The organism is Cohnella lupini, from assembly GCF_003386205.1.
Lineage (GTDB): Bacteria > Bacillota > Bacilli > Paenibacillales > Paenibacillaceae > Cohnella > Cohnella lupini.
Window position 1 is genome coordinate 1 of the sequence record NZ_QRDY01000024.1, and the last position, 57,671, is coordinate 57,671.

General features: G+C 52.0%; 48 protein-coding genes (1 of these 48 running past the window's edge). 36 read left to right on the forward strand and 12 right to left on the reverse strand.

Annotated elements, in window-relative coordinates; genetic code table 11:
- Positions 1–360 precede the first annotated feature (360 nt).
- Positions 361–1,002, reverse strand: a complete 642-nt coding sequence (locus DFP95_RS24615; protein WP_115995352.1) for a hypothetical protein — start codon at positions 1,000–1,002, stop codon at positions 361–363.
- A gap of 229 nt (positions 1,003–1,231) precedes the next feature.
- Here DFP95_RS24615 and DFP95_RS24620 point away from each other — a divergent pair, with 229 nt between their 5' ends.
- The 18 genes from DFP95_RS24620 to DFP95_RS24705 all read left to right on the forward strand — a co-directional run bounded on the left by DFP95_RS24620 (position 1,232) and on the right by DFP95_RS24705 (position 21,924).
- Positions 1,232–2,263 (forward strand): LCP family protein, encoded by a 1,032-nt coding sequence (locus DFP95_RS24620; protein WP_115995353.1) that lies wholly within the window; start codon positions 1,232–1,234, stop codon positions 2,261–2,263.
- Between the two features lie 115 nt (positions 2,264–2,378).
- On the forward strand, positions 2,379–2,819 hold the full coding sequence (locus DFP95_RS24625; protein WP_115995354.1) for a CBS domain-containing protein: 441 nt from the start codon (positions 2,379–2,381) through the stop codon (positions 2,817–2,819).
- A 29-nt stretch (positions 2,820–2,848) separates the two neighbouring features.
- Entirely contained in the window at positions 2,849–4,837 is a 1,989-nt protein-coding gene (locus tag DFP95_RS24630; protein WP_115995355.1) for an amidohydrolase family protein, read from the forward strand.
- Positions 4,838–4,982: 145 nt separating this feature from the next.
- Entirely contained in the window at positions 4,983–5,285 is a 303-nt protein-coding gene (locus tag DFP95_RS24635) for a MazG-like family protein (RefSeq protein ID WP_115995356.1), read from the forward strand.
- 11 nt (positions 5,286–5,296) lie between these two features.
- Positions 5,297–6,196 (forward strand): DUF2232 domain-containing protein, encoded by a 900-nt coding sequence (locus tag DFP95_RS24640; RefSeq protein WP_245987945.1) that lies wholly within the window; start codon positions 5,297–5,299, stop codon positions 6,194–6,196.
- A gap of 71 nt (positions 6,197–6,267) precedes the next feature.
- Positions 6,268–8,238: a DHH family phosphoesterase gene (locus DFP95_RS24645; RefSeq protein WP_115995358.1), complete on the forward strand. Its 1,971-nt coding sequence runs from the start codon at positions 6,268–6,270 to the stop codon at positions 8,236–8,238.
- Positions 8,235–8,678, forward strand: a complete 444-nt coding sequence (gene rplI / locus DFP95_RS24650) for a 50S ribosomal protein L9 (RefSeq protein ID WP_115995359.1) — start codon at positions 8,235–8,237, stop codon at positions 8,676–8,678. Before DFP95_RS24645 ends, rplI begins: the two co-directional genes overlap by 4 nt.
- Positions 8,679–8,681: 3 nt before the next feature.
- A complete protein-coding gene (gene dnaB, locus DFP95_RS24655; protein ID WP_115995360.1) occupies positions 8,682–10,058 on the forward strand; it encodes a replicative DNA helicase in 1,377 nt (458 codons plus the stop codon).
- Positions 10,059–10,236: 178 nt separating this feature from the next.
- A complete protein-coding gene (locus DFP95_RS24660) occupies positions 10,237–11,526 on the forward strand; it encodes an adenylosuccinate synthase (RefSeq protein ID WP_115995361.1) in 1,290 nt (429 codons plus the stop codon).
- A 557-nt stretch (positions 11,527–12,083) separates the two neighbouring features.
- Positions 12,084–12,764 (forward strand): stalk domain-containing protein, encoded by a 681-nt coding sequence (locus DFP95_RS24665; RefSeq protein WP_115995362.1) that lies wholly within the window; start codon positions 12,084–12,086, stop codon positions 12,762–12,764.
- A 34-nt stretch (positions 12,765–12,798) separates the two neighbouring features.
- Complete coding sequence (locus DFP95_RS24670; RefSeq protein WP_115995363.1) at positions 12,799–13,476, forward strand: stalk domain-containing protein; 678 nt, start codon at positions 12,799–12,801, stop codon at positions 13,474–13,476.
- 241 nt (positions 13,477–13,717) lie between these two features.
- Entirely contained in the window at positions 13,718–14,398 is a 681-nt protein-coding gene (locus tag DFP95_RS24675; protein WP_115995364.1) for a hypothetical protein, read from the forward strand.
- A gap of 180 nt (positions 14,399–14,578) precedes the next feature.
- Positions 14,579–16,144 (forward strand): M23 family metallopeptidase, encoded by a 1,566-nt coding sequence (locus DFP95_RS24680; RefSeq protein ID WP_147304215.1) that lies wholly within the window; start codon positions 14,579–14,581, stop codon positions 16,142–16,144.
- A gap of 200 nt (positions 16,145–16,344) precedes the next feature.
- Positions 16,345–17,085 (forward strand): response regulator YycF, encoded by a 741-nt coding sequence (gene yycF, locus DFP95_RS24685; RefSeq protein WP_115995366.1) that lies wholly within the window; start codon positions 16,345–16,347, stop codon positions 17,083–17,085.
- Positions 17,082–18,923, forward strand: a complete 1,842-nt coding sequence (walK, locus tag DFP95_RS24690) for a cell wall metabolism sensor histidine kinase WalK (protein ID WP_115995367.1) — start codon at positions 17,082–17,084, stop codon at positions 18,921–18,923. The genes yycF and walK overlap by 4 nt, the downstream gene beginning before the upstream one ends.
- Positions 18,920–20,236, forward strand: coding sequence for a YycH family regulatory protein (locus DFP95_RS24695; RefSeq protein WP_115995368.1), 1,317 nt, complete (start codon positions 18,920–18,922; stop codon positions 20,234–20,236). Before walK ends, DFP95_RS24695 begins: the two co-directional genes overlap by 4 nt.
- A gap of 46 nt (positions 20,237–20,282) precedes the next feature.
- Entirely contained in the window at positions 20,283–21,053 is a 771-nt protein-coding gene (yycI, locus tag DFP95_RS24700; RefSeq protein ID WP_115995369.1) for a two-component system regulatory protein YycI, read from the forward strand.
- A 67-nt stretch (positions 21,054–21,120) separates the two neighbouring features.
- A complete protein-coding gene (locus DFP95_RS24705; protein ID WP_115995401.1) occupies positions 21,121–21,924 on the forward strand; it encodes an MBL fold metallo-hydrolase in 804 nt (267 codons plus the stop codon).
- A 9-nt stretch (positions 21,925–21,933) separates the two neighbouring features.
- Here the strand turns inward: DFP95_RS24705 and DFP95_RS24710 are convergent, their stop codons facing one another.
- Positions 21,934–22,134 carry a hypothetical protein gene (locus DFP95_RS24710; protein ID WP_115995370.1) on the reverse strand — a complete coding sequence of 67 codons (201 nt, stop codon included), beginning with the start codon at positions 22,132–22,134 and terminating at the stop codon, positions 21,934–21,936.
- 238 nt (positions 22,135–22,372) lie between these two features.
- Between DFP95_RS24710 and DFP95_RS24715 the strand changes: the two genes are divergently transcribed.
- Both DFP95_RS24715 and DFP95_RS24720 read left to right on the forward strand, forming a co-directional pair.
- Positions 22,373–23,710: a S1C family serine protease gene (locus DFP95_RS24715; protein WP_115995402.1), complete on the forward strand. Its 1,338-nt coding sequence runs from the start codon at positions 22,373–22,375 to the stop codon at positions 23,708–23,710.
- 39 nt (positions 23,711–23,749) lie between these two features.
- Positions 23,750–23,917 carry a CxxH/CxxC protein gene (locus DFP95_RS24720; RefSeq protein ID WP_115995371.1) on the forward strand — a complete coding sequence of 56 codons (168 nt, stop codon included), beginning with the start codon at positions 23,750–23,752 and terminating at the stop codon, positions 23,915–23,917.
- A gap of 443 nt (positions 23,918–24,360) precedes the next feature.
- Here the strand turns inward: DFP95_RS24720 and DFP95_RS24725 are convergent, their stop codons facing one another.
- Together DFP95_RS24725 and DFP95_RS24730 are read right to left on the reverse strand one after the other, a co-directional pair.
- The gene (locus tag DFP95_RS24725; RefSeq protein WP_115995372.1) at positions 24,361–25,800 is read right to left on the reverse strand and encodes a magnesium transporter CorA family protein; all 1,440 of its coding nucleotides are present in this window, start codon (positions 25,798–25,800) and stop codon (positions 24,361–24,363) included.
- A gap of 1 nt (position 25,801) precedes the next feature.
- Positions 25,802–26,521: a TrkA C-terminal domain-containing protein gene (locus tag DFP95_RS24730; RefSeq protein ID WP_115995373.1), complete on the reverse strand. Its 720-nt coding sequence runs from the start codon at positions 26,519–26,521 to the stop codon at positions 25,802–25,804.
- A 609-nt stretch (positions 26,522–27,130) separates the two neighbouring features.
- On the opposite strand from DFP95_RS24730, the gene DFP95_RS24735 reads away from it, so the two are divergent.
- The 3 genes from DFP95_RS24735 (at position 27,131) to DFP95_RS24745 (ending at position 33,320) form a co-directional block, all read left to right on the forward strand.
- Positions 27,131–28,882: an ABC transporter ATP-binding protein gene (locus DFP95_RS24735; protein ID WP_115995374.1), complete on the forward strand. Its 1,752-nt coding sequence runs from the start codon at positions 27,131–27,133 to the stop codon at positions 28,880–28,882.
- A gap of 371 nt (positions 28,883–29,253) precedes the next feature.
- Complete coding sequence (locus DFP95_RS24740; protein WP_115995375.1) at positions 29,254–31,275, forward strand: ABC transporter ATP-binding protein; 2,022 nt, start codon at positions 29,254–29,256, stop codon at positions 31,273–31,275.
- Between the two features lie 530 nt (positions 31,276–31,805).
- Complete coding sequence (locus DFP95_RS24745; RefSeq protein WP_245987943.1) at positions 31,806–33,320, forward strand: gluconokinase; 1,515 nt, start codon at positions 31,806–31,808, stop codon at positions 33,318–33,320.
- A gap of 127 nt (positions 33,321–33,447) precedes the next feature.
- On the opposite strand, the gene DFP95_RS24750 is transcribed toward DFP95_RS24745, so the two are convergent.
- Positions 33,448–33,603 (reverse strand): DUF1540 domain-containing protein, encoded by a 156-nt coding sequence (locus DFP95_RS24750; RefSeq protein WP_115995376.1) that lies wholly within the window; start codon positions 33,601–33,603, stop codon positions 33,448–33,450.
- A 318-nt stretch (positions 33,604–33,921) separates the two neighbouring features.
- Here DFP95_RS24750 and DFP95_RS24755 point away from each other — a divergent pair, with 318 nt between their 5' ends.
- A complete protein-coding gene (locus tag DFP95_RS24755) occupies positions 33,922–35,898 on the forward strand; it encodes a DEAD/DEAH box helicase (RefSeq protein ID WP_425453324.1) in 1,977 nt (658 codons plus the stop codon).
- 295 nt (positions 35,899–36,193) lie between these two features.
- Positions 36,194–36,616, forward strand: coding sequence for an organic hydroperoxide resistance protein (locus tag DFP95_RS24760; RefSeq protein ID WP_220376464.1), 423 nt, complete (start codon positions 36,194–36,196; stop codon positions 36,614–36,616).
- Positions 36,617–36,674: 58 nt separating this feature from the next.
- Here DFP95_RS24760 and DFP95_RS24765 read toward each other — a convergent pair whose 3' ends face one another.
- The 4 genes from DFP95_RS24765 to DFP95_RS24780 form a co-directional block, all read right to left on the reverse strand.
- Positions 36,675–37,550: an RNA polymerase sigma-70 factor gene (locus DFP95_RS24765; RefSeq protein WP_115995379.1), complete on the reverse strand. Its 876-nt coding sequence runs from the start codon at positions 37,548–37,550 to the stop codon at positions 36,675–36,677.
- Positions 37,551–37,590: 40 nt separating this feature from the next.
- Complete coding sequence (locus tag DFP95_RS24770; protein ID WP_115995380.1) at positions 37,591–38,778, reverse strand: NAD(P)/FAD-dependent oxidoreductase; 1,188 nt, start codon at positions 38,776–38,778, stop codon at positions 37,591–37,593.
- 78 nt (positions 38,779–38,856) lie between these two features.
- Entirely contained in the window at positions 38,857–41,139 is a 2,283-nt protein-coding gene (locus DFP95_RS24775) for a putative bifunctional diguanylate cyclase/phosphodiesterase (protein ID WP_115995381.1), read from the reverse strand.
- Between the two features lie 118 nt (positions 41,140–41,257).
- A complete protein-coding gene (locus DFP95_RS24780; RefSeq protein WP_115995382.1) occupies positions 41,258–41,881 on the reverse strand; it encodes a TetR/AcrR family transcriptional regulator in 624 nt (207 codons plus the stop codon).
- A gap of 183 nt (positions 41,882–42,064) precedes the next feature.
- On the opposite strand from DFP95_RS24780, the gene DFP95_RS24785 reads away from it, so the two are divergent.
- From DFP95_RS24785 to rlmH, 3 genes are all read left to right on the forward strand, one after another.
- Positions 42,065–43,255: a YhgE/Pip domain-containing protein gene (locus tag DFP95_RS24785; RefSeq protein ID WP_115995383.1), complete on the forward strand. Its 1,191-nt coding sequence runs from the start codon at positions 42,065–42,067 to the stop codon at positions 43,253–43,255.
- A gap of 120 nt (positions 43,256–43,375) precedes the next feature.
- Positions 43,376–43,588 (forward strand): YwbE family protein, encoded by a 213-nt coding sequence (locus DFP95_RS24790; RefSeq protein ID WP_115995384.1) that lies wholly within the window; start codon positions 43,376–43,378, stop codon positions 43,586–43,588.
- 153 nt (positions 43,589–43,741) lie between these two features.
- Complete coding sequence (rlmH, locus tag DFP95_RS24795; RefSeq protein ID WP_115995385.1) at positions 43,742–44,221, forward strand: 23S rRNA (pseudouridine(1915)-N(3))-methyltransferase RlmH; 480 nt, start codon at positions 43,742–43,744, stop codon at positions 44,219–44,221.
- Positions 44,222–44,692: 471 nt separating this feature from the next.
- Here rlmH and DFP95_RS24805 read toward each other — a convergent pair whose 3' ends face one another.
- Positions 44,693–45,679, reverse strand: coding sequence for an aldo/keto reductase (locus tag DFP95_RS24805; protein WP_115995386.1), 987 nt, complete (start codon positions 45,677–45,679; stop codon positions 44,693–44,695).
- 180 nt (positions 45,680–45,859) lie between these two features.
- Here DFP95_RS24805 and DFP95_RS24810 point away from each other — a divergent pair, with 180 nt between their 5' ends.
- The 5 genes from DFP95_RS24810 to DFP95_RS24830 all read left to right on the forward strand — a co-directional run bounded on the left by DFP95_RS24810 (position 45,860) and on the right by DFP95_RS24830 (position 50,850).
- Positions 45,860–46,831: an AraC family transcriptional regulator gene (locus tag DFP95_RS24810; RefSeq protein ID WP_115995387.1), complete on the forward strand. Its 972-nt coding sequence runs from the start codon at positions 45,860–45,862 to the stop codon at positions 46,829–46,831.
- A 335-nt stretch (positions 46,832–47,166) separates the two neighbouring features.
- Positions 47,167–47,727, forward strand: coding sequence for an RNA polymerase sigma factor (locus DFP95_RS24815; protein ID WP_181907596.1), 561 nt, complete (start codon positions 47,167–47,169; stop codon positions 47,725–47,727).
- Positions 47,724–48,134, forward strand: coding sequence for a zf-HC2 domain-containing protein (locus DFP95_RS24820; RefSeq protein WP_115995389.1), 411 nt, complete (start codon positions 47,724–47,726; stop codon positions 48,132–48,134). Before DFP95_RS24815 ends, DFP95_RS24820 begins: the two co-directional genes overlap by 4 nt.
- 20 nt (positions 48,135–48,154) lie before the next feature.
- Complete coding sequence (locus DFP95_RS24825; RefSeq protein ID WP_115995390.1) at positions 48,155–48,646, forward strand: hypothetical protein; 492 nt, start codon at positions 48,155–48,157, stop codon at positions 48,644–48,646.
- Between the two features lie 32 nt (positions 48,647–48,678).
- A complete protein-coding gene (locus DFP95_RS24830) occupies positions 48,679–50,850 on the forward strand; it encodes an MMPL family transporter (protein WP_115995391.1) in 2,172 nt (723 codons plus the stop codon).
- A gap of 287 nt (positions 50,851–51,137) precedes the next feature.
- On the opposite strand, the gene DFP95_RS24835 is transcribed toward DFP95_RS24830, so the two are convergent.
- Positions 51,138–52,871, reverse strand: coding sequence for an ABC transporter substrate-binding protein (locus DFP95_RS24835; protein WP_181907597.1), 1,734 nt, complete (start codon positions 52,869–52,871; stop codon positions 51,138–51,140).
- A 98-nt stretch (positions 52,872–52,969) separates the two neighbouring features.
- Here DFP95_RS24835 and DFP95_RS24840 point away from each other — a divergent pair, with 98 nt between their 5' ends.
- From DFP95_RS24840 to DFP95_RS24850, 3 genes are all read left to right on the forward strand, one after another.
- Entirely contained in the window at positions 52,970–54,247 is a 1,278-nt protein-coding gene (locus DFP95_RS24840) for an MDR family MFS transporter (protein WP_115995393.1), read from the forward strand.
- A gap of 82 nt (positions 54,248–54,329) precedes the next feature.
- Positions 54,330–55,613, forward strand: a complete 1,284-nt coding sequence (locus tag DFP95_RS24845; protein ID WP_115995394.1) for a nucleotide disphospho-sugar-binding domain-containing protein — start codon at positions 54,330–54,332, stop codon at positions 55,611–55,613.
- 490 nt (positions 55,614–56,103) lie between these two features.
- Positions 56,104–57,333: an endo-1,4-beta-xylanase gene (locus tag DFP95_RS24850; protein ID WP_220376463.1), complete on the forward strand. Its 1,230-nt coding sequence runs from the start codon at positions 56,104–56,106 to the stop codon at positions 57,331–57,333.
- A gap of 110 nt (positions 57,334–57,443) precedes the next feature.
- Here the strand turns inward: DFP95_RS24850 and DFP95_RS24855 are convergent, their stop codons facing one another.
- Positions 57,444–57,671 carry the 3' end of an aldo/keto reductase gene (locus DFP95_RS24855; RefSeq protein ID WP_115995396.1) on the reverse strand. The gene runs 618 nt beyond the window's last position, so 228 of the gene's 846 nt are visible here — the last part of the coding sequence; its start codon lies beyond the right edge, outside the window — the gene reads right to left on this strand; its stop codon occupies positions 57,444–57,446.

Sequence of the window (57,671 nt, forward strand, 5' to 3'; positions counted from 1 at the left end):
ATCTAACATTTTGCCTTCGTGCCGAGCGATTTAAAAGAAACTTTAACCTACGTGGAGCACCATGCGTTGACTTTCACGTTCATAGCAGTCGGAAAAACCGACTATCGCGGGAGGGTCTAAGAGGTCTGTGCTCGTTATGGTCGAAAAAAGCGACTATGGCGGGGCGTCTTGGGAGTCCGAGCGCATTATGGTCGTAAAAAGCGACTATGGCGGGGGGGGCTGAGTGGTCTGTGCTCGTTATGGTCGGAAAAACCGACTATGGCGGGGGATTCATCTCTAGCAAACAAAAAGAGACCCGCCGTCGACAAGACGCAGGTCTCGATAATCCGAACGCTGCCGGAGCAATCCGGGAGCGTTTTTCTATTCGCTCTTTTCAAAGCTCCGTCGATGCAACGACAAAGCCTCGCGAAAGCGATGGAATGGGACGGATAATTGGTCAATCTGTTTCTTGACCCTCTTCTGCTTGGGGATGTCGTTATCGCAGAAGAGATACAGGTCAATATATCGATCGAGCTGTTCCCGCACGGTCAGGATGAACCCAAGCTCCCCGACATGAGCCTTGGACAGCTCCTTCAGATCTTCGGCGAGAGACGCGCTTAACTCCTTCAGCGTGTGGGCTTCCAAAGAGACGCGAATAAAGAATTGTTCCGGCGTGTAGTCCATGCGATGATCCAATCCGGGGACTTGCGCCCAGAAAGCGTTCCAATCCCGCAGGTGTCCGGTTTCATACAAGACGTATTTCAAGAATCCGCATAACCAAGCCGTGCAGCTCGTGTTGCGAAGCTTGCACCCCGCCCCGTTCGAGAGATGCTCACAACCGCCGCAGCAGGAGCCCCCGTTATAGATGCAGACGTTGCAAATATGATCGGCGCCTAATTCGTGTAAATAGTTCATGCCAAGACCGATGACCGATTCGCGGCTTACTTTATGGCGTTTCAGTCGAACGGGCCGCGAATGATTCTTAGAAGAAGGATCATCAATCGTCGTTTCGGACATCCGCATTCCGTCCTTCCTAATATAGTGAGCATTATACGCGAGCGCACGCCGAACGACAACGAATTCGAAGTGGTTGAAGTTGGGCAGCGTGGAAGCTTTTCTATTTGTTTAATGATTTATGGAGTGAAATATGGAACAATCTATCTTTGTGAATCGTATATTAGGGGTCCAGCGGGGTAAAAAGGGATGCAAAAAAGAGAAGTCATCGGAAGTTCACGAAAAGGAGAGTGGAATTATGCGTAATTATCGTCGTTTCAAAATCATAATGATATCAACGTTCATGCTGCTCGTCATTGCGGCTGGAGTCGTATATGCCAATAGAGGCGCTTTATCCGCGTTGGGCTACGATTGGTTTCTGTCCGATAAAGTGGAGGCTAGCTTTGAGGATTCATACCAGCCTTTGAACGATCGTCCGACTTCGGAGGAGCCGCCGCAAGTGGAGAATCCGTTCAGCATGCTGCTCTTGGGGGTAGATGCCCGCAACCACGAACGTGGCCGCTCGGATACGATGATCTATACGGTCGTTCGTCCTCAAGATGGTAACGTATTAATGGTTTCCATTCCGCGGGATACGTATGCGGATATCGTGGGTAAAGGTACAGTGGACAAAATCACGCATGCCTACGCGTTCGGCGGACCCGAAATGGCCGTGAATAGCGTCGAGAAGTTGCTTGATGCTAAGATTGACCACTACGCGTCCATTAATTTTCAAGGCTTTACCAAGGTCGTGGATACGCTAGGAGGTATACCTCTTCCCATTATGAAAGATATCGTGAATAAGGGCGCGGATCACGAGAAATTTACCGTCGAAGCGAACAAAGACAGCTATACGGGCGTGGAAGCCCTTAATTACGTGCGTTATCGCGAGGATGCGGGCGGCGATATGTCCCGGACGGAACGGAACAGGGCATTTATCGAAGCGCTCGTTCACAAAACCTCTTCGTTGCAGCAATGGAACAAGATTCCGGAAATTCTGGACATCGTAGGAGACAATTTCAGCACGGATCTGCCTCCGGAGTCGATGAGCGATCTGGCCAAGAAGTTCTTGCAAATCGGTCATGAAATCAAGAGTTATACGCTGAAAGGCGAAGGCAAGCGTATGGGCGAGCAGAACCTATGGTATTTCGTGAGCGACGAGCAGGATTTGGCCGACGTTCGCGCTACGATAGCGGCTTGGATGAATCCGGCCACTCCGGTAAGCGAGCTTACCGTCCCTCATGAGGTCGAAGAGTCGGCGTCCAATCCACCTCAAAGCCCTGCGGCATAAATTGACAAGAAGCGGCATGAAAATGGTGATTCTCGAATTATGCATGATATAATGGATAGGCTGCGACCATGGGCGGCGGGTCTTTCGTTATAACGGAGGAGGAAACCAGGAAACCATGAATATTGCATTTTTTCTATTGCCTAAACAAGAAGTGGTATGCGTGAACGAAGACGCAACGCTGCGTCAGACGTTAGAACGCATGGAACGGCATCGATATTCGGCCGTCCCCGTCATTAGCGAGACGGGGGAGTATAAGTCGACGGTTACGGAAGGCGACCTCTTGTGGTATTTGAAAGCGAATCCGGGACTTAGCTTCGAACAGTTGCATCGGGTATCTCTAAGCGATGTTCCGTTAAGAATGAATAATCTTGCGGTAAGTATCGATGCCAACATGGAGGATTTAGTATCGCTCGCCAAGACCCAGAACTTCGTTCCGGTCGTGGACGACATGAACCGGTTCATCGGAATCGTACGGCGCAGCGATATCATTGATTATTGCGAGAAGCTTCTTCTTCCCTTTGGCTCCAACGATAAAGAAGTCAAGAGCGAAGCGTAGGGAAAATACGGGACAACCTCGGAGGAACGATGACTTACAGCCGTAACAGCAGAGCGCGCAAACGCGGGATTTTTCCGTTGATCCTCGCGATCGCGGTACTTATCGTCGCAGGAGGAATATGGGCCGCGACAACGTTATTCGGGGATGATAAGCCGGGGGCGCTGTCGGAGTCCAGTCCGAACGCAACAACCCCGATAGCCGACGGAGGTTCTAAGCCGTCTTCGGAAGCGGCATCGCCTTCGACCTCCGCAGAGCAATCGGAAGAAGGAATCATCGACCAGCCGACGGCTTCCGAGTTAGGTAAAACCTACGACGTGGTCATCTCCAACGGCCGCGTGATCAACCCGGAGACGAAGCTGGACCAGGAAGGCCTTAACGTGGCCGTTCAAGGCGGCTCGATCGTGCTAGTAACCGATCGGAAGCTGAAAGGCAAGCGCGAGATCGATGCGACGGGGCTTGTCGTGGCACCCGGATTCATCGACAACCTCTCTTACGATCCGAACCCCGTCGGCGTATGGAATAAGATCGCGGACGGAGTCACGACGAACATCGCCATGCATGGTGGCACGGCAAATCCGGACAAGTGGTATCCCTACTATGTTCGGAATAAGACTCCGGTTCACTTCGGAGCATCGTTCTTCTATACCCAAGCGCGGAATCAGTTCAAGTTAAGCCGTTACGATACGGCGAAACCCGCGCAGACGCAAACGTTGGTCGATCAAGCCGAGAAAGCGCTCAATAACGGAGCTCTTGGCATCTCGTTCAGCTTGGAATACGTTCCTGGCGTGAATGATAAGGAAATATTGCCGCTTATGAAGCTGGCTAAGAAGTATAACGTTCCGGTTTATTTTCACGCCAGGTATTCGGACATGGAAGAGCCGGGAACGAACATCGACGCCATGAACGAGCTGATAGGTTATGCCCGAGCGTCGGGCGCCGCCGTTCATATCGATCATATCAACAGCACCGGCGGAACGTTCTCCATGACGCAGTCGCTGAAGATGGTTGCGGACGCGATCGCCGAAGGGCTTGATATCACTTCGTGTATCTATCCCTACGATTACTGGGGAACGTACTTGAACTCGGCTCGATTCGACGAAGGTTGGCAAGATCGGTTCCGCATTACATACAAGGACCTGCAGATCGCGGGAACGAAGGAGCGCTTGACCGCCGAGTCGTTCCGCAAGTACCAGCAACAGGGTAAACTCGCGGTCGCTTACGCGATTCCGAAACAAGACGTCATCGACTCGCTGAAGGCGCCGTATGTAATGATCGGCAGCGACGCGATTCTGGAGCCCGGGTTCAACAACCATCCCAGAGCGTCGGGAACTTTCGCAAGAACGGTTGGCCTCTATGTGCGGGAGGAGCAAGTCATCTCGTTGTCCGACGCGATTGCCAAGATGTCTCTCATGCCGGCGCAGCGCTTGGAGAAGCAAGCTCCGGCACTGCAGAAGAAGGGCAGGATCGCCAAAGGCATGGATGCCGACATCGTGGTGTTCGATTACGACAAGATTAGCGACAAGTCGACGGTAGACAAACCGGAGATCGTGTCCGCCGGAATCGAATACGTGCTTATAGAGGGACAAGTCGCCCTCGACGAGAAGGGCATCCATAAGGACGTTCATGCCGGACAGCCGATCAAGAGCGAATTCCTTCGAGTGAAGTCCGGAGGCTCTTCCCTTTCATGGGAGGGAAGCAACGACACGCTATTGGAATATCGCGGCGCCAATTATGTGGATCTGGCTGCGCTGGAAAGCCACGGCTACGCCTATCAATGGGACAAGGTCGCGCATTCTTACTCGCTGACGTTAACAGACGGTAAAGCAGGCGCGGTCGTTCCTAAGCCCAAGGTGGGAGAGTTGATCCTGGAGCGGGGCTACAAGCTGATCTGGGATAACGGAGCCGCCACGGAGCTATTATCCGTCGGAGAACGGAACTATGTGCCTTTATCCGCGTTGAAAGCGCACGGTTGGAAGTTAGCCAAAGAAGGAGTCGGCTTCACGCTGACGGCCCAGTAGAATCGAACATTACCGAAACCCGGTAGCGGCAATCGCTCCCGGGTTTTGTCTGCTTGCCGAGGGACACCGGTTGTATGATATAATGAAGTTTGCAGCTTTCCGGGCTTCTGCATCAATGACGAGTTGAAGCGTAGGAGGAATAGCGATGGACCGAGAACTGGACGTAGCCACTAGAGCCAAGACGATCGAGTGGCTCAAAACCGAAGTCGTCGATCAGATGTCGCGTTTGTTCAAAGCGATATGGGACGGGAGCACAACCCGGGTAAAGGACAGCTTGGCAGGTCTTATCGCAAGCTCGTATATTTTAGGTCGAAGATTAGGCATACCTTACCGCGATCTGGATTCGGCCATTCAGGACAAGCTGGCTAAGCTTAAACAAGAAGGACATCAATTGGAAGATCAGTACCGCGATTTGACCGAATTGTCCGAACATATCCGCAAGAGGTGAATTTTTTGAATATGAGTTGGAAGTCGTTGTCGTGGAGCGCGGCGGCGTTGCTGTTGCTGCTTACGGTTGCGACACCTTTGAATTTCATCACGACTTTCTTGATCATGACTCCTTTCGTTGTCTTGTACACTCTGCTTAAACCCAAGGTTTTCATCCTGCATTTGCTTCCGATCGGGGTGCTAGCGTACTTCCTGTCCGGAGGGATGGGGCCGGTGGTCATGATCATCGGTTTCTTCTTCCTGGTCCCTTCCGTCGCGATGGGACATCTGTACAAGAGGGGAAGCACCGCGAAGCTGGCGATTATCGTCGGGTTCGTCGTGGTGCTTGCGCAGCTCTTGCTCGAGCTCGTTCTTTTCTCAGCGATGTTCGATATTAATTTAAAAGCCGAATTGACTTCGATGTTAACGGACAGCTTGAAGCAGCTCGAAACGAGCAATTTATTCGAATCGGGCTGGGCGGCGGAAACGGCGTCCGCGTTCAGCGAAGAAGTCATGAAGATGTTGCCGATGCTACTGCTGGTGTCCGCGTTCTTCTTTACGATCGTGACGCACTGGCTTTCGCGAATGTCCCTGCGCACGGTGGGGATTCAAGCGCCTGCCTTACCGCAAGCGAAAACCTGGAGAGTCCAACGAAGCTTGGTGCTCTACTATCTGATCGCTATGGTCGCCAGCTTGATCATCTCGAACGAGGATAATGGGTATTGGTCGATCGTGATTTCGAATTTGGTCCCGATCTTGCGCTTCGTCTTTACGGTGCAAGCCATCGGCTTCTTCTTCTACCTTGCGGACGCCAAGAAATGGCCGAGAGTGGTGCCCCTTCTGTTATGCATACCGCTTATGCTATTTCCCCCGGCTTACATTATCGGTTTGATTGACGCAGCTTTCCCGCTGCGCAAATATTTCGTGAAATAAGGCGGGATTCGGATAGGCGCGCATCGTCGGGTGCCTATTCTCCTAGCCATTAGACGGGAGCGAAAGCGGATATGCCCAAGTTTCTCGTGCAGCGTTGGCACGGCATGCATATCGTCTGGGCACTGGTGCTCATCTTCATGTTAACCGTTGCGTTGGCCTGGTACCAATGGCTGCTCGGTTTGTTAGGTTTGGCGCTTGGAGGGGTCGTGGCCGTATACGGCATACTCGCGGAGAAAGCTTTCCGCAACGATCTGGACGACTACGTGCTTACTTTATCCCATCGGATCAAAAGCGCGGGTAACGACGTCATCGGACAGCTTCCTTTCGGAATCATCATTTTTAACGAGGACAAAGAAATTCAATGGCATAACGCCTATATGTCTACCGTTATCGGTCGCCCTTCCATCGTCGGCGAGCCTCTGGCTACGCATTTCCCCGTTCTGCAGCAAGCGGCGAAAGACAAGGATAAGGAAACGGGTATCGAAGTCACGATTAACGGCCGGGTTTACGAGCTTCTGCCGCGGCTGAAAGAGCGTATTCTCTACGTAGTGGATATTACCGAAAGATGGATGGTCAAGAAGCGGTACGAGGAAGAGAAGCTGGCGCTCGGGATCGTCATGATGGATAATCTCGAGGAAGTTGCCCAAGGCATGGACGAACAACAGCGGGCATTGATGTTATCGAAGGTTACCGGCGAGATCAACGAGTGGGCGCAGAAATACGGATTGTTCTTGCGCCGGTTGTCCTCGGATAGGTATATGATCATTACGAACCAAATCACGTTGAAAGGCTTGGAGCAATCGCGCTTCGAGTTGCTGGACGACGTGAGGGAGATTACGATCGAGCAGAAGCTTCCAATGACGCTCAGCATCGGTTTTGCCTCCGGTGCGGAGAATGTCATCGAATTAGGGCATCTGGTGCAAGGAAGCTTGGATATCGCCCTTGGGAGGGGCGGAGATCAGGCCGTCGTCAAGGTCGGCCAGAGACAGAGCTTCTACGGCGGCAAGAGCAACGCGGTCGAGAAGCGGACGCGGGTGCGCGCGCGCGTCATCTCCCATGCGCTGCGGGATCTGATCAAGGAAAGCGACAACGTCATTATCATGGGGCATAAGATGCCCGACATGGATTCCATCGGCGCGGCGATCGGCGTCATGAAGGCTGCGCAGCTGTACGGGAAGGAAGCTTATATCGTTCTGGAGGGAGTTAATCCCGCCATTCAGCGGATGATGGATATGCTGAAGGAAGACGAGAAGCTCACCAAGCGATTCATCTCTCCCGAATATGCTTCGGGACTGATCGGCAAACGTTCTCTTGCGGTAGTCGTGGACACTCACCGAGCGACTATGGTTGCCGAGCCGCGTCTATTGCAAGCGACGGAGAGAATCGTAATCGTAGACCACCATCGCAGGAGCGAGGAATTCATCGACGATGCCGTTCTGGTCTATATGGAGCCTTATGCCTCTTCGACTTGCGAGCTCGTCACCGAGTTGCTGCAATATATCCATGAACGAGTAGTACTCGATGTAAGGGAAGCAACGGCATTGTTGGCCGGCATTACGGTCGACACGAAGAGCTTCGCATTCAGAACCGGATCGCGAACGTTCGAAGCCGCATCGTTCCTTCGCCGGAACGGAGCGGACTCCGTGCTCATTCAGCGCATGCTGAAGGAAGACCTGGAGGAATACATTCGCAAAGCCGAGATCATTCGCAACGCGGAAACCTACCGGGAATGCATCGCGATCGCCGTAGCCGATTCGGGTAAGCAGGTGCCGCAGCTGCTGATCGCTCAAGCGGCGGATACGCTACTGAATATGACGGGAATCAAAGCCTCGTTCGTCGTCGGGCTGCGACCGGACGGCCTCGTGGGAGTTAGCGCCAGATCGCTTGGACATATCAACGTGCAAATCGTGATGGAACGGCTTGGCGGGGGCGGACACTTCACGAATGCCGCTGCCCAGCTCCAAGGGACCGTTACCGAAGTCACGGCTAGGCTAAAGCAAGTATTACAAGAAGTCGAGAAGGAAGAGGGGTTATTCGAATGAAGGTTATTTTCTTGCAGGACGTAAAGGGTCAAGGTAAAAAGGGCGAGATCAAAGAGGTGTCCGAAGGTTACGCGCGCAATTTTCTATTACCTAAAGGAGTCGTTAAGCTTGCTACCGATGGCGCCAAGAAAACATTGGATCAACAGGTGGCCTCCGCTCAGAAGAAGAAGGATAACGAGAAGAACGAATTCAAAGCGCTGGCAGAGCGGTTGTCCGAGATGACCGTCGTCATTAAAGCCAAGGCGGGAGAAGGCGGACGTCTTTTCGGCGCCATTACGAGCAAACAGATCGCGGAAGCGCTGGAGCTGCAGAAAATCTCGATCGATAAACGGAAAATCGAGCTGGATGATCCGATTCGCGTGTTAGGAACGACGAAGGTTTCCGTGAAATTGTATCCCGACGTGAAGGGCACGCTAAACGTACAAGTCGTGGAGGAATAAAGCATGAACGGAAGTGGCGATCAGCAGCTGTTGTATGACCGCGTACCCCCCCAGAACCTAGAGGCTGAACAGGCCGTTCTCGGTGCCATTCTGCTTGAATCCGAAGCGCTTATCACCTCCATGGAACGTTTGAAGGCGGAAGACTTCTACAGCGTCTCTCACCAACGCATATTCGATGTGATGGTAGCCTTGAACGACGATAACGAGCCGATCGATCTCATCACCATGGCTGCCCGATTGCAAGATCTAGGGCAGATGGAAGAGGTCGGCGGGATCATGTATTTAACCAAACTCGCGAACTCGGTTCCGACGGCGGCGAACGTGGAATACTACGCTCAGATCGTGGAAGAGAAGTCCATTCTTCGCCGGTTGATCCGCACGGCTACGCAAATCGTCTCGAACGGCTACGCGACGGAAGACGATGTAGGCGTGCTGCTTAACGACGCCGAAGCGAGAATAATGGAGGTTTCCAGCCGTCGTTCCGCTACGGGATTCATCAGCATTCGGGACGTCCTCATGGAAGTGTTCGAGAAGGTCGAATTTCTCTATAACCATAAGGGCGGAGTATCGGGAATTCCATCCGGCTTCATCGATCTGGACAAAATGACGAACGGATTCCAACGCAACGATCTTATTATCGTCGCGGCCCGTCCGTCCGTAGGGAAAACGGCGTTCGCCCTGAATGTCGCCCAGAACGTGGCGGTTCGGGCATCGGAGACGGTTGCCATATTCAGTCTCGAGATGTCGGCTCCTCAGCTCGTTCAGCGGATTATTTGCGCGGAATCCAACGTAGACGCGACGCGGATGCGTACGGGACATCTTGAAGGCGACGATTGGGAGAAGCTGTCTATGGCGATCGGCTCCCTGTCCGAGGCACAGATCTATATCGACGATACGCCGGGAATTACGGTATCCGATATCCGAGCGAAATGCCGTCGGCTGAAGAAGGAGAAGGGTCTGGGATTGATTCTGATCGACTACCTTCAACTGATACAAGGACGGGGCAAAGCCGGCGAGAACCGTCAACAGGAAGTATCCGAGATCTCGCGTACGCTTAAGCAAATCGCGCGCGAGCTGGAAGTTCCCGTTATCGCGCTGTCCCAGCTTTCCCGGGGCGTAGAGCAACGGCAAGACAAGCGTCCTATGATGTCCGACCTTCGGGAATCCGGTTCCATCGAGCAAGATGCCGACATCGTGGCGTTCTTGTATCGGGACGATTATTACGACAAGGAAACGGAAAAGAAGAACATCATCGAGATTATTATCGCTAAGCAGCGGAACGGACCGGTCGGAACGGTAGAATTGGTGTTCTTGAAAAACTTCAATAAATTCGTCAGTCTTGACCGTTCTCATGGCGAGGCTTACGCAGGCAGCGCTTAAAATCGTCACATGAGGCTAAATTCCGAACGATCATATGGACTGTTGCGGAATTGTTCGTAATTCCGTTGACTTCCATAGGTTCTGTTGCTAAACTAATCATGCTGCCTGATCGCGAGAATGCGATTTCGGGTGGCATTATCATGCCGGCGTGAGGAACACTCCGGGTGGAGGGATTGCAGTGTCAACAGTCGTTGTTGTAGGTACGCAATGGGGAGACGAAGGCAAAGGGAAGATCACCGATTTTCTAGCCGAGAAAGCCGACGTCGTCGCCCGATATCAAGGTGGGAATAACGCCGGACATACTATCCTCATAGAGAACAAAAAGTACAAGCTGACAATGGTTCCTTCCGGTATTTTCAATCAAAACAAATTGTGCGTCATCGGTAACGGGATGGTCATTAATCCCGGAGCTTTGGTGGAAGAAATTCAATATATTCGCGACAACGGTTTCTCGACGGACAACTTGAAGATCAGCGATCGCGCGCATGTCATCATGCCGTACCACCTCGTGCTCGACGCGTTGGAGGAAGACCGCAAAGCAGACAATAAAATCGGAACCACCCGCAAGGGAATCGGTCCTTGTTATATGGATAAAGCCGCGCGCAACGGGATTCGCATCGCCGACCTGATGGTGGCCGAAGCGTTCGAAGAGAAAGCCCGCGCGATTATAGCGGATAAGAATCAAGTCATCACGCAGATGTATAACGGCGAACCGCTCGAAGCGGATGGCATTATCAAGGATTATCTGGCGCTGGCGGAATTACTTCGCCCGTTCGTAACCGACACGTCGGTCGTTCTGAACGATGCGATCGATGCGGGCAAGAAGGTACTGTTCGAAGGCGCGCAAGGCGTCATGCTGGACATCGACCAAGGGACTTATCCTTACGTCACGAGCTCTAACCCTTCCGCCGGCGGCGTATGCATCGGCTCCGGGGTCGGTCCTTCGAAGATACAGGAAGTCATCGGCGTAGCAAAAGCGTACACAACTCGCGTCGGCGACGGTCCGTTCCCGACGGAGTTGAACAATGAGCTCGGTCAATGGATTCGCGATAAAGGCCACGAGTACGGAACGGTCACGGGCCGCCCGCGCCGCGTCGGCTGGTTCGATACGGTCGTCTTGCGCCATGCGCGCCGCGTGAGCGGCATCACGGGATTGTCGCTTAACTCGCTGGACGTATTGACGGGACTTGAGACCGTCAAGATCTGTACGGCGTACAAATTCCGCGGGGAGCTCATGGAGCATTACCCGGCGAACCTCAAGCTGCTGGAAGAATGCGAAGCGGTGTACGAGGAGCTTCCGGGCTGGAGCGAAGACATCTCGGGCGCCAAGAAATTGAGCGATCTGCCGGAGTCGACTCGGAAATTCGTGGAGCGGATTACGGAGCTTACCGGAATTCCGATCGCCATCTTCTCCGTCGGCCGCAACCGCGAGCAGACGAACCAAGTATTGCCGATCTACGGATCATAATAGCGAGAGCGCTGGGAGCCGTTTGGCGGATGATTTCATCCGCTGGGCGGCTTTTTGTATGTCAATCAGGAAGTATAAAATTACGGTGCTTAGCATAAACGGTTCATACCGTCCAAAGCCGGCGAGCCGTGTTCCTGCTAGGAACAGAAGTTAATACTTAGGTAGTGGAAAGTGACATGAGGTGAGTGGTATCCATTTCAAATACGATGTTTTTCAATGTATTTTTGAAGTAAGTCCAAGAATGAAGCTGGATAAAGATGTTTTTTATTACTAATGGTCTCCGTTTGGTCTATTCCTTTCCAAAATACGATCAATAGTGATTTTCTTCATCTTACTTTGACTGCAAAAGTGCCCAATAGCTCCAATAACGATGATTACCAGTCTAATTTCCTTGATCTACCTTTGATTGCTCTCTTTTTGATCAAATCGAATCGCAGAGCACGCTTTAATCTCAAAGTGACGGTTGGTGAAGTCGTATTTTTTATAATTACGGGCAACTTCAAGCGCTTTTCGTTGTGTATACGTTGAGATCTATTTTCGAGTGGAGGCGATGGAGAATGAATAAGAAGTTGGTGGCTCTTGCCCTAATCTTATGTCTATTACTGGGTACTACGGCGTTCTCCTATATCCATGTTTCGATGTCGTCCATAACTCTTGTATTCAACGGGAAGAAGGCGGATGTCGATGCCAAGACGCCCCCGATTCTTACTTATAATAACCAGGCATATGTGCCCTTAAGATATATGGCAGAGCAAATGGGAGCGGAAGTCGATTATAACGGGGAAAATAAAGAAGTTTCCATCGGTTATTTGACCAACCGGATTGTTCAATCGCAAATTAACGCATCCAGTCATTATGAGGATTTCTCGCTGTCGATCTTCAGCGAGAAGCGAGTGTTCAAGGAGAACGAGGACATTCGGGTGTGGGCATCCTTCCGTCACCTTGGAGACGAATCCGCATTGATTTATAGCGGAGAACCTTTGTTTGCATTCGAAATATTAAGCAAATCAAAGGAATTGTATTCGGAGATTCTAGGTTACTCTCTAGAAACCAGAACCTTCGGGCCTAACGACGAGTACAACCGGAATTTGCTTATCGGAAGCGAAGGTCCCTATAGATATCAGAATCTTCATCTGCCCAAGGGGGACTACAAGATTATCGTGCGTGCGATGTTCGGGGAATCCCCGAGTACCATCGAGGATCGTTTGAAATCGGAAATCGAGATTCGAGTCGAGTAAATCAATCCGAAGCTGAGGAGAGGAGCGAAGAGAGATGAAGAGACTTGGTATGGTTTCGGCTTTGGTTTGTATTCTGTTCGGAGCTACCGCTTTTACGAATACCAAGGTTTCGCTTTTGCCCGTCATTATGAAATTCAACGGTATAGAAGATGGCGAAGAATCTACTGCCCTGATCTATAAAAACAGAATGTATGTACCGCTAAAATACGTGTCCCAAAAATTTGGCGCGGATTTGAGCTACGACGGAGAGTCGAAGGTTGTTTCTGTGGTCTATCCTGATATCCGTACAGCGAAGTCCGAGATCAGTTCCTCGAATACGAGCGGACCTTTCAAGCTGTCCATCTATAGCAAGAGGCAGATATACAAGACGGATGAGCCGATCAAGGTATGGGCTGATTTTACGAACGTGGGGCAAGAAAAGAAAATCATCAACAGCGCTAGCTTGTTGTTTGTATTTAGAATCACAGACGAAAATGGAGGCGAAATGTTGGACATTGGGGGGTTAGAATTGCTAACCCATATTTTCGAACCGAATGACGAGTACATCCGAAATATGGATTTGTACCACTTGAATGACTTCGAGGCACCGTTCTTGAACAAGAGGTTGACTCTCCCTAAAGGAAATTACACCATTGGAGCCTATGCGAGATTCGGATACAAACCGGAAGATACGATCAATTTAGACTCCGAAATCGAGATTCGAGTCGAATAACGTTCAATTGCTGTCGATTGAACCGTACAAGACACCTCTTATCGCAAACGTAGGAGCTCCATTCGGAGAGATTGATCCTATCGTTTCGAAAGGGGTGTTTTTCCTATCGGAATAGGAATGAGGAAAGGAAGGTTTGCCCATACTAAAACTATGAAAACATATAGAGCAGGTTCAAAGGTCTGTTTGTCGGCACGACAAGAGACGGCTTTATGAACAGCCTCTTAGAGTTGGAGGTATAGGGATGTTTAAGTGGGTAAGCTGGGTGATCCGGATGGGAGCGACAGCATTGCTGCTCAGCTTCTTGTGCATATGGACGACGGGGTATATCGTGAACAGCTACATGGAATCGGTCATTAAGCAGTTGGATTTGCCGTTAGATATTCAACCGATTGCATTGTCCGGCGTATGGGGAACGTTATGGGGGGCGGAGGAGACGCCGGAGGCGAGCGCGACTCCCGAAGCTAAACCCTCGCAGGAGATTGCAAGCGATGATCCCGAGGATAGCCAGACGGATACGCCGTCTTCGGAAGTCGAAGGAGGGCAAGCGGATCCCGACTCGGAAAATACCGGAGATACTCCCGATTCTATCGATGCGGGGGGGCCGCTGGACGGGGTAAATCCCGATCCAGACACGGAAGCCGGCGTCGACGACGGAGAAACGTTGCCCGTATTTAACGGCCAGGAGGCCATGGGGCAGTTATCCGACGAGCAACGGCAATCGCTATATGCGATGGTCGTCTCCAAGCTGAACCAAGACCAGTTGAAGCAATTGTCGGATTCCTTGCAGGGAGGACTGACTTCGGAAGAGTTATCCCAGATGGAAGTCATGCTCAAAGCGACCTTAACCGAGGAAGAATATTCGCATATGATGGAGGCTCTCCAAGGAGAGACAAAAACGGATTCCGGTACTGTTTCAGAATAAGATAGAATGGTTAATTTATACGTAGCTACCGGGAGCGGAAACCGGTGGCTCTTTCCATTTTTCATAATTCTAATGGGGCCAAATGGTTGATAGATTTGTCGGACGTATGCTAAAGTGAGATACAAGCTTCTGGCAAAACCGGGAAAAAGAAAGCCGAAAGCAAGAGAAAAGGAGAAGATTATGGCCGTTTTCAGGGGAATGGATCGAATCCGGAGAATAATGTCCGCAACGCGGAATACCTTCCGGCATGTTCGGCCCACGCAATTGAAAGACAAGACCATCGCCGCAAATCAGACGCAGCCTATTCCAACTAATATACTTCGCAATTATCGTACTCCGGTCATCGTGACGATCTGTGGCATAGCCGCGGTTATCGCGGTCGGAATCGGCGGACGGCAATATGTGGAGTCCCATAGCGTTGATTACTATAGTGTTGTCATGGCAGGAAAGCCGGTAGGAGAGATTAGCAGCGAATCGAAAGTGGAACAGTTGCTCGCAGCCAAAGCTACCGAATTGGAGAAGGCAACGACACCCGTACGGCTCGTGCTGAACGAGAATCAGGTCACCTTCGAGCCTGAAAGGGCTTACAATAAGAAATTCGACGATGAAGAGACGTTATCCCGTATAAACGGTATGCTTCAAACCCATCCGGTCGGGGTGAAACTCGTCATCGATGGCGAAGTCGTGGGGATCGTCCGCGATGAAGCGACCGCGAACAAGGTTCTTCAGCGGGTGAAGAATAAGTACGTTCCTGCCAGATTAGTCGCGAAGAAACCCGCTACCGAGGTCCAATCCTTGTCCGTGACGAACGTAAGCACGGCAACGAAGAATGCGGCGCCGCAACGAACCGTCACTTCGGTTGGCTTCGTAGAGGATGTGCAGACGGTAACGACGGATATCGAAGCTTCTCAGCTGTCGGATCCGGAAGAGCTGTATGTCAAGCTTACGAAGGGCGAAGCCGTTCCGAGGAAGTACACGGTTAAGGAAGGCGATTGCATCGGATGTATCGCCGCTAAGCTTGATGTTTCGGAGAATCTGATCTATAAGAATAACAAGTGGATCAAGAACGATAACATCAATATCGGCGACGAATTAGATCTGTCGCAAGAAGAGCCGCCGATTCTGAACGTGAGCTCGGAGGAGCAAGTGACCGAGATCGAGGATATCGAGCCGCCGATTCAATACCAGAAGAACGAAACGATGAAGCTAGGACAACAGAAGACGCTTCGAGAAGGCAAGATAGGGAAGCAACAAGTGACCTATCGCTTGATCAAGCGAAACGGATTGATGTTGGAAGAAGAACAGATCGCACAGAAGGTGCTGCTTAAACCGATTCCTACGATTATTCTCAAGGGAACGAAGGTTATCCGCGGCGAAGGGTCCGGTAAGTTCTCGTGGCCTGTCGTCGGAGCCCGTATCACGAGTTATCAAGGCGCCAGATGGGGCCGTCAGCATAAGGGAATCGATATGGTCGGCAACAAGAACATCCTTGCCGCGGACGAAGGGGTCATCGAATATGCCGGCTATAAATCCGGCGGACTAGGAAATACCATTACGATCGATCATAATAACGGATTTAAGACCGTATACGGCCATATGAAGAGCGTAATAGCTAAAAAAGGCCAGATCGTGGAGAAGGGCGACGTCATCGGAATCATGGGCAGTACCGGCAATTCCACCGGCACTCATCTTCATTTCGAGGTCTACCTGAACGGCAAGCTCAAGAATCCGACAAGCTATCTGTAAGATAAGCCAGCCAGTCCGACGCGAACCAAAGCGTTGGGCTGGTTTTTTGTTTGGCGGTGGCAATCGTTCCGAGTGAATTCCGTTTAATTCCGATAGGGAAAAGCGATAGGGCAACTCCCACGAAACGCCATTGGGCTCTTGCCCGCATTATGGTAAGATAACATTAGAATAGCTTCCGAGAAGCGGGAGGCGGTGACGTCATGTTAGGAAAAATACTGGTCGTGGACGATGAGCGGCCGATTGCGGATATTCTGAAGTTTAATCTTGAAAAAGAAGGCTACGAGGTCGTCTGCGCTTTCGACGGAGAAGCGGCCGTTCGGTTGGCGTTCGAGGAAGAGCCGGATTTGATATTGCTCGACTTAATGCTACCGATCAAGGACGGCATGGACGTATGCCGCGAAGTGCGGGCTCGGCTATCCACGCCCATCATCATGCTGACGGCGAAGGATAACGAGATCGACAAGGTGCTGGGATTAGAGCTTGGAGCCGACGACTACGTAACGAAGCCGTTCGGTACGCGCGAGTTGCTCGCCAGGGTAAAGGCGCATTTGCGCCGCCAACGCAAGGTGGAATCCGCGCGGACGGACGAAGACGCGCAACCGGAAGCCGAGCGTCAAGGCTTGAAGCTGTTTAACTTATTCATCGATACGGACATGTACGTGGTCTATAAGAATAATTTGCCCCTCGATCTTACCCATCGGGAGTTCGAGTTGGTTCATTACCTGGCTAAGAACAGCGGGAAGGTCATGACGCGCGAGCATCTCTTGCAAGCGGTATGGGGCTTCGAATATTTCGGGGACGTCCGCACGGTCGACGTTACGATTCGCCGGCTTCGCGAGAAGCTCGAAGACGATCCCAGCCGACCCGAGATTATCATGACTAGGCGCGGACTCGGTTATTTGGTGCGGAATCCGAAGATGACGGGCGGTCATTACGGATGAGAGGGGTAAGCTTGTTCCGCAGCATTCAGATCAAGCTTATTATGATGGTACTGCTGCTCATCCTGATCGCGGTTCAATTGATCGGGGTTTACTTCATCAGCACGATGAAGAACTCCCTGACGAATTCCTTCACGGTCACCTTGAACGGTCAAGCCAATTTACTTACGAATTTGATTTCCTACTCGAACTTATTCTCGGAGAATAAGGAAACGGACGCCCAGGTTGGCAAGGAAGAGATGCTGAAAGCGATCGTCCAGAGCTTCGATACGATTAACGGTGCGCAGATCCAAGTGCTCGATTCCGGAGGCAAAGTTCTGGCTGCGACCTCTAGACCATCCGAGCAATCGTATATCGGACGCAAGAATACGTCGTTATTGGTCAGCCGGGCGCTGCAGGGCGTGCGGGATAACGAGGAGGAAATCATCGACGATGACAATACCCGCTCTAAAGTCATCGCCAAGCCCGTTTTCAATAGTAACGGTAAGATCGTAGGCGCGATCTATATCGTTGCCTCGATGAATGATTTGTACCAGACGATGGAAGGCATTAACCGAATATTCGTGTCCGCAACGTTAATCGCGCTCGGATTGACCGCCATACTAGGGGTCTTGCTTGCGGGAACGATCACTTCGCCAATCAAGGCGCTAACCCGCCAAGCTACGGCTGTCGCGGAAGGGCGATTCGACGAACGCGTGCCCGTGTTCGGGAAGGACGAGATCGGTCAGCTTAGCGTCGCTTTTAACGATATGACGGATCGCTTAAGCGATGCCCTGTCTATTAACGAAGAAGAGAAAGAGAAACTGGCATCGATTCTATCCAACATGAGCGACGGCGTGCTTGCGACGGACGAATTAGGACGAGTTATTGTTACTAACCGGAGGGCTAGAGGGATGCTCGGCATGTCCGAGCTCAACGAGGGGACGACCTTGTCCGAAGCGCTCGGAATCGAGAAGGAGCCGATCGCGGAGACGCTCGAAGGTAAAGAATCCTCCTTACTGCTCAATCGGGAAGGGGGAGACGAGGACGAGGAATTGGTGTTCCGGGTAACGCTGACGCCTATTCGTCGCAGAGACAAGGGAGTCGCCGGGGTGATCGCGGTGCTTCAAGACGTGACGGAGATGGAGAAGCTGGAGCAGTCCCGGAGAGAATTCGTGGCGAACGTCTCGCATGAACTGAGAACGCCTCTTACCACGATCAAGAGTTATGCGGAAGCGCTCGATGACGGAGCCCTCGACGAGCCGCCGCTGGCGGATCGATTCGTAGGGGTTATTCGAAGCGAGACGGAGCGAATGATCCGACTCGTTACGGACCTCCTTCACTTATCCCGGTTCGATTCCAGACGGAATCAGCTTCGTCGGCAGAAGACCGATCTGGCCGAAATGCTGGAGGAGGTCGTGGACAGGTTCTCGTTCCAGCTCCGGCAGAAGGCCATTACCGTAACGGTGAAAGTGGAGAATAAGCAGAAGACGGCATGGCTGGATCGCGACGGAATAGATCAGGTGCTCGACAATCTCGTATCCAATGCCATTAAATATACGCTGGACGGCGGAACGATCGACATATCCGCGAAGACTAACGAAGCGAAGCTATTGGCGATCGCCATCAAGGATACAGGGATCGGCATACCCAAGAAGGATTTAAATCGGATATTCGAGAGGTTCTACAGGGTAGATAAGGCTCGATCGCGGAATATGGGCGGAACGGGTCTGGGGTTGTCGATTGCCCGGGAAATCGTTCGCGCGCATGGAGGCTCCATTACGCTCGATTCCGAGACGAATATCGGAACCGTCGTTACGGTGCTGCTACCGATCGTACCGGAAGGAAGTGAATCCGCATGATCGAGAAAGGAAAGTCGGTGCTGCTGTTCTTGCTTGTAGCGGTCAGTCTCGTCCAGAGCTACTTTCTTGCCTACAGCAGGCCCTACATGGAGGCGAAAGTAAAGACGGAGCAGGATTACGTGAATACTGAGCCGCTAGGGACGGAGGAACAGGTCGAGAATCTGATCTTCCCGGAGCAGCTCGTCATTCATCTTGGCAACGATAAGCATACGGTTTTCTACCCGAGTACGCCGACGTTCTACGATTTAATTCTAAAGAAGCTTCAGAGCCGTGAATTCAAGGGGATGAAAAGCGATTCCGTGAATTCCGTCGATTGGGATCAGATCAGGCGCGAGGATCAAGGCGTCGAACTGCGCTTCGGAAGGGCCATTCCTTTCGAATTGCTGCAGCGGGTGTTCAAGATCGACAGCGATTTTCTATTCACGAGAGATTCGATCGACCGAATGTGGATTTACGCCAGTAAAGACCGGGACGAGGTAAGAACGTTCTTCTTCAGCGCGGACGGACGCCAAGTGTACGAATCGCTGCGGGCGGATTTGACGATCGGAGACGTCGAAGGTTACGTGGGCTTCGGTCAGTTCTGGGACCCGTACACGTCCTTGGACGGCAATGTGTACGTTCCCGAGAAGCCGATTACCCGAATGCAAGCCTTGGAGGTCTCGTTCGACCGGTATACGACGGAGCAGATGCAGGATAACTTGTTCTTCGATCCGGAAAGTATACGGACGATTCAAGATAGCAAGACCGGTCCGCAAGTGTATACAGACACGAAGATAGGTCTTAAGATCGAGCAAGACGGAACATGGTTGTCCTATACCGACCCCGTGGCTCCGACGGAAGGCGACAACGACATGGTTGATAACGTGATGGCCGCGGTAAGCTTCGTGAATCAGCACGGAGGCTGGAACGGGATGCATCAGTTAGTCAAGGAAACCGATTCGGAGACCGGGAGCGAGGTCATTCGTTTCCAGCAATTTTATAAAGGAGTGCCGCTCGTATCCGATCGTTCGATGAACTTCGGATTCATGCAATTGACGCTACAGCAAGGCTTGGTATCGTCTTATAACCGGTCTCTTGTCATCGTAGGAGATCAGGTGACGAACAAACGCATCAGGCAGTTGCCGGGCGGGAATCCGTTGAAGGCCATTCTGAATTCGATGGAATCGGAAGGCAAGAACATAGAGGCTTTGTATCCGGCTTATCAACCCGAGATGCAGAAGGATAAAGTCGCTTTAAGTCCGGTTTGGGCGGCGCGATTGACTACCGGAGAGGTTGTCATCGTCGCCAAATCGGGAGCCGTTACGGTGAAGTGATCCGCTGGACCAACGACCGTGCCAGGAGAAAGGAAGGAGGAGCGGAATGGACTGGAGACGTGCCAAGAGCGTGTTGATCATATCCTTTCTCATGCTGAATATCGTGCTGGGATACCAGCTGTGGACAGACTGGCGCGAAAGATTGAACACGGCGGTGGATTGGACGTCCCTTCCTCCCGAGACGCTGCTGGCCATGCGCGAGAAAAATATTCAAGTCGACGACAACGCCACCATACCGACGGAAACGCCGGCGATGAGGGAAATGACTTATACGTTCAAGCAGCGGGCAGGTACGGGAATTAATGATCGAACGGCGATTGCTGCAACTCCCGAGACGAGGTTCGTCTTCAATCAAGAGGAGCTTGTAGTCGCGCTGGGCGGTATTATCCCGGAACTGGGAACGTACACATTGGATGTGCCGGGTAGCCGCGAGGGGGTATACTTTCGCTTTAACCGGATGCAAGGAGGGTGGCCGTTGTTCGACATTCACCTGAATCTATACTATAGCGAACAGAAGATTCGGGCTTACACGCAGGATCTTATCGAGATCAAGCCTTCGTCCGGAGCCAAGGAACAGCAAGTGCTGCCCGCGGCCAAAGCATTAGCCAAAGTCATCGAGGTCAACCTGCCCGCGGGCTCGGTCATCAAGGAAATCAGATTGGGCTACCACGGGGAAGAAATATTCAATGACGCGGAAACGCAAGTTTCCGTTCCTTCTTGGAGGGTTTTGCTGGAAAATGGCGAAGAAGTGTATTATGTGAATGCGATTAGCGCGGAAGTCACGACAGAGAAAGGCGAGGCTCTCGTAAACCCCTGAAACAAACCTAGCAAGCGGTACATAGGGGGTGGCGGGAAGCTCGTGGGGAGAGGAATTGGAAACGAATATGGGACTTCGATTCTCGGTGCTGTCCAGCGGATCGACGGGGAATGCGACCGTCGTGTCTACGGACTTGGCCACGGTTCTTATCGATGTTGGTTTTAGCGGGAAAAAGATAGAAGAGTTGTTGAGAGATAGAGAGATTGCCGCGCAGGATTTGGACGCGATATTCGTCACGCATGAACACTCCGATCACATCAAGGGACTTGGGGCGTTCGCGCGCAAGCATCGGTTGCCCGTATATGCCAACGAGAACACTTGGGGCGCCATGAAGCAGAAGATCGGCGAGATTCCGGAGGAGCAGCGGCGAATTCTGCCTTCGGATAGCGTAATGGAAATCGCGGATTTGCGCATCGAGTCGTACGCGATCTCCCACGATGCGGCGGAGCCCGTCGGATACTGTTTTCTGGCGGACGGGGCTAAGCTTAGCCTGGCGACGGATCTCGGCTACGTAAGCGATAAGGTCATGCGTCAGCTTCAGAATTCGGACGTGATGGTACTAGAGTCCAACCACGACGTGAACATGCTAAGAATGGGTAGATACCCGTGGAATATAAAGCGTAGAATCTTGGGCGATACCGGGCACCTTTCCAACGAGGCGGCCGGAGAAGCGTTATGCAGCCTCCTGACGGGCAGTCTGCGAAGGGTGTATCTAGCCCATTTAAGCCAAGAGCACAACCTGATGGATTTGGCCAAGCTTACCGTGAATACAGTATTAGAGGATAACGGTTATTTTTACCGTAAGGATGAGTTCGCTCTGTGCGAAACGTACCATGATCGTTCGACTGCCTGGGACATCGTTAAGAAATAGATTAGAATTTTATAACAGTAGCTGCCTGTCCAGCTCGGTTTCCATCTGCGAGGCTTTCTCGCTGATTTCCTCGGGCGTAAGAATGCCTTTCTCGACCAGAAGCTCTATTAACGTACTGATAGCAAGGAGTTGTCTGTAGTGGTCGTGCTTCATATCGGATACCTGCGAAGCTAGACTGAGGAATTGCATGCCATACTCCGTCGTTCTCATAGGCTCTACTTCCTTTCTTTACCTTTGTATTTATGAGGGGAAATCACTTGCTTGTCCTTCTATCGGAAAGTATTCTATTACTATTCTAGTCAAAACCTTAATAAACATTCCTATTAATTTAGGATTGCACGGTATAGAAGACGAATAACTAGTTATGATGATTAAGAGGAAGACTCGCAGCGGCGTGGGGAAGCCGAATGACGCTTATCGGTCCCTAATAGAAGGATGGTGCATGACCATGAGCTTGTTCGATGATGATTTCTACTCCACGAGGGTCAAGAGGCGTTCGCGTAATGCCATGGAGCCCGATTCGAGGGGTTTCAGAGGGATGCGCCAAGGGTCTATGATCAAGGTTGCCCTCATTTCTTCTATTGCTAGCTCGGTATTCGTCGCTTTACTGTTCATTTTCTTGAATAGCGGAGATGACTCGAAGCCCGAAGCGATGCCGGCGTTAACCGGCGGTCAATCGCTGGTGGAGACCTCCGAGCGGATTATATCCGCTTCCGAGAAAGTGCGACCCGGCGTGGTAAGCATAATTAATATAACCAACCAGGCCTTAACCGAGATGGACGATGCGGAAGAACCATACGAAGAAGGCGAATTGCCATACAATGCGAGCATGGGCTCGGGCGTTATTTTCAAGAAAAGCGATGGAAAAGCCTACATTATCACGAATGCGCATGTCGTTCAGGATGCGGGTAAGCTACAGGCCGTACTTATTAACGGGGATAAAAAGGATGCCGCGATCGTAGGCTTGGATATCGTTTCCGATCTCGCCGTGCTACAGATAGACGCCGAAGGCATCGATACAATAGTGGAAATCGGCAATTCCGACAAGCTTCGTGTGGGGGAGATGGTTATCGCCATCGGCAACCCGCTCGGCTTCGGGGATTCGTTAACGCAAGGAATCGTTTCCTCGACCAATCGGATTCTTCCGGTATCGATCAATCAAGACGGCAATTACGACTGGGAACAGGAAGTCATCCAAACGGATGCGGCGATCAATCAAGGAAACAGCGGCGGAGCGCTTGTCGACTTGAACGGCAAGCTCGTAGGCATCAATAGCATGAAGGTAGCGGATACGGGAGTCGAGGGAATCGGCTTCGCGATCCCGATCGATAACGCGATGCCGATACTGAGCGAGCTGCTGGCGAACGGCAAGATCACGAGGCCGTACATGGGCGTCTATACGATGGACTTGGGCTTATACCTGGATAGTCCTCCTTCCGAAGAAGAAGAGGGCGGATCGAATGGAGAGGCACCGACCGTGGAAGACGGAGCGGCCGAAGGCGAGGGCTTCGAAGTGGCGTTGCCCGTTATTCCGGAAGGCGTAACCGAGGGCGTTATCGTGCTGGAATCCGTCGGACCGTCGCTCGATGCGGGGCTGGAATTCAACGATATCATCGTAGCTCTCGACGATAAAGCGATCAGCAGCACGATAGATCTTCGGAAGTACTTGTATAACTCCAAAAAAATCGGGGAATCGTTGAAAGTAACGTATTATCGCGACGGGAAAAAACAAACGCTCGATGTGAAGCTAGAGGAAAAGAAGGAAGAGCCGGTGGAAGAGCGTTAAGCCGGCGGTAAAAGAAACGGGCAAGAGGGGAACATGTCCATGTATTGTGTATGCCGCGAGCACGTAGAGCTTGCAATCGACAAATTCGTCGACGAGAACGAGGATGCGCCGGATTTGGTAAGCTTGGAAACCGCGGTCTTCTCGGCTTGGACGAAACCGGAGCACTGCGAATGGTGCAGCAATCCGGCCGAGGTATTGGTGATCTAGCTGGTAATCGAACAAGAAGCCGTAACCCCCTTAGCGGGACTTACGGCTTTTTCTTATGATGAGGAGTTGCCAGTCCATGGGTTATAGAGTTTTACGGGTGCTTCGGCGGGAACATAAGTGCCGAGTATCGCTAGGTTATTCATTTCCGATTACAATGTTTTTCATTGTATTTTGACGCGCGATATCAGATTTAAGTGGAATTAAGATGGTTTTCATTGCTTTTGGTTTGAATTTGGTCGATTCCTTTCGAAAATTCGATCCATAGTGATGTTCTTCATCCTACTTTGGTTCCCAAATGGATTGTTAGCTTGAATTACGATGATTAGCATCCTACTTAGCTTGCCAACCTCTCACCTTGGCACCCCAAGTTCCGCCGGGAACGCTTATTTCTCCATGTGAAGTACGGAACAGCGGAGTGCTAATTAGTATATTGGTAGCTCTTCCTACTTCCGCCGTCTGCGGAGAAAGTCTCGGCCCCACTTCCACAGGACGCCGATGACGAGCAGGAACGCGACCGTCAGACCGGAGAAGGTAACGGCGAACGCGATCCACTGAAAGGTCGAGTACCCGCTAAGAAAAGACCAGCTATAGTCTCCTTTCAGGTCCTCGATAACCTGATTCATGCCGTATATCCCGCTTATGACGGTATATATGGTTAGTATGGTCAGTAAGTAGCTGGATTGCTTTGAAGCGTGGGTTTCCTGGTACTTATAAAGGTCGTTGAGGGTTTCCTTCACGTCCTCGAACAGCTCGTCATTGCCGTAGACGTCGCGGAGCTGGTGGAAGATTTCCCTCCCTTGCGTCTGGGAGACGATCTCGACAAAATAATATTTGGCGGAAAAACAAGTAATATCCCGGATTAAATCCTCCGTATGCTCTCGCTTGCGTTCAAGCTGCACTTGGGAGTACGAGACCGATAATTTCAGCAGCACGATCCTGTGAAATAAGTTGAGCAGCAAGCCGTAGTAATACTCCCCGTACATTTGGTTAGCCAGCCGGTTCGCGGTTTCCGTCTTTTCCCTGGTTAGGCAGATAAAACAGGTTTCGTCGGTAATATAGTACGTATTCGGCGCCCAGCGATCATACTCGAAATTGGCGGCATATCGCTCCATGTAGGGGATATGGCTGGCGCTGACCCTGGCGTCGCCTTGCAGGTTCAGGCCATCGAGACGACCAGCGCGATAGCGGTGTAGCAAGGTAATATCAGACTCCTCGGGAAATGCGCAGAACCCGATCACGAACATTCTCTCGTCCATGAAGAACGGCAGCTTCTCGAAGTAAGTTCCGTCCATCGGAGAATGATCCAGGAAGGGCAGCAGATGCGGCGCGATCGCTTGGAAAACGAAATCCTCGACTTCTTCGAAGCTCTTCTCCTCGTATTCCACGAAGGTGTCGAAGTCTAGCTTGTTCGTATCCTGGAGGTGGCGCATGCGGTCTCCGAACTCCAGAGCCTGGCTGTAACCGAAGTCCTGACCGGGATCGATCTCCACTCGAAGCGTCAGAAATCCGGTGTTGAACGGGCATAGGACGATGTCGGCGGAATGCACCGTGAAGTTCAGGCGAAGCTGCCGCGTTCGTAAAGCGGCTCCGACGTTCAAGGCCTTGGTTAACCGGCGGAACGTCTCAGGATCGTCGTTATTCGGAAATAACACATGATTGGTGAAGGGTAAATAATACCTCTCCATATCTCGATGCGACACGCGATTGTCGGGTCCGTAGTAGCTATTTTCAAGCTCCAAATCCCCCAATTGAAAGAAATGATAACTCTCTTGAAGCAGGGTTTCCCGTAATTGGTCCTGGCAATTCCGCTCCAAAGAGAACGGGTAGATCAACTGAAAGACCGCCTTCGTCAGATTGGGGTCTTCGCTCTTGCCGATGATCATGTCAGCCACCTCTTCCTATCCACGACAATGCTTTTATTTCGTCCTTCATCATGCCGTCTTTGTCTTCCAACTCCTTGCCGAAAGCGCGGTCTATCTCCTCTTTCTCCCCGTAAATATACAGAATGTCGCCCGATTCCAGCCTGGTCCGCAACCTGTCTTTACGTATCGTCTCCGTACCTCTGCCGATGAACAGGACGTTGACGTCGGCGTCGCCTTTCAATCGTATATCCAAAGTATGCCCGATCAGCGAGGATTTCGGACCTACCGGGATATCCAGGAAGGCATCGTCTTCGCAATGAAGGAGCACATCATTGATCGGCAATTCGTATATTTCGAATTTGCGTTCCAACGGAAGGTTGAACTTGTTCATGAGGAGCGGTTGAGTCATGGGAAGCTTCAGCACAACAAGAAGCAAGGCAAGGACAACGGGAATGACGGCGAGATACGAGATGCGAAGATCCGGCGCAAGAATGCTGCTGATGGAGGAAATAATGACCGCGAAAGAAAATACGCCGAACAGGATGAGGAACATGCCTAATCTTCGGCGTACCGGATGTCCCAGGACAAGCTCCGATTCCTTAGTCGTGAATCCCGTGCTCGTTAGTAGAGAGATGACTTGGAACCGCGCGATATCGTATTTCAGACCCGTCGAACGCATGAGCACGACGGCGATCTCGATGACAAGCAGAACGATGGCGAAGTATGTCACGATGAACCACATGGGCCATCATCTCCTTAGAGTCGATATTTTGGCTTTACTGGACTATTACCCATAGGGAGGAGCAGTCGAAGCATCAGTCGGCCATTTAACAAAAAAGTTCATATAAATTTACCAAATGCCCGTTGACAGCTTTAGGGGGCCGATGGTAAAGTGACACATATACTTTGATGAACGGAAGGGAGGGCTACGACATGATTAACCGATTCGATGACGGATTTACAATGCTCACTCATGGAGCGTTGGTATTCGTACGACATGGACGTAACCCTCTCGCGAACAATCGCTAACGGACCGGAGAATAGATCGATTCTCTGGCAAGCTTGGCGGGGCGCATGGTTACGGAGACGTAATCGTGCGCCTTTTTGTTCGCATCGGTAGCTGTTGCGGTCTTATGGACGGCTTCGGCTCCCGATGCGAATGGGGATGGTTATCCATCCCCGGGGGCGTATCGCTTACGGCGGTATGCCTCTTTTTGTTCTTCATAAGTAAAACGGCTTCTCCGTTACCGGGACGGTTGAACACGTTGGTATAGAGCGGTTGGGTAGGAAAAGCGCTTAAAGTATGAGCCTTTTGCCATCCAACCATTTAGAAGGGTGTGAACGCATAGATATGTTTATCGTATTGAAGAAATTAAGCTGGTTTTTCAAAATGTACTGGAAAAGATACACGGTCGCTATCGTGCTTCTGACGATCGTAGGCATCATGGACGTTATCCCTCCGAAGCTTATCGGAGTGGCGATCGATGGCATTCGGCAGGAGACGCTTACTTCGGCTAAGCTGATGGAGCTCTTGCTCTACTGGGGCGGTCTGACCGTCGCCGGGTACGGAATTACTTACATTTGGCTATATCAACTGTTCGGCGGCGCGTTCGTGCTGGAGCGACTTCTTCGTTCCCGACTGATGCGGCATTTGCTGAAAATGAACCCGACGTTCTATGAACGCAATCGTACTGGGGATCTGATGGCTCGGGCGACGAACGACCTGGGAGCGGTGTCGACGACGGCCGGCTTCGGTATTCTGACGCTGATCGATTCGACGTTATTCATGACTACGATCCTCGTCGTCATGGCCGGCTTAATCAGCTGGAAGCTGACGTTAGCCGCGATGCTGCCCCTACCGATCATGGCGCTGCTCATGCAGCACTTCGGCAAGAAGATCCACGACCGGTTCATGAAGTCGCAGGATGCCTTCGGCGGATTGAACGATCAAGTGCTGGAGTCGGTATCGGGGGTTCGGGTCATCCGGGCGTTCGTGCAGGAGGAAGCGGATCGGAAAAGGTTCAGCAATTCGACGGACGACGTCTTCGACAAGAACATCCGAGTCGCCAAGATCGATGCCTTGTTCGAGCCTACGGTCAAAATTCTGGTGGGGATGAGTTACTTAATCGGATTGTGTTACGGCGCGGTACTCGTGTTCAGAGGAGAGATCACCCTAGGCGAGATGGTCTCGTTCAACATGTTCCTCGGTATGCTCATCTGGCCGATGTTCGCTATAGGGGAATTAATCAATATCATGCAGCGGGGCAACGCTTCCCTAGACCGAATCAACGAGACGCTCGGAGTGAAAGCCGACGTGAAGGAAGCAGACGAACCGGTCGAGCTGGCCGTTCCCGAATCGATCGCGTTCGAACGCGTGACGTTCCGGTATCCGTCCTCATCGATCGATAATTTGGTAGATATCTCGGTATCGCTTCGCAGAGGGCAGACGCTTGGAATCGTCGGGCGTACCGGAAGCGGGAAAACGACGTTGCTTAAGCAGCTGCTTCGCGAGTATCCGATGGGCGAAGGTAATCTAACGGTCGGCGGGGTTCCGCTTACGGAAATCGAGCTGGACCGTTTGCGGAGCTGGATCGGATACGTACCGCAACAGCCTATCCTGTTCAGCAAGACGATTCGCGAGAATATATGGTTCGGTACGACGGACGAAGCGAAGGACGAGGAGCGGCTGAATCGGGCGCTTGAGCTGGCTTCGTTCCGCAAGGACGTAGCGTTCCTGCCCGAAGGGCTGGAGACGCTCGTCGGAGAGAAGGGCGTTGCCTTGTCCGGCGGTCAGAAGCAGCGCGTCAGCATCGCCCGGGCGGTTATCGCCGATCCGGAGATTCTAATGCTCGACGATGCTTTGTCCGCGGTCGACGCCAAGACGGAGACGGAGATTCTGGAAGGAATCCGCAGCGAGCGCGAAGGCAAGACGACTATCATCACGACGCATCGACTGACGGCCGTACAGCATGCGGATTGGATCGTCGTGCTCGATGAAGGCCGCGTAACGGAAGAAGGCACGCATGAGCAGCTTCTGCAGTTAGGCGGTTGGTATAAGGAACAATACGACCGTCAGCAATTGGCTTCCGTGGTGGAAGCGTAAGGCTGTAGTCGATGAATACGGTACGAACGGGTCGAGATAACGAAGGAAGTTAGCTAATTCGACGCATCGCAGGCAAGTTGGGTCGAGATAACGAAGGAAGTTAGCTAATTCGACGATTCGCAGGCAGGTTGGGTCGAGATAACGAAGGAAGTTAGCTAATTCGACGATTCGCAGGCAGGTTGGGTCGAGATAACGAAGGAAGTTAGCTAATTCGACGCATCGCAGGCAGCTTGGGTCGAGATAACGAAGGAAGTTAGCTATTTCGACGCATCGCAGGCAGGTTGGGTCGAGAACGAGCTAAACTCACCTTTGTTGGATGATAAGCGATAAGCAAAGCAAGAGTCATAGAAGAAATGTAGGTGACCATATTCATGGGTAGTAACGGCAAAAGACTGTTTCAATATGCTTTGAATTACAAGAAACCGATTCTAGTGGCGCTCATCCTGCTGTTAATGGCGGTAGGAGTCGAGCTAATCGGCCCATTCCTCGCCAAACGGATGATCGATACGAATATTATGGGTATCGAGAAGCCTTGGTACGAGACCCAGCAGGATGAGAAGTACGCGGTCTCATACAAGGACGGCTGGTACAAGAGAGAGGACCACTACTCGCAAGGAGAGGCGAAGGGACGCGAAGTTCGCATCCTGCAATCCGGACGTCATTATTACTTCGTAGACGCCGCAGGGGTACCGAGTACCGGGAAGCGGACGTTCACGGATGGCCAATTGACGATCGAGAGGGAAGACGGAAGCCAGCAGCAATTCCCGGCGACCCTGCTTACCAAGGGCGACACTTATGAATTTTACAAACCGGAGTTCCGCAGCATTATCCTCCTGGCGATCAGTTACGTCGGGTTGCTGCTAGTCGGATCCGTGCTCGCTTACTGGCAGAAGCTGTTGCTGCAGGTGTCGGCGAATCGGATCGTTCGGAAAATGCGCAACGACGTGTTCCGGCACATTCAACGTCTTCCCGTGCAGTATTTCGATAATTTGCCGGCGGGTAAAGTCGTAGCGCGGGTTACGAACGACACGGAAGCGATCAGGGAGCTGTACGTGTCGGTTCTGGCCAACTTTTTCTCGGGTATCATCTATATCGCGGCGATAATCGGAGCCTTGTTCGTCCTGGATACGAAGCTGGCGTTGATCGCGTTGCCGTTCATTCCGATTCTGTACGTATGGATCGTCGTTTACCGCAAATTCGCGGCGAAGTATAATCACGTCATCCGGACGCGTCTCAGCGACATTAACGGGATGATCAATGAGTCGATCCAAGGGATGCCGATCATTCAGGCGTTCCGCAAAGAGAAGGAAACGATGAACGAGTTCCATGAGATGAACGACGAGTATTTCAAATATCAGAACAAGATGCTTACTCTGAACTCGATTACGTCTCATAACTTGGTTAACGTTTTCCGCAACGTGCTGTTCATAGCCGTCATCTGGATGTTCGCCGGGGATTGGCTTGGCGTGGCGGTAACGGTCGGCGTTCTGTACGCTTTTATCGACTACATGAACCGGATGATGCAGCCGATCGTGGGGATCGTGAATCAGCTATCGAATTTGGAAGTTGCTCGCGTATCCGCCGAACGGGTATTCACGCTTCTCGACGAGCCGGGCATCGAGGTATCGAGCAGCCGGATCGAGCGATACAAAGGGAACGTAAGCTTCGAAGATGTCTCGTTCGGCTATAAGCCGGGAGAAGACGTGTTGAAGAATATCGGCTTCAAAGCGCGCCAAGGGGAAACCGTTGCTCTGGTAGGGCATACGGGCTCGGGCAAGAGCTCGATTCTCAACTTGTTGTTCCGGTTCTACGACGTGGAGCGTGGTACGATTACCGTGGACGGCAAGGACATCAAGGAGATGTCGAAGCAGGAGCTTCGCCAGCATATGGGCATCGTGCTTCAGGATCCGTTCCTGTTTACGGGAACGATCGCGTCCAATGTCAGCTTGGAAGATCCTTCTATTTCCCGGGAAAAGGTGGAGCAATCGCTGCGCGACGTAGGCGCTTACGACATGTTCATGCAGCTTCCGGGCGGACTGGATGAGCCGGTTATCGAGAAGGGGAGCACGTTATCCGCCGGTCAACGGCAACTGATCTCGTTCGCTCGGGCGCTCGCGTTCGATCCGGCGATCTTGATCTTGGACGAAGCGACCGCGAGCATCGATACCGAGACGGAAGCGATCATCCAAGGCGCGCTCGACGTGTTGAAGCGCGGACGGACGACGTTCGTCATCGCGCATAGGCTGTCGACGATTCGGGCGGCCGACCAGATCCTCGTGCTCGACCGCGGACGGATTACGGAACGCGGCAATCACGACGAGCTGATGCAGCAGCAAGGCAAATATTTCGCGATGTACCAGCTGCAGCAGGGCGTTGCGGAAGTCGTAGCTTAATAGAAGGGAGAACGGGCGGGAATTCCGCTTGTTCTCCCTTTTTTTTGTGCTATTAGAGTTATTGTGAGCTGGGATGAGAGTCATCCACTTCAAATACGATGGTTTTCAATGTATTTTTGAGACATGTTCAAGAAATAGGTTTGATAAAGATGTTTTTTATTCCAATTGGTCTCCGCTTGTCCTATTTCTGAGACAAATACGATCTATAGTGATGTTCCTCATCCTACTTTGAATGCATAAGTGCTCAATAGCACCAATTAACGATGATTACCATTCTACTTACTTACCTTGGGCTCGCTTATATCCTCGTTGGCTAATTTGAGGCAAATCGTACTGTAGAGCGCGCTTTTTTCTCGAAGTGCCGGACGGCGAAGCAGGTTTACTTATTGCTCCGCTGTTACCCGCCAACCTGAACTAGATACGGCTGTTGCCCTCTAACGGCTCGCAATTCATTGGTGAACGAAATAAGCTTTTTGTATAATGAAGGATATAGATTGTAAGTGCGATATACGGCGGGAGAGTGTCTAGAGGTGGGCGACAAGCGAGTGATCATTGGAATAGATATCGGAACGACGAGTACCAAAAGCGTAGCGTTCGGCATGGACGGGATTATGTTGGGTAGCTATGCCGTTGAATATCCTTTGATTCAAGACCAACCGGGCTGGGCAGAGCAGGATCCGGATATCATCGTGCAATCCGCGATCGAGAGCGTGAATGGCGTATTAAGCCGAAACGGCATAGACGGCACGAGCGTAGCGGGCGCGGGAATCAGCTCCGCGATGCATTCTCTCATTGCCGTCGGCGCGGGCGGGCGCCCGCTAACGAGAAGCATCACTTGGGCGGATGGGCGGAGCGAGCATCAGGCGCGCATCATTCGGAAACAGCCGGGAGGATTGGACGTATATCGCCGTACAGGTACTCCGATTCATCCGATGTCTCCGCTATCGAAGCTGGTATGGCTAAGAGAGAATCAGCCGGATGTGTGGACGAGTGCCGATAAGTTTGTTTCCATTAAAGAGTATTTGATCTATCGTTTGTTCGGCGAATGGGTAGTGGACCACTCCCTGGCATCGGCAACCGGGCTTTTGGCGCTTGATACATTGGAATGGGATGAGGGTGCTCTTGCGATCGCCGGGATAGACAAGAGTCGGCTGTCAGAGCTTAGACCTGGTACTTATCGACTTCAAGGCTTAGCCACGGCGGATGCGGAAGCGATGGGACTGAAGAAGAATACGCCGTTCTTCCTTGGAGGAAGCGACGGAGGTATGGCGAATGTAGGCGTCGGAGCCATCGGACCCGGCGAAATGGCCGTCACGATCGGCACGAGCGCCGCGGTCCGGATGATGACGGACAAGCCTTTAACGGACGAGAAACAGCGAACTTTCTGTTACAACGTTGCGAAATCTTCTTATATTATCGGGGGAGCGACGAACAACGGAGGGATCGTCCTTCAGTGGATGCGCGATGCCTTGTATGCGGGAGAGAAGTCGACGGAGGAGTTGCTCGGTGCGGTTAGCGGGATTGCCGCCGGCTCCGAAGGTTTGCTTTTTCTGCCTTTCTTGACGGGGGAGCGGGCTCCGATCTACAACTCCGAGGCGCGGGGAACTTATTTCGGCATGCATCTCGGTCATCGGCGGGAGCATTTCGTTCGCGCGGGATTGGAGGGAGTGATGTTCGCCGTTCTTTCCGTGGCCGAGGCCTTAAAAGATTTAGCGGGTCCAGCGCGGGAAGTGAGGGCATCGGGCGGGTTCGCGAAGTCTCCGTTATGGCTTCAGATGTTGGCGGATATGCTGGGACAAGAGGTTCAGGTACCGAGAGTAACCGAGGCTTCGGCTCTGGGAGCGGCCGTATTGGCGATGCAGGGCTTAGGCGAAATGCAGGATTGGAGCACAATCAAGGAATGGACTCCTATCGCGCACCGTGTAGAGCCGAACTTGCGTGATGCGGAGCTTTACCGCGAATTATTCACTGTCTACGAGCAGCTTAGAGGGGCTCTTCCCGAGCACTTCGCTTCCATTTCAGCTTTTCAACGAAAGCATTCGTAGAAGTTATAGACAAATGAGTGATAATAATTCTCATTGTTGGTTACAATACATGGGAGCGAGCAACGTCAAAAGCGAAAGGCATCCCGAGGGATGCCTTTACGGTAAGGCGGGCTTGCGCGCGAAAAGCCTAAATTTTCGCTTCGAACGTTTTACAATCGGTTTCGCCTGATTGCGAAGCTTGCTTGTTCCGGTTGTTCACTACGTAGATCGAGGATGCATTGCAGGCGTTGCCAGGCGCCCAGTATTTGCATGAATTTACTTCGCACAGTACATCTTTAGCCATAGCTCGTCTCACCTCCTGTCACTAGGATGGTCGAAGGCGGTCTCTTTATACGTGCGAGCCCCCCGCTTACTTCCCGAAATGGGCATAAAGCGGGCTTTTTGGCATGGAAAACGGGGTTTTTTGGCAGGGAAAAGCAGGAAGTTACATGTCGGGTGCCGGGATGTGGTAGGATAGAGGGTAATGGCCAAAAGAATCGGATGGATAAGATAGGTTTGGTTTGGGAAGCCAATGAGTTAGGGATTAGAGGATGGAGTGGTTTAAGTGACGGATTTTGCGGAATTAGGCGTGTCAGAAGGTCGGGTTGCGATACTGAAAGCGATGGGGATCGTAACGCCGACGCCGGTGCAGGAAGAAACGATTCCGATCGTGAAGGCCGGGCATGACGTAATCAGCCAAGCGCAAACGGGTACGGGCAAGACATTGGCGTTCGTGTTGCCGATGCTGGATAAGATTAAGGTGGATGCTCCCTACGTACAAGGTCTGATCGTGACGCCGACGCGCGAGCTTGCGATTCAGATTACGGCGGAGATCAAGAAGCTGCTTACCCCGGAGGACGGGATTAAGGTGCTGGCCGTCTACGGCGGACAGGACGTGGAAGCCCAGCTATTCAAGCTGAAGGGCAACATTCACATGATCATCGCAACGCCGGGAAGGCTGTTGGATCATATTCGGAGAGAGACGATTTCTCTGGCGGGCGTGAAAATGCTCGTACTGGACGAAGCGGATCAGATGCTGCACATGGGCTTCCTGAAGGAAGTCGAGGAGATTCTGAACCAGACTCCTTATAAGAAGCAAGCGATGCTGTTCTCGGCGACGATGCCGGCTTCGATTCGGGAGATGGCGGGACGGATCTTGCGCAGCCCGCAGCACGTTACGGTCAAAGCGGAGCGGATTACCGTCAAGGACATTCGCCAATGGGTCGTGGAAACCTCTGACCGGGACAAGCAAGCGACTTTGGTGAAGCTGCTGCAGACGACTCAGCCTTATTTGAGCATTATTTTCTGCAGGACGAAACGTCGGGCTAATGCGTTGAACGTGGCGTTGCAAGAGCTGGGCTACGAGTCCGACGAGCTGCACGGGGATTTGTCCCAAGCGAAGCGGGAGCAGGTTATGAAAAGATTCCGCGACGCGCGACTGCAACTGCTGGTCGCAACGGATATCGCCGCGCGCGGGTTGGACGTCGAAGGAGTTACCCACGTCTTTAACTATGACGTTCCGGAAGACGTGGAAAGCTACATTCACCGAATCGGCCGTACCGGTCGCGCAGGCGAGAAAGGTCTCGCGATTACGATAATCGCGCCTAAAGATCGCCGAGAACTTGGAGACATCGAGGATGGCATCCAGATGGCGATCGAGCGCAGAAGCGAAGAAGGCGCGAAGCTTAGCGGCGGCGGACTGGAAGGCTCGCGCAGTAGCGGCGGGCTTGGTCGCGGCGCAAGCGGCGGCAGTCGGGCGACTCGCGGCGGTAGCGCCGGTGCAAGCAAAGGCCGCGGTGTGGGCGCGAGCCGTGGGGGCGACAAGCCGTATGGCGCGGGAGCCGCAGGCAGTGGGCGCGGCGGCGATAAGCGGCGCGCGGCCGTGGCGAAGCCGGGCTCGGGCAATCGCTCGAGCACGGGCGAGTGGGTGGACCGCGGCCAAAGCCGCGAAGCGATGAGCGCCGGGCGCGGCGGTCGGTCTGCGGCGAGTCCGGAGCCATCGGACGAGGCGGTCGGGTTTACGTTCGCCGAGCGTGGCGGACGGGAAGGCGGCCGGAGCGCGGGAGCGGGCACGGGACGCAAGCCGATCGGCGATCGCGGTGGCTTTGGCCGGTCTGCGGGAGCAGGCGGCAGGGCCGGCGGTTTCGGCGGACGCAAGTCCGCGAATGATCGCGGAGGCAGCGAACGGTCGGGAGCGGGCTTCGGTCGCGGAGCGGCGGCGGACGATCGTGGAGCTGCTCGTCCTAGCGCAGGCGGCACGACGAGAAGGAATTCCGCCGAGAGAATGGCGGAACGCGCGGCAGAGCAAGCGAAGTTCGAGCGTCAAGACGATCGCGGAGGCTTCGGCCGTTCTTCCGGCGCGGGTTCGAGCGGCGGCTTCTCCAAAGGCGGGCGCAAAACGGAACAACGCGGCAGCGGCGGAGCGAGCGGCGGTTCCGGGCGCTCAAGCGGAGGCGGCAGGTCTTCTTCCGCTCCGAAGAGCGGCGGTTTCGGCGGCAGTAGCTTCGGCGGAAGCAAAGGCGGCTTCAAGGCAGGTTCGAAAGGACCATCCGGCGGCGGCGGACGTAGCGGCGGACGCGGCGGTTCGCGCGGCAGATAATCCAATACGGACAAAAAGCCTTCAATTCCACGTTTATTCAGTGGCCTTGAAGGCTTTTTTGCTATCGTTGGGGGAGTGTGGGTTATCCATATCCAATACGATGTATTTCAATATATTTTTGAAGCAAGTTAAAGAATTAAGCTTGAGAAGTGCTTAATAGTGCCAATAACGATGTTTCCCATTCTAATTGCCCCATCTATTTTAACCGTCGACTTTGGGAATGATATATCCTGCGCGTGACCGCTTTACCTCAACGCGAGAAAATGACTAAGGGAGAGTTATGAGAATGGGAAATATGGAGAAGAAATTGTATACGGGAATAGCAACGGTAGAAGGCGGAAGAGATGGAAAAGCCGTTTCTAGCGATGGAGTACTTAACTTGGATTTAAAAGTCCCCAAGGAATTAGGAGGGGCCGGCGGACATGGAACCAATCCGGAGCAACTGTTCGCGGCAGGATACGCGGCATGCTTCGACGGCGCTTTGAATGTCGCAATTAGAATGAAAAAGATTAAAGTAGAGGGCACTAAAGTAACGGCTAATGTGACGATCGGGAAGGATGCCAACGATGCCTTTATGCTGACGGCTAAGTTGGATGTAAGCGTAAGCGGAGTAGATGCCGATGTCGCCGAGCAATTAGTCGCGGATGCGCATCAGATATGCCCTTATTCCAGATTGACTCGCGAAGGTATGGCTGTGGAGCTGAACGTCGTGGATTGATGAAAATTTCTCTGTTTAAAAGAAATACAGTCAACCCGATTCGGGCTGACTGTATTTCTTATTCATTCGGACGACGAGTCGCGAAGAGGAGTTTATCCGGATTCCGAACGAAGTAAATGCGGCGAATGTTGGTATCGTCAACATCCAGGAAAGCGACGGTATCGATTCGTTCGTCGATCCGGATGACGAGCGCGGTCCGGTCGTTCATCGGCATGATATCCGCACTGAAATCCCATCGGTTCTCCTGCGCTTTATGAATCAGTCCGAATAAGAATCGGACTATGCGTTCGCGAGTCAGGATCGGCTGAGTCGCCCCGGACACTTTGCCTCCTCCGTCGGTTACGAGAACGGCATCCTCTGATAACAAGGACATCAAGGCATTGGCGTTGCCTTGCTCAAGCGCATGAAGGAATCGCCCGATCCACTCGTCGCCGTGCGCGTCGGCTTCTAAATGATCCTCCTCGGCCATTCCCATTTTACCCCGGGCACGGCTGACGATTTTGCGACAATTGACCTCGCTCTTGCCGACGAGACCCGCGATTTCCTCGTATTCGAAGCAGAGAGCCTCGCGCAACACGAATATGGCGCGTTCAGCGGGAGACAGACGCTCGAGAAGCACGAGCATGGCATAGGAGAGCAATTCCTTGCGCTCGACGACTTCGAATTCGTCGTCGCCTGCGGTGAAGAGAGGCTCCGGAAGCCAAGGACCCGTGTAGAGCTCGCGCTTCTTGCGGGCGGACTTTAGGAGATCCAGGCTGCGGTTGGTCGTCATCCTGCATAGGTATGCCTTCGGTTCCGCCAAGCGCTCGGGATCGACGTCATGGACCTTAACGAATACGTCCTGCACGATATCTTCCGCGTCGGACGCGGAACCGGTCAATTGGTACGCGAGCCGAAACAGCAGGTTTTTGTATTTCGTATAGAGCTCTTCCACCGCCAGTACACATCCTTCCAAGCTGCTACGTTAATCTCCTTCAGGATTTCAACAGGCTAGCGATATTCCAAGTGAATTGTCTGATTTTCCAGCCGAGCTTACCCGCGATTATGATGTCCAATCCCCATTGCCGCGTCCATATCATTCCCTTGTCCGGTCCCAATCCGACGCAGAAGAAATCCATGTAGGCCGAATGGGCGGGGGCAGGGCTTCCGTTGACGTCGGCAGCGACGATTTTCCCCAGTCTGGCCGCTTGGCCGGTAGCTTCCTTGCAGGTCATGCGATCCGCTTTTCCGTTAGTCGGATCCAAGATACGAGCGCAATCCCCGATGGCGTAGACGCCCGGAGCCCCCGCCGCGCGATAGCTGGAGTCGACGACCAACTGACCCTCGGCCGTTACCGGCAGTCCCAAATGGCGAATCATCGGATTCGGTACTAAGCCTAACGTCCAGACGCAGAGGCCGACCGGAATGTTACTTCCGCCATCCAACGAAAGGATGCCGTCCTTCTCGCGAATCGCTTTCCTTCCGTGGAGGACGGTCACGCCGCCTTCGGCTAGAACCTTCTCCAGCTTGCGTCCCATTCTAGGAGGACCCTCCGTAAACAAGCGGGTTTGCGAGTTCAGCAACAATACCTTAACGTCGTCCGGATTCATGCGCAGGTTTCTAGCTTCCTCGCGCATCGCATGGGCCAGCTCCGCGGAGGTTTCGATCCCGCTGATCCCCGCTCCGGCGATCGCGACCGTCATCAACCGTTTCCGAACCTCGTCCGACTTCTCCGATGCGGCAAGTCGAAGATTCGTCTGCCATGTCTCGCGAATGGACGTCGCCGCTGCCAGCCCGGTTAAAGAAATACCGCCTTGGCTCGGATCCGCGCTTCGGATGACGCTGCCAACCGCCATGACGAGAATGTCGTAATCCAGTCCCTGCGAAGCTCCCGACTCGTCGGTATAGCTTAAGCTTCGGGTAGTGGTCTCAATGGAGGTCACGCTTCCTTGAAGAAATTGAACGCCTTCGGGGAAAACATTCGAGAGCGGCAGCTTAATATCGTGATCCCCCGCAGCAGGTCTGAACATCAGCACCTTGCGAAGATGATAAGATTGCTTGTCTATTAGAATTATCCGAAGCGATTTATCGTTAATTTTGTCCCCCAGCGATTTCCGAATGGTCTTGACCGCATGAATGCCTGCATAGCCCGCGCCAACGACAACGCACGTGAATGTTTTCATGATTTATTCTCTCCCCTCATGGTTTGCCCATATAACGAGAAGAAGAGAAAGCTTGTGACATGACAGGCGAGAAAAATTTCACTCCACCGGGACCGACTGCAAGAGCAGCAATCGCCCGATCTCTTCCGCAGGCTGAGGCTTGTGGAAAATAAAGCCCTGAACCTCGTGGCAATGGTTGTCCTGAAGGAAGGTAAGCTGCTCATGCGTCTCCACGCCTTCGGCAATAACGGCCAGATTCAGACGGTTCGCTATGAGAAGCATGGCCATGATGATCGCTTCGTCTTTATTGTCCCGGGAAATCCCGCCGACGAAGGAGCGATCGATCTTGATCCGGTCGATAGGCAGATTCTTCAAATACGCGAGCGACGAATATTGCGTGCCGAAGTCGTCGATCGAGATCGTAAAGCCCATGTCCCGCAGCTCTTGCAGAATACCTTGTTTGTCGTCCTTCATGGCCATGTTTTCCGTAATCTCAAGCTCCAGATCGCTTGGGCTTAATTCATGCTCGTCTACGATCCGCTTGATGGTGTGAGCGAGATCCTTCTCGCTGAATTGCCTGGCGGAGAGATTAACGGCAATCCGAATCGGAGCATAACCGGCTTGTCTCCAGGCTCTACTCTGAGCGCATACGATCCGCAAAACCCGCTCGCCGATCGGAACGATCAAACCCGTATCCTCGGCGATCGGAATGAATCTGTTCGGCGGTATTAAGCCGCGCTTAGGGTGATTCCAGCGAATCAGCGCCTCAAGCCCGATCATTTTCCCGGTCATGACATCGATCTGAGGCTGGTAGTGGACCAAGAATTCGTTCCGTTCCAGCGCCTTGCGGAGGCTATTCTTGATCTCCATCGTCTCTTCGGCTTCCGGGTACATCGTTCTATCGTAGAACCGGTATTGATTCTTGCCTTCCTCCTTCGCCCGGTACATGGCGAGGTCGGCATTCCGAATCAAAGTGGTATCATCGAGTCCGTCGTCCGGATAGAGAGCCACTCCGATGCTGGTCGTGACGAAATATTCCGTATCCTTCAGCAGGAAAGGCTGCTGAAACAGCTCGCGAATCTGAGCTGCGATTACCTTTACTTGGTCGCTCGAGACGACATTCGGAACGATAATCGTAAATTCGTCGCCGCCGATGCGGGAGATCGATTCTCCGTTGGCCATGGCCCAAGTTAACCGTCGACCGACTTCCTTAAGAAGAATATCCCCGTAGATGTGACCAAGCGTATCGTTGATCAGCTTAAAATGATCCAAATCCAAGAACAATACGGCTAACGCTAGGCCCGATTTCTTGCTTTCCGCGATCAGTCGCCCCAGATGTTCGTTGAAATACGTCCGATTGGGCAAGCCGGTTACCGCGTCGTGGTAGGCCATATGACGGACGGCTTGCTCTTTATTTTCAAGAAGATTCAGTTGCCCGCGAAGCTCCGTTTCCGCGCGTTCCAGATTGCGGGTACGCTCGTTCACTAGGCTCTGAAGCTTGGCTTTTTGCGTTAGCTGTACGTAGAGGAAGTAGAGAAAAAGCAGCAGAGAGAAGGCACAGATCAACTGAATAACCCGTATTTTCGAATCGATCGACTCCAGCGTGGCTAATCTCGGAATAGCGGCGATTTCCCAGTAGCCCTCGACCTCCATCAGCTCGGCTTGCTCCAAAAGCGGCGTCCTGTCGAACAATTTCGGATCGCCAAGAATATTCCGGCCGTTTCCCCTGACGGCAAAATCGATCCCTTTGTAAGCATCGAACAGGTCTGCTTCTTGCAGCATCGGGTTAATATCGAGCACGACGGAAACGAAACCCCAGAAACGTTCGCCTACATAGACGGATTGCCGGGACAGGAGTCCGACTCCGCCTTGCGCCAGCTGAACGGGGCCAAGCACGGTGATATCGTCGGTGAGCCTGCTTCTCTCCGCATTGTTGCGAACGGATTCGTCTGGATAGGTGAAGAGGTTTAGACCGAGCACGCTTTCGTTGCCGGAGAGAGGGTAGACGTACTTGGCGACTCCGGCAGGAAAGATGGAGAGATTGCGAATTCCCTTTACTCTGCCGATGAACTGCGACGCGAAAGCGTTGAAGTGGGAGGTGTTAATCTCGCCATTGTTAAACATGAGCTCATTAACGGTGAAGGCCTTAAGGCCGTTGGTGAGGAGAAGCTTGCTATCGATCGCGGACGAAAGAGCGGAGGCGTTAGCAGCCAGCTCATAAGCGGCGTCGCGAAATACTTCTTGCGTGAGGCGTTTCTTATAAGCATCCGTAAATAAGGCAACGAGGCATCCAAGGATCAGGGTCGTGCAGATCAATACGATCCATAGGCTGACTGGCGTCGAATAGGAGGAACGAGTCGGTCTGACGGATGAATGGGTCATATGGTGTCGCTCCCCGGCACGTATTCTCGGATAATATTGTCCTTATTTTACCTCAATAGTAGGCAAAATGTTCGCGAAAAATAACAGAAAACCATAGAAAATGCGTATTTTTGCCCGATTACCGCTTATTATGAGGCTTTTCCCTGATACCGGAGGCAATGAGCGGTCCGTGATTAACCATTTGGGTCATGATGAGACCCATTTCGTAGGGCGTTTTATTAAACCCCGATTCGATCCAGTGCATGATAATGCCGATGTTGGCGGATGAGATGTAAGCGATCAAATAGTCCCGAGGAATGAGCATGTCCTCTTCTCGCGGCTGCGAGTAACTGACCTTGTTGAAGATATGGGAATATAGGAAGGTTCTCAGTCGCTGCGCATACGAGATGTCGCCGTGAGGCCCGAAGATCACCTTATAGAAGTCCGCGTTACGCTCGACTTCCTCGAAGAGGCGAACGAGCTTCGGGTAGGGCTCGTCCTCGAAAGCGAATTGAGCGACCTCCTGCGGGTCGAATTCAAGAATCAAGCTCTGAAGCTTGCCGAAGATCTCGTCTTTAATCTGCTCTAGCATGTCCGGAACATCCTTGTAATGTAGATAGAAAGTTCCTCGGTTAATGTCGGCTCGCATCGCGATATCGGTGACGGTTATACTTTCCGCGCCTTTCTCCGTAAGCAAGCTGATCAGCGCTTGATAGAGAAGCTGTTTCGTTCTGGCTTGCCTTCGATCTGTTTTATCGGACACTCACGCTTCCTCCTCGCGAAGATTTTACGAAGATAATGAACAGTGAATCGCTGCCATGATGAGTAGTGAACATTGCGAGCCGAAGCTGATTATTGTATTCCGTGCTGGTTTTATTATAATGAACACACTGGTTATTAATCAACAACTTGTTTATTAAAATAAAGAAGGTGCAGGTGGAGGAAAATGGCCATATTTAAGCAGAAGTTACTGTGGATAGGGGTCGTAATCGTCACGGTCGTCTTGGTCGTGTTCGGTGCGGCGATGATGGGTTCGGTATTGGGAACGAAGCCGCAGGAGATACCGGTGGCGTTGGTCGTATTGGACCAGCCGGCCGAGCTACCGACTGGAGATAAGTTAACCGTAGGCGAGATGCTCAGCGGCCAATTAACGGAGAATACGCAGATGCCGATTTCCTGGACGATCGTAGGATCGGAGGAAGAAGCCCGCGCGGGATTAGACGATCGCAAGTACTACGGCGCGTTGATTGTTCCCGCGAATCTGAGCAGCGGATTGCTGTCGCTAGCCTCGCCGACTCCTCAGCCCGCAACGGTTACGATCGTCGTGAACGAAGGCATGAACGCCCAAGCGTCCACGGTCGTGAAGCAAGTGCTCGGTCAGGCGATGAAGGGCGCAAGCTTGGAGTTCTCGAAGCAGGTACTCGGTCAGATCGGTCAGCAGTCGCAGCAGATCTCGGTCGGCGCGGCGCAGGCGATACTAACTCCTATTGTGATACGGGAAGAAATCGTTCATCCGGCTGGCGCGAATAACGCGAGCGGGAATGCACCCGGATCGTTGACGCAGATCATGTGGATGGGCAGCTTGGTGACCGGCATGATCTTGTTCCTGACGAATCAGAAGACGATCGCGGCCGGCGCGCGGAGAGTATCGGTTATCGCGTCTCAAACTGTCGCGGGCCTAATCATTGTGGGCGCGGCTTCGGGTTTTCTGGTATGGATGGCATCGTCTTGGTATGGAATGGAGCTATCGAGCGCAACGGATACGTGGTTGTTCTTGTGGCTAATCGGCTCCGCGTTTTTCCTCCTTCAATCGGCATTGCTCAATTGGATCGGACTTCCGGCCATGGCCGTTCTAGTGCTGCTCATGTTCTTCTCTATGCCGCTGCTGAACATGGCGCCCGAATTCTTGTCGCGGACGACGCAGGATTGGATCTATTCTTGGACGCCCCTGCGGTTCGCGGCATCCGGCTTGCGCGAGGTCATGTACTTCGGCGGCTTGGATTCGGTCGGATCGAACGGCGCGACATTGTGGGGGATTGGTGGAGCGTTCATCGTGCTGCTGTTGGCTGCCAGCGTTAAGAAATCGCGGTCGAAGCTAGCTCCCCCCGCGAGTCCGACGACTCTTCCGACTGTCTGAGGTATTGGGGTATCTAACCCGGTTGGTTCTCATCGGAGAGCTGGCCGGGTTTTTGGTTAGGGATGCGGTTGTGGTACGATAAGGAAGATAAGCGAGACGGAAGTAGGAGTTGAAGGTAGAATGGCAGGTAACGGTAAAATCCGCAGCGACGTCAAGCCCGGTCTTGAGGTCGATATCGTATTGAAGCAGGATCAGCGCACGGGTAAGACGACCCGAGGAATCGTGAAGGATCTGCTCACGAATTCGCCGCAGCATCCGCACGGAATCAAGGTTAGATTGCAGGATGGGCAAGTCGGTCGGGTGCAAAATATTATCGGTCCGGTAAGCTTGTAGATCTTGGATCGAGATGCGGTGAGATGTTGGTCACGGTCGGTGGGTAGCCCTTTTCCGAATGCGGGAGAGGGCTTTTCGTTTTTTTGCAATGCGCAGCCGATTGCGCTAACCTGAGTGAAATGCACATATCCGGTTCGGGAGGAATTCATTCTCATGCACATACAGATCGTCAGCGTCGGCAAGTTAAAGGAAGATTACTTAGTGAAGGGTATTGCGGAATACGTCAAAAGGATGGGGCCTTACGCGAAGATCACGTTAACCGAAGTATCCGACGAGAAAGCCCCGGAGGTTCTAAGCGCCGCCGAAGAACGCCAAGTCGTCGGCCGGGAAGGCGAACGTATCCTTGCTTCTATTAAAGAAGAAGCGCATGTCGTCGCCCTAGCTATCGGCGGCGAGTTATGGTCCTCGGAGGACTTGGCTTCGCATATCGACAAACTCGGCACCTACGGCAAAAGCCACGTCGCCTTCGTCATCGGCGGCTCGCTCGGCTTGTCCGAAGCCGTATTGAAGCGGGCCGATAAGAAGCTGTCCTTCGGCAGACTGACGTATCCTCATCAGCTTATGCGGCTCATTTTGGTGGAGCAGGTTTATAGAGCTTTTAGGATTAACCGGGGTGAACCGTATCATAAGTAGAGCAAAATTTGTGGTTATAACAAGGGACCTCTTCGAAAAAGTCGGAGAGGTCCTTGCTAAAATAGAAAGCCGGTTGGTTATCTGCTATATATTCTGCTAAGTGATGTTGACGTCCGCTCCAGTCCAGTCGCAACGGTTTATTGCATAGGGTTGCCTTGCGCTTCATTCGAGACAGTCTCCCAGGCTTCCCAGGTTGCTAGACGTTCAGCATAGATGCCACGCGTAATAGGTAAGACTTCCGAGCCGAGTGCAAATCGTAGTGGGGATCAATAACGCCGAGTTCACCAGGCATTTAGCATGACCGTCTTGCCCGGCTCATTGTACATCTGTGACTGGCAAATCCGCCTTGCTTCAAACGTTGCATGCAATGAATTCCAAGTCGTTTATAAAAGTCAATGCGTTGCTTGAATACATCCATTGTCGTTAGGTCGGCAGCCTTTAACGTATCAGGTTATACGGTGAGTTCCATCCTTAAAGGTTGAGGCTGTTCATCGCGGCTTCGGGATAACGCAAGCCAGAGGCTGTTCCTCGGGGAGCCACTTGGTCGATGCGCGCCAAGTCTGCTGCTGTCAACTCGACTGCAAGCGAGCCTACGTTCTCCTCCAGGTACTTGATCCTCTTTGTACCAGGGATTGGCACAATATCTTGTCCCTGCGCCAACAACCATGCAAGCGCCAGCTGTGACGGCTCGCAGCCCTTATCGGCGGCCAGCTCGGAGACCCGCTCGACGAGATCCAGATTGCGCTGGAAGTTTTCTCCTTGGAAGCGTGGGGAGAATCGGCGGTAATCATCCTCCGCCAGATCCTCGAATTTGCGAATCTGTCCTGTCAGAAATCCGCGGCCGAGCGGGCTGTACGGCACGAAGCCGATGCCGAGCTCCCGACATGCAGCCAAGATGCCGTCCTCGACGTCGCGGCTCCATAGCGAATACTCCGTCTGAAGCGCGGCAATCGGATGTACGGCTGCCGCACGGCGAATGGTAGCTGGAGCGGCCTCGGACAGGCCAAGGTAACGTACCTTCCCTTCGCGTACCAACTCGGCCATCGCTCCGACCGTCTCTTCGATCGGCGTGTTCGGATCGACTCTGTGCAGATAGTAGAGATCGATATAGTCGACGCCGAGACGACGCAGGCTCGCTTCGCAAGCGGCCTTGACGTATTCCGGGCGACCGTTAATACCTAGGTACTTGCCGTCCTCGCTGCGCATGTTGCCGAATTTGGTCGCCAATACTACCTTATCGCGGCGTCCCTTGACTGCTTTGCCAACCAGCTCTTCATTTTTGCCGACGCCATACATATCCGCTGTATCCAGTAGATTTATGCCCAGTTCCAATGCACGATCGATCGTGCGCAGGGATTCCTCGTCGTCCCTACCGCTGTAAAAGTCGGACATGCCCATGCAGCCAAGCCCGAGCGCAGACACTTCAAGGCCACTCTTACCTAACGTTCTTCTTTTCATAATTGGTTTCGCCTCTCTATTCCCGTAATTTGATCTACGCCTTTATTATGCGACGATTGGCGCCCAACCGGGTAGCCGGGTTGTATCAAGTTATTGCCTAATCCTCTCAAGCGAACCGTCGCTGCCCCCGATCGGTGCTATAATGAACTTACCAAAGGGGATAAAGAATGGAGGGAAAAAATGCCGCACCCGCAGTTCACGTCGGCGCTGTCAGGCGCCGATCAGGACGGGCATTCGTTCGATGGTGGACATAAGTCAGTTGACCAGCTTGCTGAGTTGGGCAGGTTAATCGAGCGTCATACGGGCAGAGACGGGATGTTCGGAACATCCGTGCCATCGCTGCATCTGATTCGCAGCTCAAAAACCACACTGCCGGTCAATACAGTTTATGAGCCAGCAATCGTCATCGTAGCTCGTGGCTCGAAGATTGTTATGCTGGGAGAAGATAGCTTTACCTATGGTCCCTCCTCGCATTTTGTTGTGTCGGTCGATCTGCCGGTCACGTCGCGGCTTATTCAAGCTTCTCCTGAAGCGCCTTATTTATGTATGCGGCTTGGACTGAATCCCGCTCAGGTACTGGAAATGATGCAAGGCGCGGATGCGGAGGATGGCAGAGAGGCGAAACGGGGCGCCTTCGTCGACTGGACGAGTCCCGAGCTTCTGGACGCAGCAGTTCGGCTCGTTCGGCTGCTGGATACGCCTGGCGACATTCCTCATCTGGCGCCACTGGTCGTCCGCGAGATCTATTACCGGATAATGAAGGGAAGCCAAGGTGGAGCCTTTAAGCAGCTTGCCCTAGCTGGCAGCGGTACTAGCCGGATCGCCAGAGTCATCGCCCGCATCAAGCTTGATTATGCCCAACCGCTTCATATCGACGAACTCGCAAGAATGGCCCATATGGGTCCCTCGTCGCTCCATCGTCACTTCAAGGAAGTGACTGCCCTGAGCCCGCTGCAGTACCTGAAACGGATTCGCCTTCAGGAGGCGCGCCGTCTGCTATTAGCCGAATCCCTCGATGCAGCTGACGCAGCCTATCGTGTCGGCTACGAGAGCGCCACACAATTCAGCCGCGAATACGCTAGGCTGTTTGGTCTCCCGCCGATCAGTGATATCAAAAGGCTGCGGGAAGAGACGGTGCAGGAAATCGATTGAGTTCTTGTCGTCACATTGATCCATGGATATGTATAAGCTGGCGGCCACAGGGCCGCCATTTTTTTTCGCCGATAGACCCGTTAAGGGGAACCCTACCATAAGTGAGACGAAATTTTTGAATAAACAGGGAACCCAACAAACAGGGCTCTTCCCTGTTTATTATGCAAGGTGCATATAAACTACGGATTTAGTGAACGCTCGAAAGTAGATAGGTGTCAAATATCGCCATCATTCACCTTCGTGGCTGGAATAATGGTGATATTCTTTGTTTTCTCACACTAGATAATAAAAAATTGCAGGGTAAACTTCATGGGCGTCGTCTAACTATATGGAGTTTGCAAGGGGGGAGTGTCCTGAAGGAAGACAAATGGATTAAGGATGTGCTTTCTGGCAGGCACGAATCCTACGCTTATCTCGTGAAAGAATACCAGAGCAAGGTTTATCATGTATGTCTCAAAATAACCAGAGAAGAAGAATCCGCCAAGGAATTGGCTCATGTTGTACTAACCAAAGCGTTCTATTCCTTGTCCTCCTATCGGGAGGAAGCGGCATTCGGAACATGGTTATATAGTATCGCAGTTCGGACTTGTTTGGATTGGAAGAAGGCGAAGCAGCGCGAATGGAATAAACGCACGGCCGCCTCCGATCAAGCATTAGATTCAGTAACCGAAGAAACTCCCGAGAAGCTCCTTTTGGACAAGGAGATGAAGTCGGAACTGATGCAGCTCGTCAAAGAGCTGAAGGAACCTTATAAATCTGTCGTCTACTTGTATTTTTTCCGCGGACTGTCCTATAGGGAAATCGCCGAACGGACGGGATCTGCAGAAAAAACAATTGAATCGCAGTTGTACAGAGCTAAACAAATCCTTCGCAAGAAAAAGGAGAGATTCCGATGAAATGTAATGCGGTACAGGCGAACATTCTATCGTACATTGCGAATTCACTCCATTCGATCAGAATGAAGGATATCGAATTACACCTAGAGGAATGTGAAGAATGTAGGGAATGGTATCAGGATGTACTTGAGCTGGAGCGCATATGGAATGATCCTACTCTTCCGGCACTTGAAGAAGATTTGACGGTCGCTGTTATGGCAACCCTTAGCGATAGACCTAATCCTTACCGGCGAAATAATCGCTTTAATCCGCTGTTAAAAATGGCGTTGGCCTCCTCCTGCGCACTGATCTTGTTCATCTGTAATGGAGCAGAATGGTTCGATACGGCCGTATCGAATATCGGTAATTATAATGAGCATATCGCAAATTCAATATCCGATATCTATCACAACTTATCAGACAACTAATAAGAAAAGGAGTGTCCAATATGGATCGCAAAAAATGGAGAATGAGCATCACCTTTCTTTTAGCACTCACTCCGGGGCTAGGTCATTATTATTTAGGCTTTAATCAATGGGGATTGAAGTACATGATTGCTTCTTTTGCCTGTATCAGCTTGATTCCTACTTTCCCGATGGTTTTCCCATTTGCCCTCGCTACGATATGGTTCTATCAATTATTCGACGCCCTGCAGAAAGCTTCATGGGTGAATAAGAATTCTGATCTGCAGGAAAGTCCGGTATGGACGAATCCAAACGCTATGTACGAAGAGATGGAAAGTGACCGAGCTGCTTCTTCCTTGTGGATGGGTATTGGAATTGTAGCGGCTGGCTTGCTTGTTGCCATAGTGACCCTATTCCCTCACCTTCGAGAATGGATATTAGAACCAAAGAATGGAAGCATGCTTGTGGCTGCTGGATTAATTCTATATGGAGCCACTTTAATCGTAAGACATTCGCTGGATAAGAAAGCAAAATAAATCGAGAATAGTACAGGAAGCAGGATGTTATTATGGCAAAGTATTTGTATCAGCTGGGCCTCTGGTCCGCTAGACGCTCTCGTTTCATTATTGGATTATGGACCGTTATTCTTATTAAGGCCATCTGTTTAGGTACGTTATTTGCAGGTCCGGTCAGCGACTCCCTCTCCATTCCGGGAACAGACTCCCAGAAAGCACTTGATTTATTAGATAAGGAATTCCCACAGGCGAACGGCGGCGATGTAAGACTCATTTTCGCCATGCCTGAGGGCAAGCCATTAACAGACGAGACAACGCAGCAAGCTGTTAACAAGATGCTGGACGCAGTAGCTAAGGATAATGCGATTATCAGCATCGTGAGTCCATACGAATCCGGGGCCATAAGCGCAGATGAGCGGATCGGGTACGCCGATATCACCTACCAAGCGACCGCGGAGGAAGTGTCTGAAGCATCTAAGACCCATATTCTTCAAAGTTTAGCGCTTACTCGCGATGCGGGTATCCAAACCGAGGTAGGAGGATCTGTTGAGGTAATCGAACAGTCCGGCGCCGGCGCTTCTGAAGTCATTGGGATTATCATCGCCTTCATTGTACTTGTCATCACGTTCCGCTCTTTCCGCGTGGCGGGGTTGCCAATTATATCGGCACTTGTCGGCGTTGCCATCGGTGTCATGGGCGTTAATTTTGGCGCAAATTTTTTTGACATAAATTCTGAGGGTACCATATTGGCTCTGATGCTAGGTTTGGCCGTGGGCATCGACTACTCGCTCTTTATTATTTCTCGTCACCGTCAGCAGTTGGATAGTGGAATGGAAATCAAGGAATCCATCGCGCTTGCGACAGCGACAGCAGGAAGCGCCGTTATTTTTGCAGGCTTAACTGTTATAATCGCACTTTCTTCCTTCGTAGTCGTTAACATCCCGTTCTTTAGTGTCATGGGCTTGGCTGCATCGTTCACCGTGTTCATCTCAGTGATGATTGCCATCACGTTAACGCCGGCAATATTGTCGCTCGCTGGCAATCGTATCCGTTCAACACGCCGCAACAACCGCAAGCCACATGCCCGGAAGAGCAAGCCATTTGCCTATCGGTGGGGAAAATTCGCAGCAAAATTCCCGATTCCAATCGTATTGGTTGTCATGATCGGGCTGGGTACGCTTGCCCTGCCTGCCCTTAACATGAAACTCGGCTTGCCGGACGACGGCATGAGCCAGGCCGACACTTCCGCAAGACGCGGCTATGATCTGTTGTCTGAGGGCTTCGGTCCCGGATTCAACGGTCCTCTGGCCATTGCCATTCGATCCACGAACGGAGATCAGATAGAAGAGGCCGCTACTAAGATTGCAGGCGACCTGGGGACCATGGAGAACGTCGCTGCCGCTTCACCGCCTATGCTTAACGAAGCCGGCAATTTGGCTATCGTCAGCGTGACGCCGAAGACAGGGCCCAACGACGATCTCACGCACGACTTGGTGCAATCGATACGAGAACATGGCAAACAGCTTGTATCCCAAGCTCAGATTCAATTGATGGTTACGGGCGTCACCGCTATTAATATCGACATGTCCGACCGCATAAGTACAGCGTTCCCGCTCTTCGGATCGATCATCATCGCACTTGCGTTCATCTTGCTACTGCTCGTATTCCGCTCGGTGCTCGTGCCTGTTAAAGCGGTTCTCGGCTTCTTGCTGTCGCTGCTCGCGTCACTGGGTGTTGTTGTATCGGTGTTCCAGTACGGTCACTTTGCCAACTTGTTCGGCGTTGCAGCCGAAGGCCCAGTCGTAAACTTCTTGCCTGTGCTACTTACCGGCGTTCTGTTCGGACTTGCGATGGATTACGAGGTTTTCCTCGTCTCGCGTATGCGGGAAGAATATACGAATACCGGACAAGCGCGGCCATCCGTCGTGTCCGGACTCGGCCATAGCGGACGGGTTGTGACCGCGGCGGGACTCATCATGATCTTTGTTTTTGGTGGCTTTATTTTAGCGCCGGATCCAAAAATCAAAGCAATAGGACTATCGCTGACGTTAGGTGTCCTCATTGACGCTTTCGTTGTTCGAATGACGCTTGTACCTGCAATCATGACCTTGTTAGGCCGGTCGTCTTGGTATTTGCCGCGATGGCTGAAGCGTATCCTGCCAAACGTAGACATTGAGGGTGAGTCTGTCATCAAAGCATTGGAGTCCAAGAAAGATATATCCTAATTAATAACTTTTCACCCTAATCATCGAGTTCTCGACATGACTGTTAATAATAAGACGCCAGCGGCAAGGGCACCCAAACGGGTGCCCTTAAATTTCGCTCTATAGATGATAAGCTGAACCTTATCTTAAGTAGGGCGAATTTTACTGGAGAACGTCCAATATGGAGTTCTCCTTCACGTCACGCATGATCTTCCGTTACTTCTCTTACTATTTGCTGTGCACAGGCTTCAACCAGGCCGATGGATTCGTAATACTCCCTCGTCACCGTTCCATGGGCGACCGTTCATTTACAGGTGCTCGATCCACGACTTCCTAAAATCATCGTATCCGTGATCAGCGGAACGGATATTCTGAATGATCGCCGGAATGGCTCGATTGAACACGGGATGGTACCGGAAAAGAATCAGATGTTCGTTCCGCACATAGCTTTCAATTCGATTGATCCATCGCTCGCGTTCGGTTTTATCCGGTTCGATCTTAAATCCTTCTAACATCCTGTCGATCGTCCGAATATGCTCCTCGCTCAGAAACCTGCGATAGATGAGAGAGTCATTATAGAAGCTGTCCAAGATGGATAAGTACGGATCGGCGGATGCGCTTTCCCCCATAAAGATGAAATCGGCAGCATGATCCATCGACCGGTCGTAGAAGTCCTTCATGTGAAAATAAACGCAATCGACCGATATTCCCTCGGCTGCGGCCATCTCGGCGAACCAACGGGCCTCCTCTCTTTCCTGCGGAACATTATTCGCATAGAGCGTCAGTCGCTCGCCCTCGTAACCTGATTGCGCAAGCAGCCGTTTCGCTTCGTCTCTACTCTTTATCGGCAGGCTCGATTTCCAGGGGACGAAACTCGAAGCCGCCACCAAAGATTCGCGTCCCAGATCGACCCGCATTTGATCCATATCCAGCAAATGATAAAGCGCTTCCCTAAACTTAAGTTCGCGAACGACTGGTGATTTCCGGAAATTGAATGCGAGATACCGAAATTTATTTAAGACGTCCTCCTTCAGGGAAGCAGGGTCATGCGGAGCATGATCTTTGTTTAGATAGATCATTGCCTCTGTAGCTTCTTCGGAAGCCAGATAAAGCTCCACTTCGTCAAGAAAAGGCCGTTCCAGGAAATACTGATCGAACGCCTCCAGAACAATCAGGGTATCCGATCGCTTTTTCAGCCGAAACGGGCCGGTGCCGATCCATTTGTGTTCCGCAAAAGGTTCGTCCTTAGGAAGAATGGATAAGTTGCAAGCGCAGAGATACCTCGGAAACAATAAATTCGGTCGGTTCAAGCGAAGGCGCACGACATACGGAGATAGACACTCCATTTCCTGAATGTCTTGAACGAGCCACCGCATTGGCGCTTTTTCACCTTGGAACCGCCGAAAGGTATAAACGACATCTTCGCTGGTTAAGGTGCGATGATGATGGAAGCGAACCCCTTTCCGCAGATAAAAGGTCCATGACGAATGGTTGTTTTCCGATATCCAGCGATAAGCCAAATGGGGACGGACTTCCTCTGTTATTGGATCATATACGACCAATGTATCTCCAAGCTGTTGAATACAATAACGTTCGAGTGTGATGGATGCCGCCAATGGATCAAGCGTCGACACTTTATTCATAACAATCGTACGCAAAATATCCTTCTCATGATCGGGAGAATGCAGTCCGAATAATTGCTGCACCTCTTTCGACACTTCGGCGATCCATGATTTCGGAACCGGAAGTTGTAAAAATCGAATAATGTCTTCCAGTTGATCGTTGTTGACGCATGCTAGCACAGCTTGCTCCACTTCATCCTGAAAGGTTCGCGCGAAGGTAAGACGCGAAAGATTCCCCCTTCCAATACCCGGATCGTAACGAAATCTTCCTTCTTGTTCATATTTTTTTAGTTTTCGTTTCACGTTTTTTCGGTCGCAAAACCAGATGCTTTCGAGCTCGAGAAGTTTGAATTCCACCATGTTCTCTACTTCTCGTTCGTACAAGAAAGCCCGCATTTCATAATAGGAAAAGTCTCTCATGACCATCCCTCCACATAAAAGGGGTCGAAAATTCGCGAATTATACCGTTTTTACCCCCTTTTGTCTTGCGTATAATCATGCAGAGGAGGGGCTTGCACATGTTCAAATCTTTGCATCCGAACATTCGATTGAGGCTTTGCGTCACGTTTCTAAGCCGATTAAGCGGCTCGATGATATTCCCGTTTATTGCGATTTATTTTTCCCGGGAGTTGGGAACGACTGTTGCGGGAGGTATAGTAATGACCCAAGTAACTGTCGAATTGCTTGCTAGTTTCGTTGGAGGATATTGGGCAGACCGGATTGGCAGAAAACCCCTGCTTGTCATCGGTGAGTGTCTTAATGCCTTTGCTTTTCTAGGGATGTTGTTGGCGAATTCCCTCTGGTGGTCTTCTGCTGGGGTCACTTTCGCCATGCTCTTGCTCATCGGCATCGCAACGGGACTGTTAAATCCAGCCGCAGATGCAATGCTGATTGACGTGAGTACGAAGGAAACACGGACCTACATGTATTCCATCAACTACTGGACACGCAACATCTCGCTCATGCTCGGACTCATGGTTGGCGGATGGTTTTTTCAGAACCATTTGTTCGGGCTGCTGTTCGTTCTTTTTAGTATGTCCCTAATCACGCTGACAATCACCCTGCTGTTTATCAGGGAAACGTATGATCGTCATCATCCCGTCACCGTACCCGCTTCTAACGGATTGCATGCCGTGCTGAGCAGCTATCGGACGGTTGTTCGCGATATTCCGTTTGTCTGGTTTACGCTGGGAGGGATTGCAATTTACGCACTTGAGTTTCAGCGCGTCAATTTCATTTCCATCCGATTGGAGCATGAAATCGCCGCGCGTACCGTCCGATTGTTCGATTTTCCTCCGTTTACATTGGATGGCGTAAAGTTAATGAGCCTGCTAACAGTCGAAAATACGCTGCTGATCGTTTTGCTCGTATCCTTCGCGGCCAAGCTCATTCGCAATCGTTCCGAACAGCCTGTCATGTACGTCGGATTCACTCTCTTCGGTCTCGGTTATGCCTATCTCGCCTTCTCCAATCAAATTGCGGGATTGTTCCTTGCCGTTATCGTACTGACGATCGGAGAACTGTTGTACGTTCCGACACGCCAAACTATGCTGGCGAGCATAGTGGACGAATCGAAACGCGGGTCCTATATGGCTTTCAACGGCCTCGTCGTACAAGTCGGGAAAATGTTCGGAGCCTTGGGCCTCTTCGTGGGAGGATTGGTCGGCGATATCGGAATGGGCTTGCTCTATTTGCTGTTTGCAATCATGGCGATCGGCTTATCAAGACTGGGCTACGTTAAATGGAATCGCCAAACAAAAGCAATGAAGATGCCTGCAGCAATTATAAAGTCATGATAGCCTAACAACCGGCGAGACAAACGTTACAGTGAAAAAGTACAGCAGTTGATTTCTTAGATGGCAGACAGGAGTGGAACAAATGATTAGATTTTTATTCGCGGCAATGCCAATTCAAGGGCATATCAGTCCGGGCCTCCCGATCGCGAAGCGCTTGGTTGAAGCCGGGCATGAGGTCATGTGGTACAGCACTTCTAAATATAAAGTAAAAATCGAAGCGACGGGCGCGCGTTTTGCCAAAGTGCGGACGGCTAAAGATTTAGACGATAGTCGGTATGAAGATTGGTTTCCCGAAAGAAGCCGGTTTCAGGGAGTAAACCAAATGAAATTCGATTTAAAGCATATTTTCTTCGGAGAAATGCCCGCCTATGCCGCGGATATCTCCAAGCTATTAAAGGAGTTTCCCGCGGATGTAGTGGTCATAGATGCCGCATTCACCGGGATGCTGCCGTTGAAGCTGACGGGCAACGCTCCTAAGATAGCGGCTTATGGGGTTTTCCCTTTGACTTTAAGCAGCCGCGATACGGCGCCTTTCGGTCTTGGGTTTCAGCCTAACGCAAGCGCAGTCGGTCGACTTCGGAACAAATTGTTAAACGTATTGGTTGAAAAGGTCATGTTCGCGGATGTACAAAAGCATGCGAACAAATTACTGTCCGATATGAACGCGCCGAAACTGCCTTACTCCGCGCTGTCCGCTCCGGCGCTGACAACCGATCTGGTTCTGCAGGGGACGAGTCCTTCCTTCGAATATCCTCGGAGCGATATGCCGGGCATCGTTCGGTTCGTCGGTCCGTACTTGCCCGCTAAGCCAACCGAATTCGTTCCTCCCCCATGGTGGGACGAGATGAAGGGGCGCAAGGTGGTACACGTCACGCAGGGGACGATCGCAAATCAGGATTTCGGTCAATTGCTTATTCCTACCGTACAAGCCCTAGCCGGAGAAGACGTCCTGGTTGTGGCTACGACGGGAGGAAGGCCTATATCGGACGTGGATATTCCATTGCCGGATAACGTTCGACTGGAGAGCTTCGTTCCTCATCATGAATTGTTGCCGCATGTGGACGCGATTGTGACGAACGGAGGTTACGGCGGCGTACAGCAGGCGATCTATTATGGAGTTCCGATCGTCACCGCCGGTAAAACCGAGGATAAGCCCGAGGTGTCCGCGCGCGTCGAATGGTCGGGCGTAGGGATCAATTTAAAGACCGACCGTCCGACGAAAGAGAAAATCTTGCATGCAATAAAACAAGTGCTTAACGAACCCCAATACAAGAGGAACGTAACGCGCTTGTCCAAGGAGTTCCAATCGATGGACGCGATCGAAAATACGGTGAAGGAATTAGTGAAGCTTGTAGCTTCCAAGTAAGCGACAAAGGCGCGCGTAGATTTGACCGGAAGGGCGACTATTGCCGGGAGCTCCTTCCGACGGGCCTCCTGCCTCGATCGTCGAATCGAGCTCCGCGGGATCTTATGGCGACGCGCAACCTAGATCGAAACGAAGACTGTCTCCCCGTCGTCCTGAACGACGAAGAGACAGTCTCTTTTACTTGTAATATCGGGACAGCTAAGTACAAACCGTGCGCTACGGCGAGAAAAGATTGAACAGCAGGAGACGGGATGGGGATGTTCCTGGCAAGCCGTCGAGGCGATTTCGCGCAGGTCGATCCTATGTATGCTATCCCAACTGATCGGCCGTCCTCCGATGAGTATAAGGGAAGTGATGAAGGATTCAATTAAATAATCAAGTGACAACCTATAGTTTATGGGGTTTTCCGAACGGAGAAAGTTTAGTATGGTTGAATCAGTCATCTGAAAACGCTTTCTATTGTTGAGGGGGAATGCGGGGAGGAATGAACATGCAGACCAATGAATGGGCGCACCGTATGGCGAGCCAGACCATCAAGCTTACGGATGGGGGCGGCAATCCCGTTGCGGGCAAAGAAGTCGCGTTCCGGCAGACAAACCATAAGTTCAAATTCGGCTGCGGCATCTTCGACGCTATTCAAGTAGCGAATCGGAACGTGCCGGCGGATAGACTTGCCTTCCTGGAGCGAAAGCTGGACTTGTTCCTGGAGGTATTCAACGCCGCGACCCTGCCCTTCTACTGGGGGATGTTCGAGCCGGAGAAGGGGAAGCCTAGAACCCTGGAATTACAGGTTGCCGCAAAGTGGCTTAAGGAAAGACATATCTTGGTGAAAGGCCATCCATTGTGCTGGCACACCGTGACGGCTCCGTGGCTTCTGGAGCTAAGCAACGAGGAGATTCTGAACGCGCAATTCGCGAGAATCCAGCGCGACGTCTCGGATTTCAACGGGCTGATCGATACGTGGGACGTGATCAACGAAGTGGTGATCATGCCGATCTTCGATAAATACGACAATGGGATTACGAGAATCTCTAAGGATTTGGGCCGCGTAGGAATCATTAAGGCCATGTTCGAGAAAACGCGCGAGTTCAACCCCGGCGCAACGTTATTGTTGAACGATTTTAATACGTCGATCAACTATGAGATCTTAATCGATGGATGTCTGAACGCGGGAATCTCCATCGACGCGATCGGCATTCAATCGCACCAGCATCAGGGATACTGGGGGCGCGAGAAATTGGAAGAAGTATTGGAGCGCTTCTCGGGCTTCGGCCTTCCGATCCACTTTACGGAGAATACGTTGACTTCCGGGCACGTCATGCCGCCTGAGATTGAAGATTTGAACGACTATCAGATTCCTGATTGGCCGTCCACGCCGGAATTCGAAGAACGCCAAGCGAGTGAGATTGAAGAGATGTATACGATTCTGTTCAAGCATCCTCTAGTAGAGGCCGTCACGACTTGGAACTTCAGCGACGAGGGCGCATGGCTTGGGGCCCCTGCCGGATTGGTGAGAAAGGATAACAGCCCGAAGCCTGCTTATGAATCATTAAAGAGATTGATCAAAGGCGACTGGTCTACCCATGTGACGGGCAAGACCGACGAGAACGGATTCGTCTCGTTCGACGGCTTCCTCGGCGAGTACGACCTTGTGTGCGGAGACCAACGAGCAAGCTTCACATTAGACAAAGATACCGCAACGGTCCATTTGGTCATCTAGACAAGGAATGGACGAATAAAGGAGCGGCAAACAGAGAAACTCCTTAGTCCGAACGGGGCTAAGGAGTTTCTGGTTCTCCCGGTTAAATCAAGTTTTTCATCGGGCGCCCTTTATTTGCCGAGATTAATGATATACTCTACGGCTTGTGGGTCATAGTGGGAGAAAAATAAACTTTCGCACGTATCGAGTGCGGCTATTTTCTCTATCTCCTCCGCTGTCAGAGTAAAGTCAAATACATTATAGTTTTCTTCCATTCTATTTTTATTTACTGTTTTGGGAATAACCACTACTTCTCTCTGAATCAAGAAGCGCAAAGCAACCTGGGCTGTAGATTTGTT

Excerpts from the sequence above, each read along its gene's own strand:
- DFP95_RS24715 (WP_115995402.1), top strand. The coding sequence starts at position 22,373 with ATGAGCTTGTTCGATGATGATTTCTACTCCACGAGGGTCAAGAGGCGT.
- DFP95_RS24830 (WP_115995391.1), top strand. The coding sequence starts at position 48,679 with ATGGCAAAGTATTTGTATCAGCTGGGCCTCTGGTCCGCTAGACGCTCT.
- DFP95_RS24775 (WP_115995381.1), bottom strand. The coding sequence starts at position 41,139 with ATGACCCATTCATCCGTCAGACCGACTCGTTCCTCCTATTCGACGCCA.
- rlmH (WP_115995385.1), top strand. The coding sequence starts at position 43,742 with ATGCACATACAGATCGTCAGCGTCGGCAAGTTAAAGGAAGATTACTTA.
- DFP95_RS24825 (WP_115995390.1), top strand. The coding sequence starts at position 48,155 with ATGGATCGCAAAAAATGGAGAATGAGCATCACCTTTCTTTTAGCACTC.
- DFP95_RS24740 (WP_115995375.1), top strand. The coding sequence starts at position 29,254 with ATGGGTAGTAACGGCAAAAGACTGTTTCAATATGCTTTGAATTACAAG.
- DFP95_RS24735 (WP_115995374.1), top strand. The coding sequence starts at position 27,131 with ATGTTTATCGTATTGAAGAAATTAAGCTGGTTTTTCAAAATGTACTGG.
- DFP95_RS24615 (WP_115995352.1), bottom strand. The coding sequence starts at position 1,002 with ATGCGGATGTCCGAAACGACGATTGATGATCCTTCTTCTAAGAATCAT.
- DFP95_RS24790 (WP_115995384.1), top strand. The coding sequence starts at position 43,376 with ATGGCAGGTAACGGTAAAATCCGCAGCGACGTCAAGCCCGGTCTTGAG.
- DFP95_RS24755 (WP_425453324.1), top strand. The coding sequence starts at position 33,922 with ATGGGGATCGTAACGCCGACGCCGGTGCAGGAAGAAACGATTCCGATC.
- DFP95_RS24645 (WP_115995358.1), top strand. The coding sequence starts at position 6,268 with ATGCCCAAGTTTCTCGTGCAGCGTTGGCACGGCATGCATATCGTCTGG.
- DFP95_RS24620 (WP_115995353.1), top strand. The coding sequence starts at position 1,232 with ATGCGTAATTATCGTCGTTTCAAAATCATAATGATATCAACGTTCATG.
- DFP95_RS24850 (WP_220376463.1), top strand. The coding sequence starts at position 56,104 with ATGCAGACCAATGAATGGGCGCACCGTATGGCGAGCCAGACCATCAAG.
- DFP95_RS24640 (WP_245987945.1), top strand. The coding sequence starts at position 5,297 with ATGAGTTGGAAGTCGTTGTCGTGGAGCGCGGCGGCGTTGCTGTTGCTG.
- DFP95_RS24725 (WP_115995372.1), bottom strand. The coding sequence starts at position 25,800 with ATGATCATCGGCAAGAGCGAAGACCCCAATCTGACGAAGGCGGTCTTT.
- DFP95_RS24785 (WP_115995383.1), top strand. The coding sequence starts at position 42,065 with ATGGCCATATTTAAGCAGAAGTTACTGTGGATAGGGGTCGTAATCGTC.
- walK (WP_115995367.1), top strand. The coding sequence starts at position 17,082 with ATGAGAGGGGTAAGCTTGTTCCGCAGCATTCAGATCAAGCTTATTATG.
- DFP95_RS24750 (WP_115995376.1), bottom strand. The coding sequence starts at position 33,603 with ATGGCTAAAGATGTACTGTGCGAAGTAAATTCATGCAAATACTGGGCG.
- DFP95_RS24810 (WP_115995387.1), top strand. The coding sequence starts at position 45,860 with ATGCCGCACCCGCAGTTCACGTCGGCGCTGTCAGGCGCCGATCAGGAC.
- DFP95_RS24625 (WP_115995354.1), top strand. The coding sequence starts at position 2,379 with ATGAATATTGCATTTTTTCTATTGCCTAAACAAGAAGTGGTATGCGTG.
- DFP95_RS24675 (WP_115995364.1), top strand. The coding sequence starts at position 13,718 with ATGTTTAAGTGGGTAAGCTGGGTGATCCGGATGGGAGCGACAGCATTG.
- rplI (WP_115995359.1), top strand. The coding sequence starts at position 8,235 with ATGAAGGTTATTTTCTTGCAGGACGTAAAGGGTCAAGGTAAAAAGGGC.
- DFP95_RS24805 (WP_115995386.1), bottom strand. The coding sequence starts at position 45,679 with ATGAAAAGAAGAACGTTAGGTAAGAGTGGCCTTGAAGTGTCTGCGCTC.
- DFP95_RS24840 (WP_115995393.1), top strand. The coding sequence starts at position 52,970 with ATGTTCAAATCTTTGCATCCGAACATTCGATTGAGGCTTTGCGTCACG.
- DFP95_RS24695 (WP_115995368.1), top strand. The coding sequence starts at position 18,920 with ATGATCGAGAAAGGAAAGTCGGTGCTGCTGTTCTTGCTTGTAGCGGTC.
- DFP95_RS24670 (WP_115995363.1), top strand. The coding sequence starts at position 12,799 with ATGAAGAGACTTGGTATGGTTTCGGCTTTGGTTTGTATTCTGTTCGGA.
- DFP95_RS24680 (WP_147304215.1), top strand. The coding sequence starts at position 14,579 with ATGGCCGTTTTCAGGGGAATGGATCGAATCCGGAGAATAATGTCCGCA.
- DFP95_RS24760 (WP_220376464.1), top strand. The coding sequence starts at position 36,194 with ATGGAGAAGAAATTGTATACGGGAATAGCAACGGTAGAAGGCGGAAGA.
- DFP95_RS24820 (WP_115995389.1), top strand. The coding sequence starts at position 47,724 with ATGAAATGTAATGCGGTACAGGCGAACATTCTATCGTACATTGCGAAT.
- yycI (WP_115995369.1), top strand. The coding sequence starts at position 20,283 with ATGGACTGGAGACGTGCCAAGAGCGTGTTGATCATATCCTTTCTCATG.
- dnaB (WP_115995360.1), top strand. The coding sequence starts at position 8,682 with ATGAACGGAAGTGGCGATCAGCAGCTGTTGTATGACCGCGTACCCCCC.
- DFP95_RS24710 (WP_115995370.1), bottom strand. The coding sequence starts at position 22,134 with ATGAGAACGACGGAGTATGGCATGCAATTCCTCAGTCTAGCTTCGCAG.
- DFP95_RS24845 (WP_115995394.1), top strand. The coding sequence starts at position 54,330 with ATGATTAGATTTTTATTCGCGGCAATGCCAATTCAAGGGCATATCAGT.
- DFP95_RS24630 (WP_115995355.1), top strand. The coding sequence starts at position 2,849 with ATGACTTACAGCCGTAACAGCAGAGCGCGCAAACGCGGGATTTTTCCG.
- DFP95_RS24835 (WP_181907597.1), bottom strand. The coding sequence starts at position 52,871 with ATGAGAGACTTTTCCTATTATGAAATGCGGGCTTTCTTGTACGAACGA.
- yycF (WP_115995366.1), top strand. The coding sequence starts at position 16,345 with ATGTTAGGAAAAATACTGGTCGTGGACGATGAGCGGCCGATTGCGGAT.
- DFP95_RS24705 (WP_115995401.1), top strand. The coding sequence starts at position 21,121 with ATGGGACTTCGATTCTCGGTGCTGTCCAGCGGATCGACGGGGAATGCG.
- DFP95_RS24635 (WP_115995356.1), top strand. The coding sequence starts at position 4,983 with ATGGACCGAGAACTGGACGTAGCCACTAGAGCCAAGACGATCGAGTGG.
- DFP95_RS24730 (WP_115995373.1), bottom strand. The coding sequence starts at position 26,521 with ATGTGGTTCATCGTGACATACTTCGCCATCGTTCTGCTTGTCATCGAG.
- DFP95_RS24665 (WP_115995362.1), top strand. The coding sequence starts at position 12,084 with ATGAATAAGAAGTTGGTGGCTCTTGCCCTAATCTTATGTCTATTACTG.
- DFP95_RS24770 (WP_115995380.1), bottom strand. The coding sequence starts at position 38,778 with ATGAAAACATTCACGTGCGTTGTCGTTGGCGCGGGCTATGCAGGCATT.
- DFP95_RS24720 (WP_115995371.1), top strand. The coding sequence starts at position 23,750 with ATGTATTGTGTATGCCGCGAGCACGTAGAGCTTGCAATCGACAAATTC.